At 70.3% G+C, this 43,990-nt stretch carries 45 protein-coding genes; 30 read left to right on the plus strand and 15 right to left on the minus strand.

The features are described 5' to 3' along the window. Positions 1-174: 174 nt before the first annotated feature. Complete coding sequence (locus G5C66_RS24335; protein ID WP_165114066.1) at positions 175-585, minus strand: VOC family protein; 411 nt, start codon at positions 583-585, stop codon at positions 175-177. Between the two features lie 85 nt (positions 586-670). Between G5C66_RS24335 and G5C66_RS24340 the strand changes: the two genes are divergently transcribed. Genes G5C66_RS24340 through G5C66_RS24350 form a run of 3 tightly spaced genes read left to right on the plus strand, consistent with a single transcriptional unit; the run spans position 671 to position 2,661 of the window. After that, positions 671-1,651 carry a WYL domain-containing protein gene (locus tag G5C66_RS24340; RefSeq protein ID WP_165114069.1) on the plus strand — a complete coding sequence of 327 codons (981 nt, stop codon included), beginning with the start codon at positions 671-673 and terminating at the stop codon, positions 1,649-1,651. A gap of 55 nt (positions 1,652-1,706) precedes the next feature. Beyond that, on the plus strand, positions 1,707-2,183 hold the full coding sequence (locus G5C66_RS24345; protein WP_165114071.1) for a pyridoxamine 5'-phosphate oxidase family protein: 477 nt from the start codon (positions 1,707-1,709) through the stop codon (positions 2,181-2,183). Positions 2,184-2,214: 31 nt separating this feature from the next. Next, complete coding sequence (locus G5C66_RS24350; RefSeq protein WP_165114074.1) at positions 2,215-2,661, plus strand: NUDIX domain-containing protein; 447 nt, start codon at positions 2,215-2,217, stop codon at positions 2,659-2,661. Here the strand turns inward: G5C66_RS24350 and G5C66_RS24355 are convergent. Then, positions 2,646-3,170: a cupin domain-containing protein gene (locus G5C66_RS24355; protein WP_241248824.1), complete on the minus strand. Its 525-nt coding sequence runs from the start codon at positions 3,168-3,170 to the stop codon at positions 2,646-2,648. The two genes, G5C66_RS24350 and G5C66_RS24355, sit on opposite strands and share 16 nt — an antisense overlap. A gap of 56 nt (positions 3,171-3,226) precedes the next feature. Here G5C66_RS24355 and G5C66_RS24360 point away from each other — a divergent pair, with 56 nt between their 5' ends. The 3 genes from G5C66_RS24360 to G5C66_RS24370 all read left to right on the plus strand — a co-directional run bounded on the left by G5C66_RS24360 (position 3,227) and on the right by G5C66_RS24370 (position 6,494). Further along, on the plus strand, positions 3,227-4,135 hold the full coding sequence (locus G5C66_RS24360; protein WP_165114077.1) for an aminoglycoside phosphotransferase family protein: 909 nt from the start codon (positions 3,227-3,229) through the stop codon (positions 4,133-4,135). 107 nt (positions 4,136-4,242) lie between these two features. Beyond that, entirely contained in the window at positions 4,243-5,790 is a 1,548-nt protein-coding gene (locus tag G5C66_RS24365) for a family 10 glycosylhydrolase (protein WP_165114079.1), read from the plus strand. Between the two features lie 59 nt (positions 5,791-5,849). Then, entirely contained in the window at positions 5,850-6,494 is a 645-nt protein-coding gene (locus G5C66_RS24370) for an MOSC domain-containing protein (RefSeq protein ID WP_165114082.1), read from the plus strand. A gap of 3 nt (positions 6,495-6,497) precedes the next feature. Here the strand turns inward: G5C66_RS24370 and G5C66_RS24375 are convergent, their stop codons facing one another. Together G5C66_RS24375 and G5C66_RS24380 are read right to left on the minus strand one after the other, a co-directional pair. Then, a complete protein-coding gene (locus G5C66_RS24375) occupies positions 6,498-7,313 on the minus strand; it encodes a hypothetical protein (RefSeq protein WP_165114084.1) in 816 nt (271 codons plus the stop codon). After that, complete coding sequence (locus tag G5C66_RS24380; protein ID WP_165114087.1) at positions 7,310-7,789, minus strand: sigma-70 family RNA polymerase sigma factor; 480 nt, start codon at positions 7,787-7,789, stop codon at positions 7,310-7,312. Before G5C66_RS24380 ends, G5C66_RS24375 begins: the two co-directional genes overlap by 4 nt. A gap of 87 nt (positions 7,790-7,876) precedes the next feature. Here G5C66_RS24380 and G5C66_RS24385 point away from each other — a divergent pair, with 87 nt between their 5' ends. From G5C66_RS24385 to G5C66_RS24405, 5 genes are all read left to right on the plus strand, one after another. Continuing rightward, on the plus strand, positions 7,877-9,121 hold the full coding sequence (locus G5C66_RS24385) for an MFS transporter (protein WP_165114090.1): 1,245 nt from the start codon (positions 7,877-7,879) through the stop codon (positions 9,119-9,121). Beyond that, a complete protein-coding gene (locus tag G5C66_RS24390; RefSeq protein ID WP_165114093.1) occupies positions 9,118-10,881 on the plus strand; it encodes a serine hydrolase domain-containing protein in 1,764 nt (587 codons plus the stop codon). The genes G5C66_RS24385 and G5C66_RS24390 overlap by 4 nt, the downstream gene beginning before the upstream one ends. Positions 10,882-11,040: 159 nt before the next feature. Then, complete coding sequence (locus G5C66_RS24395; RefSeq protein ID WP_338144305.1) at positions 11,041-11,730, plus strand: hypothetical protein; 690 nt, start codon at positions 11,041-11,043, stop codon at positions 11,728-11,730. Then, positions 11,727-13,253, plus strand: coding sequence for a DNA polymerase Y family protein (locus G5C66_RS24400; RefSeq protein ID WP_165114095.1), 1,527 nt, complete (start codon positions 11,727-11,729; stop codon positions 13,251-13,253). Before G5C66_RS24395 ends, G5C66_RS24400 begins: the two co-directional genes overlap by 4 nt. 14 nt (positions 13,254-13,267) lie before the next feature. Beyond that, positions 13,268-16,684, plus strand: a complete 3,417-nt coding sequence (locus G5C66_RS24405) for an error-prone DNA polymerase (protein ID WP_165114098.1) — start codon at positions 13,268-13,270, stop codon at positions 16,682-16,684. A 121-nt stretch (positions 16,685-16,805) separates the two neighbouring features. On the opposite strand, the gene G5C66_RS27000 is transcribed toward G5C66_RS24405, so the two are convergent. Beyond that, positions 16,806-17,513, minus strand: coding sequence for a GNAT family N-acetyltransferase (locus G5C66_RS27000; RefSeq protein ID WP_165114101.1), 708 nt, complete (start codon positions 17,511-17,513; stop codon positions 16,806-16,808). Between the two features lie 69 nt (positions 17,514-17,582). Between G5C66_RS27000 and hemW the strand changes: the two genes are divergently transcribed. After that, entirely contained in the window at positions 17,583-18,794 is a 1,212-nt protein-coding gene (gene hemW / locus G5C66_RS24415; RefSeq protein ID WP_165114104.1) for a radical SAM family heme chaperone HemW, read from the plus strand. Between the two features lie 100 nt (positions 18,795-18,894). Further along, positions 18,895-19,089: a PspC domain-containing protein gene (locus G5C66_RS24420; protein ID WP_165114107.1), complete on the plus strand. Its 195-nt coding sequence runs from the start codon at positions 18,895-18,897 to the stop codon at positions 19,087-19,089. Positions 19,090-19,098: 9 nt separating this feature from the next. On the opposite strand, the gene G5C66_RS24425 is transcribed toward G5C66_RS24420, so the two are convergent. Both G5C66_RS24425 and G5C66_RS24430 read right to left on the minus strand, forming a co-directional pair. Then, positions 19,099-19,947, minus strand: coding sequence for a DUF3097 domain-containing protein (locus G5C66_RS24425; RefSeq protein ID WP_165114110.1), 849 nt, complete (start codon positions 19,945-19,947; stop codon positions 19,099-19,101). Positions 19,948-19,966: 19 nt separating this feature from the next. Next, positions 19,967-20,239 (minus strand): hypothetical protein, encoded by a 273-nt coding sequence (locus G5C66_RS24430; protein ID WP_165114112.1) that lies wholly within the window; start codon positions 20,237-20,239, stop codon positions 19,967-19,969. 197 nt (positions 20,240-20,436) lie between these two features. On the opposite strand from G5C66_RS24430, the gene hrcA reads away from it, so the two are divergent. The 9 genes from hrcA (at position 20,437) to G5C66_RS24475 (ending at position 28,345) form a co-directional block, all read left to right on the plus strand. Further along, positions 20,437-21,471 (plus strand): heat-inducible transcriptional repressor HrcA, encoded by a 1,035-nt coding sequence (gene hrcA / locus G5C66_RS24435; RefSeq protein ID WP_165114115.1) that lies wholly within the window; start codon positions 20,437-20,439, stop codon positions 21,469-21,471. A gap of 37 nt (positions 21,472-21,508) precedes the next feature. After that, positions 21,509-22,702 (plus strand): molecular chaperone DnaJ, encoded by a 1,194-nt coding sequence (gene dnaJ, locus G5C66_RS24440; protein ID WP_165114118.1) that lies wholly within the window; start codon positions 21,509-21,511, stop codon positions 22,700-22,702. 17 nt (positions 22,703-22,719) lie between these two features. Further along, the gene (locus G5C66_RS24445; protein ID WP_165114121.1) at positions 22,720-23,463 is read left to right on the plus strand and encodes a 16S rRNA (uracil(1498)-N(3))-methyltransferase; all 744 of its coding nucleotides are present in this window, start codon (positions 22,720-22,722) and stop codon (positions 23,461-23,463) included. Between the two features lie 59 nt (positions 23,464-23,522). Continuing rightward, positions 23,523-23,984 (plus strand): Gmad2 immunoglobulin-like domain-containing protein, encoded by a 462-nt coding sequence (locus G5C66_RS24450; protein ID WP_165114124.1) that lies wholly within the window; start codon positions 23,523-23,525, stop codon positions 23,982-23,984. A 15-nt stretch (positions 23,985-23,999) separates the two neighbouring features. Next, on the plus strand, positions 24,000-25,052 hold the full coding sequence (locus G5C66_RS24455; protein WP_165114126.1) for a DNA glycosylase AlkZ-like family protein: 1,053 nt from the start codon (positions 24,000-24,002) through the stop codon (positions 25,050-25,052). Positions 25,053-25,154: 102 nt separating this feature from the next. Beyond that, a complete protein-coding gene (locus G5C66_RS24460) occupies positions 25,155-26,204 on the plus strand; it encodes a PhoH family protein (RefSeq protein WP_165114129.1) in 1,050 nt (349 codons plus the stop codon). Then, the gene (gene ybeY, locus G5C66_RS24465; protein ID WP_165114131.1) at positions 26,201-26,665 is read left to right on the plus strand and encodes an rRNA maturation RNase YbeY; all 465 of its coding nucleotides are present in this window, start codon (positions 26,201-26,203) and stop codon (positions 26,663-26,665) included. Before G5C66_RS24460 ends, ybeY begins: the two co-directional genes overlap by 4 nt. Positions 26,666-26,682: 17 nt before the next feature. Next, the gene (locus G5C66_RS24470) at positions 26,683-28,026 is read left to right on the plus strand and encodes a hemolysin family protein (protein ID WP_165114134.1); all 1,344 of its coding nucleotides are present in this window, start codon (positions 26,683-26,685) and stop codon (positions 28,024-28,026) included. Next, the gene (locus tag G5C66_RS24475) at positions 28,010-28,345 is read left to right on the plus strand and encodes a cytidine/deoxycytidylate deaminase family protein (protein WP_165114136.1); all 336 of its coding nucleotides are present in this window, start codon (positions 28,010-28,012) and stop codon (positions 28,343-28,345) included. Before G5C66_RS24470 ends, G5C66_RS24475 begins: the two co-directional genes overlap by 17 nt. Before the next feature lie 12 nt (positions 28,346-28,357). Here G5C66_RS24475 and G5C66_RS24480 read toward each other — a convergent pair whose 3' ends face one another. After that, positions 28,358-28,624, minus strand: a complete 267-nt coding sequence (locus G5C66_RS24480; protein ID WP_338144306.1) for a hypothetical protein — start codon at positions 28,622-28,624, stop codon at positions 28,358-28,360. A 151-nt stretch (positions 28,625-28,775) separates the two neighbouring features. Here G5C66_RS24480 and G5C66_RS24485 point away from each other — a divergent pair, with 151 nt between their 5' ends. Both G5C66_RS24485 and G5C66_RS24490 read left to right on the plus strand, forming a co-directional pair. Then, positions 28,776-30,152 (plus strand): FAD-binding protein, encoded by a 1,377-nt coding sequence (locus G5C66_RS24485; RefSeq protein ID WP_165114141.1) that lies wholly within the window; start codon positions 28,776-28,778, stop codon positions 30,150-30,152. Beyond that, the gene (locus G5C66_RS24490) at positions 30,149-31,453 is read left to right on the plus strand and encodes a class I SAM-dependent methyltransferase (RefSeq protein WP_165114143.1); all 1,305 of its coding nucleotides are present in this window, start codon (positions 30,149-30,151) and stop codon (positions 31,451-31,453) included. The genes G5C66_RS24485 and G5C66_RS24490 overlap by 4 nt, the downstream gene beginning before the upstream one ends. Positions 31,454-31,559: 106 nt before the next feature. Here G5C66_RS24490 and G5C66_RS24495 read toward each other — a convergent pair whose 3' ends face one another. Beyond that, the gene (locus G5C66_RS24495) at positions 31,560-32,096 is read right to left on the minus strand and encodes a pyridoxamine 5'-phosphate oxidase family protein (protein ID WP_165114145.1); all 537 of its coding nucleotides are present in this window, start codon (positions 32,094-32,096) and stop codon (positions 31,560-31,562) included. Positions 32,097-32,211: 115 nt separating this feature from the next. Between G5C66_RS24495 and G5C66_RS24500 the strand changes: the two genes are divergently transcribed. Both G5C66_RS24500 and era read left to right on the plus strand, forming a co-directional pair. Next, on the plus strand, positions 32,212-33,003 hold the full coding sequence (locus tag G5C66_RS24500; RefSeq protein ID WP_241248825.1) for a siderophore-interacting protein: 792 nt from the start codon (positions 32,212-32,214) through the stop codon (positions 33,001-33,003). Continuing rightward, complete coding sequence (gene era, locus G5C66_RS24505) at positions 33,000-33,938, plus strand: GTPase Era (RefSeq protein ID WP_165114148.1); 939 nt, start codon at positions 33,000-33,002, stop codon at positions 33,936-33,938. Before G5C66_RS24500 ends, era begins: the two co-directional genes overlap by 4 nt. Before the next feature lie 3 nt (positions 33,939-33,941). Here era and G5C66_RS24510 read toward each other — a convergent pair whose 3' ends face one another. The 4 genes from G5C66_RS24510 to G5C66_RS24525 are packed head-to-tail and all read right to left on the minus strand — an operon-like array spanning position 33,942 to position 36,530. Next, positions 33,942-34,760 carry a septum formation family protein gene (locus G5C66_RS24510; RefSeq protein ID WP_165114150.1) on the minus strand — a complete coding sequence of 273 codons (819 nt, stop codon included), beginning with the start codon at positions 34,758-34,760 and terminating at the stop codon, positions 33,942-33,944. Between the two features lie 2 nt (positions 34,761-34,762). After that, positions 34,763-35,596 carry a septum formation family protein gene (locus G5C66_RS24515; RefSeq protein ID WP_338144307.1) on the minus strand — a complete coding sequence of 278 codons (834 nt, stop codon included), beginning with the start codon at positions 35,594-35,596 and terminating at the stop codon, positions 34,763-34,765. A 47-nt stretch (positions 35,597-35,643) separates the two neighbouring features. After that, on the minus strand, positions 35,644-36,132 hold the full coding sequence (locus G5C66_RS24520; RefSeq protein WP_165114154.1) for a flavodoxin family protein: 489 nt from the start codon (positions 36,130-36,132) through the stop codon (positions 35,644-35,646). Beyond that, a complete protein-coding gene (locus tag G5C66_RS24525) occupies positions 36,132-36,530 on the minus strand; it encodes a pyridoxamine 5'-phosphate oxidase family protein (RefSeq protein ID WP_338144308.1) in 399 nt (132 codons plus the stop codon). The genes G5C66_RS24520 and G5C66_RS24525 overlap by 1 nt, the downstream gene beginning before the upstream one ends. 197 nt (positions 36,531-36,727) lie before the next feature. Here G5C66_RS24525 and leuA point away from each other — a divergent pair, with 197 nt between their 5' ends. Continuing rightward, positions 36,728-38,488 carry a 2-isopropylmalate synthase gene (gene leuA / locus G5C66_RS24530; RefSeq protein WP_165114158.1) on the plus strand — a complete coding sequence of 587 codons (1,761 nt, stop codon included), beginning with the start codon at positions 36,728-36,730 and terminating at the stop codon, positions 38,486-38,488. On the opposite strand, the gene G5C66_RS24535 is transcribed toward leuA, so the two are convergent. Continuing rightward, positions 38,469-39,449 (minus strand): DMT family transporter, encoded by a 981-nt coding sequence (locus G5C66_RS24535; RefSeq protein ID WP_165114161.1) that lies wholly within the window; start codon positions 39,447-39,449, stop codon positions 38,469-38,471. The two genes, leuA and G5C66_RS24535, sit on opposite strands and share 20 nt — an antisense overlap. A gap of 67 nt (positions 39,450-39,516) precedes the next feature. Between G5C66_RS24535 and pdxR the strand changes: the two genes are divergently transcribed. Continuing rightward, the gene (pdxR, locus tag G5C66_RS24540) at positions 39,517-40,893 is read left to right on the plus strand and encodes a MocR-like pyridoxine biosynthesis transcription factor PdxR (protein ID WP_338144309.1); all 1,377 of its coding nucleotides are present in this window, start codon (positions 39,517-39,519) and stop codon (positions 40,891-40,893) included. Between the two features lie 97 nt (positions 40,894-40,990). On the opposite strand, the gene G5C66_RS24545 is transcribed toward pdxR, so the two are convergent. Then, complete coding sequence (locus G5C66_RS24545) at positions 40,991-41,791, minus strand: ion transporter (protein ID WP_241248826.1); 801 nt, start codon at positions 41,789-41,791, stop codon at positions 40,991-40,993. Positions 41,792-41,903: 112 nt separating this feature from the next. Here G5C66_RS24545 and recO point away from each other — a divergent pair, with 112 nt between their 5' ends. After that, entirely contained in the window at positions 41,904-42,632 is a 729-nt protein-coding gene (gene recO / locus G5C66_RS24550) for a DNA repair protein RecO (protein ID WP_165114167.1), read from the plus strand. A 6-nt stretch (positions 42,633-42,638) separates the two neighbouring features. Next, positions 42,639-43,990 (plus strand): YibE/F family protein (locus G5C66_RS24555; protein WP_241248827.1); only part of this gene is annotated, 1,352 nt, incomplete at its 3' end.

Raw genomic sequence — 43,990 nt, forward strand, 5'->3', positions numbered from 1 at the left:
ACGGCTCCATCGTCACCATCACACCTACCCGCCACGTCTACACGAGCCCGCCACCGGAACCCTGGCGACCGGACCCACCACCCCTATCGCGGGCAGAGTTCGCGCTGCGCGACGTACTCCTCGACCATCGCCTCGCAGCCTGACGGGTCAGCCAGCCCAAGCGCACGCCCAGGCTCAGTGCGCCAGCATGTCCAGGTAGTGAGGGCTGTGCATCAGCCCGATCAGATTGCCGAACGGGTCGGCGACCGTGGCGATCTCCCAGCCGGGCTCGCCGAGCGGGCGGGGCGCTGAGAGACCGGTGGCGCCGTGGTTGAGCAGGTGGTCGTACGTCTCCTGGATGTCGTCGACGTGCCAGTGCATGATCGCGCCGGCCCGGCTGGCGGGGGAGTGGCCCTCGGGGGCGTAGCGGCGGTCGAGGAGGCCGAGCTCGTCCTGGCTGTCGCCGAGGCGGAACTCGACGTAAGCGGGCTCCTCGGCGGTGGGACGTACGAAGTAGGGCTCGATGCCGAGAAGGTCCTGATACCAGGTGGTGGCCGCCTTCACGTCGTCGACGAGGTAGTTGATGGTGGTGAATCCGCGGAACATGGTGCTCATCCTTTCGTGGTGGTGAGATCCATGATTCCGCTCAAAGTGTTCACGTTATGAGCACTTTATGTGGAATTGTTCTGACGTGAGAGCCGAGCGGATGATCGCGACGCTCCTGCTGCTGCAGGCGCGCGGCCGTGTGACCGCAGCCGAGCTGGCCACCGAGCTGGAGGTCTCGGTCGCGACGGCGCGGCGTGACCTCGAAGCGCTGTCGGCCGCCGGTGTGCCGGTCTATCCGCAGGCAGGTAGAAACGGTGGCTGGTCCCTGGTCGGAGGGGCGCGCACCGACCTGAGCGGACTGACCGGTCCTGAGTCACAGGCGCTGTTCACGCTGATCGGGCCGGGCGCCGGTGCATCGCCCGAGGCCCGGCAGGCGGTGCGCAAGCTCCTCCGTGCGCTGCCGAGCCCGTTCCGGGCAGACGCGGTCGCGGCCGCGGAGGCGGTACGTCTCGATGCCGGCGCGTGGGGCGAGCAGCGCCGCTCGCGACCCGAGGTAGTGGACGTCGTGCAGCAGGCGGTGATCGACCGGCGCCAGGTGCGTCTGGACTACTCCAGCCGCACCGGCCACGTCAGCAATGTCGTGCTCAGTCCGCTGGGCCTGGTGGCCAAGGACGACCTCTGGTACCTCCTGGCCACCCGTGACGGCGCTCCGGACGTACGCACCTACCGCATGGACCGGGTCGCCTCGGTCGAGGTGACGACGGAGGAGGCGGAGCGGCCCGAGGACTTCGACCTGGCTCGTGAGTGGCAGCGGGTCGTGGCGTACGTCGAAGGACGCCGCGCTCGGGTCCGGGCCACCGTGCTGGTGCGGCGTCGTCATCTGTGGGTGCTGCGGGACCATTTCGGCACCTATCTCGACGTGGTCGGCGACGCGTCCCCTGTCGCCGGGGAGGAGCGGATCGAGGTGACCGTCGCCGCTCACACCGCCCGGTCCCTCGCCGAGCAGCTGGCCGGATGGGGAGCGATGATCGAGGTCGTCGGCCCTGAGGACGTGCGCCAGGAGCTGGCCCGGATCGGGGCCGAGCTGGCGGCTGCGTACGGCCGACGGTCGAGCAATTTCGGCTAAGCGGGTCGTCGGTGGTGGATGGTCTACTTGGAGGGAGATCATCTGAGGAGGGTGAATGCGCACAGAACAGGTTCGGTTCCCGAAGGAGTACGGCACGCCGAGCGAGCTGCTGGCGTGGGAGGACGTACGTCAGCAGCTGATCGAGGCGAAGCAGTTCTGGTTCGCGTTCGAGAGGCCCGGGCGGAGCCCGCACGTGACGCCGCTGGACGGGATCTGGTTCGAGGAGAAGCTGGTCTACGGGGGCAGCCCGGAGACGCTGCACCGGCGGCTGGCCGCGGCGCACCCGAAGGTGACGGTGAACCTGCCGGACCCGTGGAAGCTGGTGGTCATCGAGGGGGAGGTGCGGGAGACCAGCTTCGCCCCGGAGGCCGCCGAGGAGATCGCCGGGCTGCTGAACGCGAAGTATCCCGAGTACGGCGAGAACGTCTTCAAGGCGGAGCACTACACCGACGCGGCACCGGCCGTGCATCCGCGCCGGATCCGGGCCTGGACGTCGTTCCCCAAGGACGCGACCGCGTTCGTCTTCGACTGAACCGCCGGCTGCCCGTTGTAGTCTCCCGGGGATGCATTTCACCGAGTACGACACCCGGGTGGCCGCGTACGCCGTCATCGTCGACACAGGGCGGATCCTGCTGAGCTGGTTCAACGGCAACCACCGCACCGAGCCGGGCTGGACGCTCCCGGGCGGCGGTGTCGACTACGGCGAGCAGATGCCCGACGCGGTCGCGCGCGAGGTGAAGGAGGAGACCGGCTACGACGTCGAGGTCGGGGCTCCGCTGACGACCAACGTGTACGTCGTGCCGTTCGAGCCGGGGCGCCGGCCCTACCAGTCCACCCGGGTGATCTTCGAGGCGAGGATCATCGGGGGTGAGCTGGGCACGCTGGAGGTCGACGGAACCACCGACTTCGCCGCATGGGTCCCGCTCGAGGAGGCGGCCGAGGTGCCTGATTCGGCCGCCGACATCGTCCGTCTCGGGATCGACGCCTGGAGGGCTCAGTCCACCCAGTAGTTGTCGTGGAGCTTGTAGAACTCGGCCAGGTCGTCCGGGCCGAGCTCGGTGCCCTCGGCGAGCTCGCGCAGCCCCTCGAAGTAGCCCTCCCGCGGCGCGCCCGGGGTGAAGTGGAGCAGCATCGAGGCGGGCTCGTCGGTCACGTTGCGGAACCCGTGCAGGCCGCCGACCGGCACGTGCACGAAGTCGCCGGCGCTCGCCGGGATCCACTCCTCGCCGTTGTAGATCCGCACCGTCCCGGTCAGCACGTAGAACGACTCGGCCACCGCCCGGTGGAAGTGTGGGCCAGGGCCGGTCTCGTTGGGACCGAAGTGCCAGCGGTAGAGCCCGTAGTCGCCCGCGGTGGTCGCGCCGGTGGCGAGATAGTCGACCTTGACGCCGTTGGGATAGCTCAGATCGGGCGCGGCCTTGTCGGGACGGTAGAGCGCCGAGACCTCACCGGCCTCGCCGTCGTAGCGCTCGGGCGGGTAGGGAACACCCTTGGTCCCCATCGACTCTGGAAGTGACATGGGCCCAAACCTGCCCGATCCGCCACGGGTTGGGAAGCGGATTTAGGGTTGCCGCCGTGACGCTCGTCCCGGACTCCTTCCTGGCCCTGGCGGCCAACGTGCCGTCGTGGGCGGCGTGGCTCGACGACCTCCCGGGCCTGCTGCGCGACCTGGTCGAGGAGTGGTCGCTGACCGTCGACGGCCCCTCCACCCACGGCAACTGTGCCGTCGTGGTCCCGGTGCGCACCGCCGAGGGCGAAGTCGCCGTGCTGAAGGTCGTCTGGCCGCACTGGGAGGCCGAGCACGAGGCGCTGGCGCTGCAGGTGTGGGGCGGTCGGGGTGCCGTACGTCTGCTGCGGGCCGACCCGAAGCGGTTCGCGCTCCTGCTCGAACGGCTGCGCCCTGCGGACCTCTCGGAGATGTGGGACGTGCAGGCGTGCGAGATCGTGGGCGGGTTCTACCGACGGCTGCACGTCCCGGCTCCGCCGCAGCTGCGTACGTTGTCGGCGCAGGCCGCACGGTGGGCCGCCGAGCTGGGGGAGAAGGAGCGGCGGCTCCCGGTCCCGCCGCGGATGGTCGAGCAGGCCCGGGCGATCGCCCGCGACTTCGCCCGTGACGAGTCCACCGACGGCAGGCTGATCCACACGGATCTTCATTTCGCCAACGTTCTCCAGGGTGACCGTGAGGAGTGGCTGGTCATCGACCCGAAACCCCTCTCCGGCGACCCGCACTACGAGCTCGCGCCGATGCTCTGGAACCGCTTCGACGAGTACGCAGGGCGGATCCGGGACGGTGTCCGCGACCGGTTCTTCGCCTTGGTCGACGCCGCCGAGCTCGACGAGGACCGCGCCCGGGCCTGGGCGATCCTGCGCCTGGTCGTCAACGTGAAGGGCGAGCTCGAGGAGAACCAGGCGCCCGACAAGGCTGGACCTGACAAAGAGTGGATCACCGCGATGATCTCGGTCGCCAAGGCCGTTCAGGACTGAGGACCGACTCAGCCACCGGGTTGCCGGAATCACCTCCGCCGATCGCTCCCAGCCCCTACGCTCGATCAGCCGGCAACGGCGCCGGCCGCGGGACGACGGAGGTCGTGATGAGACGTTTCCTGTTCGCAGTGGTGAGTGTCGTGGCGCTGTTCGCGACGATGACGGCCCCCGCGTCACCTGCGGCGGCCGCGGAGAGCGACCCGCCCGAGCAGTGGCGGAGCCTGTGGGTCGACGGTTTCAACCGAGGCATCTACACCCCCGCGCAGGTCGACGACCTGGTCCAGGTCGCCCAGGACATGCACGTCAACGCGCTGATCGTGCAGACCGCCCGGCGGTGGGACTGCTTCTGCAACAACGCGCTCTACCCGCGTACGGATGCGGCCATCGACCCCGCCCCCTACGACCCGCTCCAGGAGATCATCACCGAGGCGCACGCGGCCGGGATCGAGGTGCACGCCTGGGTCAACGTCAACACGATGTGGAACTCCGCGACCGCACCGCGCTCGCCCGAGCACGCGTTCAACCAGCACGGGCCGACCGCGACCGGGGAAGCCAGGTGGCTGAACAAGAAGTACGACGGCACCGAACGCGTCGGCGCGAACTCCTACGCCGACCCGGGCCACCCCGGCGTCGTCGACTACATCGTCGCGGGCGTGCAGTCGATCGTGCAGAACTACGACGTCGACGGGATCAACCTCGACTACGTCCGTTACCCCGACGGCTCCTCCACGACCACCCACAGCGACTGGGGCTACAACGACGTCTCGGTCGCTCGCTTCCAGGCGGCCACGGGGCGTACGGACGTTCCGGTCCCGTCGGACGCGCAGTGGAGCCAGTGGCGACGTGACCAGGTCACCGGCCTGGTCCGCAAGATCTACCTCGGGCTCTGGTCGGTGGGCCCGAGCGTACGGCTCTCGATGGACGCGATCACCTACGGCAACGGACCCCAGGCGGTCGGCGGCTGGACCAAGACCCGCACGTACGCCGAGGTCCTACAGGACTGGAAGGGCTGGCTGGCCGAGGGGATCATGGACACCGCGGTGACCATGAACTACAAGCGCGACTGGCAGCCGGCGCAGGCGACGATGTACGACGAGTGGTCGGAGTTCCTCGCCGACAACCAGGCCGAGCGGCAGGCGGTCAACGGACCGGCGCTCTACCTGAACTCCGTGGCCGACTCGGTGGCGCAGGCCTGGCAGGCGGTCGCGCCGAGCGCCGCGGGCAACCTGGCCGCTGGGTGGAGCGGGTACGCCTACGCCAACCCGACCCGTGAGGCCCTCGCCGACCCGTCGACCCGGCCCACCGAGCTGGCTGCGCTGACGGCGGCGCTCGCCGGGCCGGGTGGGCCGTTCGAGGCGCCGGCGGCGGTGCCCGACATGCCCTGGAAGTCGGCGCCGACCGACGGGCACGTGGCCGGCGTCGTCCGCCTCGCCGACGGCACGGCGCTCGATCAGGCGGCCGTGACGCTGCGACCGCTCGACCACGCGGGACCGTCAGTGTCCACCGCGACCGACGGCTCGGGCTGGTTCGGCGTCGTGCACGTGCCGCCCGGGCTCTACCAGGTCCGCGTCGACGTGCCCGAGGACTCCGACCAGCGTCCCGTCGATGTCGTACGTGTCCAGGCTGGAGGGATCGCGACAGCCTCGTTCTCCTGAGCCGGCAGCCGGCGGATAACCGTTCGACGGTCTCCGGGCCGGGCCGCGACACTAGGCGCATGCCAGTCGTGCGAAGCGTCAACGTCGGTCGGTCCAAGCCCGCTGAGTGGGCGGAGGTGGGCGCTACCTCGATGGAGAAGCTGTCGGTCGTGGAGCCGGTGACGGTCGGTGCCGAGGGGATCGTCACCGACACCCAGACCGACCGGCGCCACCACGGCGGCCAGGAGCAGGCGGTCTACGCCTTCGCCCGCGAGGACCTCGATCTGTGGGGCTCGCGGCTGGGCGTGACGCTTCGCGACGGACAGTTCGCCGAGAACCTCACCACCGAGGGGATCGACATCAACGCCGCTCTGGTGGGCGAGCAGTGGCGGATCGGGACGGTGCTGCTGCAGGTCTGCAGCGTGCGTACGCCGTGCAACGACTTCAAGAACTGGATGGGTGTCTCCGGCTACGACAACGCCCAGTGGGTCAAGAGGTTCACGGCTGAGGGGCGTCCGGGTCCCTACCTCCGGGTCCTCGAGGAGGGGCAGCTCCAGGCCGGCGACGAGATCGTCGTCGTCGACCGCCCCGACCACGACGTCACCGTCTCGACCCTCTTCAAGGCCCTCACCACCGACCGCAGCCTGCTCCCGAGCCTCCTCGGCATCGAGGGGCTCGGGGACAAGCCGCGGGCGGTGGCGGAGAAGTACGTCGCCGCCGGCTGAGTCTCAGTCCTTGCTCAGCGGCACCTGGACCGGATCACCGTCGGTGTCATAGGCGTGCCAGGCGTACGCCCTGCTGTCGCCCCGGTGCAGTTCCTCGTCGGTCACCTCGCCAGGCCCCAACCAGGTGACAGCCGCGTCATCGACGATCACCGCGGGGAAGGTCTTCTCACCCAGAGTGACCTCCACGGAGGCGACCTCGTCGGGCACCCGCAGGACCATGGTGGTGCCGGTGTCCAGGCCCCAGCTGACGGTCTCCGGCCACTTGTCGGCGGCATGCTCGGACATGGCGAAGGTCCGCCCGCTGGCCTCGGTTGCCTCGAACCGGTGCCCCACCGGCATGCCTCCGGGTGTCGAGCACGTCACCAGGTGACCGTTGCCGATGAAGAGCGCCTCGATGCCGGTCTCACGGCGTTCGGCGACGGTGGGGTGGGTGCCGGCTGGGATCTCGCCGGTCGCCGTGCTGGTGCGGCTGAGCGGCTCGGTCGCATAGGCGCTGGTCAGGCACGAGTCACTCAGTTGGTCGAGCTCGTCCGCACTCAGGTTGGTCGGCCCTCCCGACCAGTCGACGGTGGCCGTTGGGGCGATCCGCCCAGGAGCCGGGGGTGCGGTCGCGATCGGCGGTGAGGACTCTCCGACGACCTCCGGAACGACGACGTACGCAGCGGCTGCAAGGGCCGCGACACCGACTGCGCCCACGATGGCGGTGGAGGTGCGACGGCGGTGCCGCATGTGGTCGCCGCGGGCGAGAATCGCGTCGGCGGGGCGATCGAGCGTGGGGCCGTCCAGGGTGTGGAGGGCGTCTTCGAGGTCGGTGTTCACGAGGGATTCCCTTCGAACGTGAGCTCTGCTCGCAAGGTGGCGAGCGCGTGGTGCAGGAGCGCCTTGGCCGTGCCGGGCGCGATGCCGAGTGCCCGGGCGGTCGTGGCGGTGTCGAGGTCGAGCAGATAGCGGTGCACGACGACCTCGCGTTGGCGCGGAGGCAGGCGGCGTACGGCCTCGATCAGGACCGAGGAGGTATCCAGGTCGTGGGTAGCGGCGGGGCGCTCCGGTGGTTCGGTGACCACTTCGCGGCGGCGTCGTCGCCACCAGGAGATGTCGGCGTTGATCGCCGTGCGGACGACCCACGCGCGGGGCGAGTCGGCGCTGCGTACGCTCGGCCACCTGGACCACGCCCGGGCGAACGCCTCGGCCACGGCTTCCTCGGCGCGGTCGGGAGCTATGCCGTAGGCGATCGCGGCCCGTAGGCAGCGGTCCTTGTTGCCGGCGTAGAACTTGGTGAACTCGTCTCTGGTCACACCATCTGGACGCCCTGGACGGGCGGATGGTTTAGGCCGCACGAAAAACGATTACCAGGAACCGGGGATGTGCGGAAGAGTGCCCGCGTGAGCATCCGGGAGAGCCTCTTCGTCCTGAAAGACCGCGACTTCGGGTGGTTCTTCGCCTCGCGGTTCGTGAACATGACCGGCTCGTCGATGTCGCACGTGGCGCTCGCGTTCGCCGTGTTGGAGGTGACCGACTCGGCCTCCGCGCTGGGCTACGTCATCGCCGCGCACACCATCCCGATGATCGTGTTCCTGCTGGTCGGCGGCGTGATCGCCGACCGGTTCCCGCGGCGGCTGGTGCTGCAGGTGAGCAACGTCGCCTCGGCCGCGACCCAGGCGGCGGTGGCGGCGCTGATCATCACCGGGCAGGCCGAGATCTGGCACCTCGTCGTCCTGGAGGCGATCAACGGCACCACGATGGCGATGGCCTTCCCGGCCATGCAGGGGATGGTGCCGCAGCTGGTGGCGAAGAAGGACCTGCAGCCCGCCAACCTGCTGCTCTCGATGTCGCGCGGCACCCTGACGATCCTGGGCCCGTCGGTCGCCGCGGCGCTCGTGGTGGGCGTCGGAGCCGGCTGGGCGCTGGCGGTCGATGCGCTGACCTGGCTGCTCGCCGCGATCTTCCTGCTCCCGGTGCGGATCCCACCGCGTCCGGCGGACGCAGTTAAGACCTCCGCACTGGAGGACCTGCGGGCAGGGTGGAGCTACTTCCGCCGCACCACCTGGCTGTGGGTCGTGGTGGTCGCCTTCATGGTGCTCAACGCGATCCAGTCGGGCGGGCTGAACGTGCTGGGACCTGCGTACGCGAAGTCCACCTCGCTGGGCGTCGAGGGCTGGGGCCTGGGCAACTCGGCGCTCGCGGCCGGGATGCTGGTCATGACGATCGTGCTGATGCGGGCCACGATCCGGCGTCCGCTGCGGGCAGGGATGTTCGGGATCATGATGTTCTCGCTGCCCTTCTTCGCGCTCGGGCTCTGGCCCGAGACGGTGCCGCTCGTCATCGCGATGGCCGTCGCCGGCGCCGGGATCGAGGTCTTCAGCCTCGGCTGGAGCCTCGCGATGCAGGAGAACGTCCCGGAGGAGATGCTCTCGCGCGCCTACTCCTACGACGCGCTCGGCTCGTTCCTCGCGATGCCCGTCGGACAGCTGCTCTACGGACCCTTGGCGGCCTGGTTCGGGGAGCGACCGGTCTTCCTGGTCAGCGGCGTGCTCTACGCCGCGGTCTGCCTTGCCGCGCTGGCGGTGCCCTCTGTGGCTAGGCTGCAACGCGTCGAGCAACCTGCCACCGAAGGAACGCCCGCATGAGCCTCAACACCGCCGTCGTCGACGAACTCTTCCAGCAGCGCTTCGAGGAGAACCTGACCCCGGGCCTGGTCTATGGAGTCGTACGCGGCTCCGAGCTGCTCCACTCCGGTGCGTTCGGTGCGACGACGGAGGGTGGTCCGGCGCCGACCGCGGAGAGCGTCTTCCGGATCGCGTCGATGTCGAAGTCGTTCACGGCGGCTGCGGTGCTGCTGCTGCGCGACCGTGGGCTGGTGGACCTCGACGAGGCGATCGCGCAGTACGTGCCCGAGCTCGTCGACCAGGCTCCCTACTCCGCCGACTCGCCGGCGGTGACGCTGCGGCTGCTGCTCTCGATGTCGGCCGGGCTGCCGACCGACGACCCGTGGGGCGACCGGCAGGAGTCGCTGTCCTACGCCGCCTTCGGGACGTTCCTCGACGGGGGCTTCTCGACCGGGCAGGAGCCGGGGGTCGGGTTCGAGTACTCCAACCTCGGCTACGCGCTGCTCGGCCGCGCGATCGAGAACGTCGTGGGCGGTTCGTCTCCTGAGGGAGCCAATCGGGACTTCGTCGAGCACGAGCTGCTGGCGCCGCTGGGGATGACCTCCTCGGCCTACTCGCCGTCCGCGGTGCCGAATCTGGTCCCTGGCCATGTTCCGCCCCTGCACCCGGCCTGGGCCGGCGACCGGCTCGAGGGTCCGCCGGCGTGGGCTCCGGCCGTGCCGGTGCCGTCGGGGTCGTTCGCGGCGATGGGTGGTCTGCACTCCTCGGTCGCCGACCTGGCGCGCTGGGTCGGCGGGTTCCTGGGCGCCTTCTCGTCCGGGGCCGACGGTCATCCGTTGTCGAAGGCTTCCCGGCGCGAGATGCAGCAGCTGCACCGGTTCGGCTCGGTGTCGGCCTCGCTCGGGTTCGAGGGCGCCGAGGCCGGGGTCGGTGCGGTCGCCGCCGGCTACGGCTACGGCCTCATGGTCGACCACGACAGCCGGCTCGGGCAGATCGTCCACCACTCCGGCGGCTACCCCGGCTACGGCTCGCGAATGGTCTGGCACCCCGCGACCGGTCTCGGCGTGATCACGCTGTCCAACAGCACCTACGCCGGCGCCTACCCGACCGCGATGACCGCGTTGCGCTCGCTGGTCTCCGAGCAGCTCGCCGGGGGAGGACCGCACCGGTTCTCGACGGCGGTCAAGGGCCTGCGGCCGCGGCTCGACTCGGCGCTGGAGGCCGCGGTCGAGCGGCTGCGTACCTTCGATCCTTCGGGTGCTGAGGTGTTCGCGCTGCCCTCGCTGTTCGCCGACAACGTCGAGCTCGACGCCCCCGACGCCGGCCGGCGCGTACAGATCACCCAGGCGCGCGCCAAGGTCGGGCTGCCGCTGGGCGGTGCTCCCTACGGCTACTTCTCCCGCGCCATGGGCGTCGCGCTGGCCGTGGTGCCGGCCGAGCGGGGCCGCTACGACATCGAGGTCATGCTCTCGCCGGAGGCCGAGCCGCGTATCCAGACCCTGCGCATCAACGCCGTCCCGGACGCTCACCAGAGTGTCGTCGCCGCCGCCCGTGCCGCCCTCGAGGAGGACTGCCCGGTCATCGCCGCGATGCGCGCCTTCGGCGTACCCGAGCTGATCACCACCCCGCTCTCCGGTGACGGCTCGGGCAAGGCCGACTTCCTCGTCGTCGCCGGTGCCACCTACTGGAAGGTCGCGGTCGACAAGAAGACCACCGTCACCGCCCTCCCCACCTCCGATCACCCCCGCCTCACCTACCTCGCCTCCGCTCTCCGCGGCTGACTTCCCGCCGAAGCGTCACCCGCGTCGGCCGAAGCGTCACTTCCGTCGGCCCAGTGGGCAGCGGTATGCCCGTTCGGCCGACGCGAGTGCCGTCTCGGCCTGCGCAAGTGACGTCTCGGCGATCTTGCCCCGTTCGAACAAATGTTCGATACTCATTGAGTGGGAGTGGTAGCGGGGATCGAACGACACCAGAAGCTGGCTCAGATCGAGCAGCTTCGGTCCAAGGTGCGGCGGCTGGAGCAGAAGCCGGGCCTGGGGGCCGAGCTGGCCACCCACGAGGCGCTCGGTGGGGTGGTGCAGCTGCGGGCAGGTGGGACGTACGCGGCCGACTCGCTGTCGCTGGCGATGCTGCTGCTCGCGGGACCCTCGAGCGCGGGGGAGTGGACCGCGGTCGTCGGGGTCGAGGACTTCGGTGTCGAGGCGGCGGCCGAGGCCGGGGTCGACCTGGAGCGGACCATCCTGGTGCCGCGACCCAAGGACTCCTGGCTGGAGGCGACCGCGGCGCTGGTCGACGTGGTCACCCTGGTGCTGGTCCGGCCGACCGGCCGGGTGGCTCCGGGCGTCGCCGAGAAGATCGGTGCCCGGCTGCGCACCCGCGGCGCCGCGCTGGTCGCGCTGGGGGAGTGGCCGAGAGCAGACGTACGTCTCCGGGCGACCGAGCCGCGCTGGGTCGGGCTGGGCAACGGCGACGGCCATCTCCGGGCGAGGAGGATGGTGGTCGAGGCGGTGCGCGGGACGGCTCCGCCGCGGCGTACGGCGCTCTGGTTCCCCGCCGAGGACGGCACTCTCGGACGCGTCCTGGAGCCCGTCACGGACATTGCCGACCTGCGGAAACAGGAGTCGGCATGAGTCGCACGCTGGTGGTCTGGTGCGCCGACTGGCCGGTCGCCGCGGCGCTGGGGGAGCAGGGGCTGCCGCGGCACCTGCCGGCGGCGGTCTTCGCGCAGAACCGGGTCCAGGCCTGCAACCAGGCGGCGCGGGAGTTCGGGACCAAGCGCGGGATGCGGCGCCGGGACGCGCAGGCGCGCTGCCCTGAGGTGCAGGTGCTCGCCGCCGACGACGCCCGCGACGCGCGAGTGTTCGAGGAGGTGCTGGTGCGCCTGGAGGAGCTGCGTCCCGGCGTCATGCCGCTGCGCCCCGGGCTGGTCGCGCTGCGCTCGCCGGCCCGCTTCTACGGCGGCGAGGCCGAGGCCGGCGCGGCGATCGCCGAGTGTGTGGTCGGGCTCGGGATCTGGGACGTACGGATCGGCATCGCCGACGAGCTCTTCACCGCCGAGCAGGCCGCGCGCAGCGCCGGGCTGCAGGAGACGTACGCGGTCCCGGCGGACGGCGGATCCGCAGCGTTCCTGCGCGCCCTGCCGGTCCATGTCCTCGACGACGCCAACGCGGTCAGCCTGCTGCAGCGGCTCGGCCTGACCACGCTCGGCGGTCTTGCCGACCTGCCCGGCGTCGACGTCAAGGCGCGGTTCGGCGCGCAGGCCGCCTGGGTCCGCCGGGTGATCCACGGTGAGGGGGCGCGGCCGGTGACCGGGCGTACGCCACCGCCCGAGCTCGCCACCGAGGTCGCCTTCGAGCCGCCGCTCGACTCCGCCGAGGCGGTCTGCTTCTCGGCCCGCCAGGCGGCGGAGGGGTTCGTGAAGGGCCTGGCGACGCGGCAGGAGGTCTGCACCGAGGTGCGGATCGAGGTCGAGATGGACGACGTCGCGGACTCCTGCCGCACCTGGGCGCATCCGCGCTGGTTCTCCGCTGTCGATCTCATCGACCGGCTGCACTGGCAGCTGGCCGGCGCGGTCACGAGCGGGCGCGGAGGAGCGGTGACCCGGGTTCGCTTCGTCCCCGAGGTCGCCGTCCCCGAGGCGGTCCATGCCGACGGCCTCTGGGGTGGCACGGACGAGCGCGTCGACCGTGGCATCGCCCGGGTGCAGGGCCTGCTCGGCCACGAGGCCGTCGTCGCGCCGGTGCTCCAGGGCGGCCGGAGCCCACGCGACCGGCAGGCGTACGTCCCCTGGGGCGACCGCCCCAGTACCCTCCGAGACCGCGCGCTGCCCTGGCCGGGAAGCATTCCGCCGCCGGCGCCCGCCCGGGTGCTGGCCGACCCGTGGCCGGCGGAGGTCTGCGACCAGGCCGGGCGGCCGGTCGTGGTGCTTCCGCGAGGCGGTGTCTCCGGCGATCCCGTCCGCTACCGCCCCTCGGCGGGCCAGCCCTGGCAGCGGGTCGCCTCCTGGGCCGGCCCGTGGCCGGTCACCGAGGCGTGGTGGGAGCCCGGCGGCGGGCGGCGGGTCGCCCGCTTCCAGCTCGTCGGGGTCGACGGCCGCGCGTGGCTGGCCACCTTCGACACCGATCACTGGCTCACCGAAGCCAGCTATGACTGACGGGGCTGTGGCTGATGGGCTGGAACAACCCCGAGATCCCCTGGAAGGAGCTGGAGCGGCGGCTCTCGGGCCGCCCGCCGAGCGACCCCTACGGTGATGCGCCGATCTCCCGGCGCAAGAAGCGGCTGCCCGAGGAGGAGGTGCGTGGGCCGGAGGGCCCGGTGGTGCCGTACGCCGAGCTGCACGCCCACTCCGACTTCTCCTTCCTCGACGGAGCGAGCTCGCCGTCGGCGCTGGTCAGCGAGGCGATCCGGCAGGGGCTGCACGGGATCGCGATCACCGACCACGACGGGTTCTACGGGGCGCCGGCGTTCGCGGAGGCGGCGCAGAAACTGAGCGGGCCGGAGCGTCTGCTGACCATCTACGGCGCCGAGCTTTCCCTAGGCCTGACCAAGCCGCAGAACGGGGTCGCCGACCCCGAGGGCAGCCATCTCCTGGTGCTCGCCCGAGGCGTCGAGGGCTACCGGCAGCTGGCCGGAGCGATCACCGAGGCGCAGCTGCGCGGCGACGAGAAGGGCCGGCCGACCTACGACCTCGACGAGCTGGCCGACCGGGCTCGCGCCGGCCACTGGCTGATCCTGACCGGGTGCCGCAAGGGCGCCGTACGTCAGGCGCTCACCGGCACCGGCCCGATCGCCGCCGCCCGGGCGCTGCGCGAGCTCACCGACAGGTTCGGTCACGACAACGTCGTCGTCGAGCTGACCGACCGCGGCCACCCGACCGACTCCTACGACAACGACCTGCTCGCCGGCATCGCCCGCGAGGCCGGGCTGCCCACGGTCGCCACCAACAACGTCCACTACGCCACGCCCGACCGGCACCGGGTGGCCGACGCGCTCGCGGCGGTCCGCGCCCGCCGCACCCTGAACGACATCGCCGGCTGGCTCCCGGCGGGCCCGGTGGCGTACGTCCGGTCGGGGGAGGAGATGGAGCAGCTCTTTCGGCGCTACCCGGGCGCGGTGGCACGCAGCGTCGAGATCGCCGAGGAGTGCGCCTTCGACCTGCGCAAGGCCACCCCGAAGCTGCCCAAGCGCGGCATCCCCGAGGGCGAGACCGCCGCGACCTGGCTCCGCCGCCTGACCGAGATCGGCTTCGAGCAGCGCTACGAGATGGCGTACGCCCACGACCCGGAGCACATCGAGAAGGCCCGCGAGCGCGTGGAGCACGAGCTCGACGTCATCGAGCGCAAGGACTTCCCGGGCTACTTCGTGATCGTGCATGACATCGTCAAATATGCCCGTGACCAGGGGATTCTTTGTCAGGGCAGGGGGAGTGCGGCGGCGAGTGCGGTCTGCTACGCGCTCGGGATCACCGCGATCGACCCGGTCTTCTACAACCTTCCCTTCGAGCGGTTCATCTCCGAGCATCGTGAGGAGGAGCCCGACATCGACGTCGACTTCGACTCCGACAAGCGCGAGAAGGTGATCCAGTGGGTCTACAAGGAGTACGGTCGGCGTAATGCCGCACAGGTCGCGAACATCGTCGGCTACCGCCCGAAGATGGCGGTCCGGGACGCGGCCAAGGCGCTGGGCCACTCGCCGGGACAGCAGGACGCCTGGTCCAAGCACGTCGGCTACTCGCGTGTCGAGGCGCCCGACGACGTCGGCATCCCCGCGCCTGTCCTGGCACTGGCCGCCGAGATCCACGGCACTCCGCGCCATCTCGGCATCCACTCCGGCGGCATGGTCCTCACCGAGGAGCCGATCGGCGAGGTCGTGCCGATCGAACGGGCGCGGATGGACGACCGCACCGTGATCCAGTGGGACAAGGACGCCGCCGAATACATGGGCCTGGTGAAGTTCGACCTGCTCGGGCTCGGGATGCTGGCGGCGCTCGACCACATGATGCATCTGGTCGCGGATCATCTCGACGAGTGCTGGAGCCTGGCGACCATCCCCAAGGAGGAGCCGGCGGTCTACGACATGCTCTGCCGGGCCGACTCGATCGGCGTCTTCCAGGTCGAGTCGCGGGCACAGATCGGGACGCTGCCGCGGCTGCAGCCGCGCTGCTTCTACGACCTGGCCATCGAGATCGCGCTCATCCGACCGGGGCCTGTGCAGGGCGGGGCGGTCCATCCCTACGTACGCCGGGCCACCGGGCGTGAGGAGGTCGGCTATGCCCATCCGCTGCTGGAGCCGGTGCTGGAGCGCACCCTCGGGGTGCCGCTGTTCCAGGAGCAGCTCATGGAGATGGGCCGTGTCCTGGGCGACTTCGACCACGACGACGCCGACCTGCTGCGCCGGGCGATGGGCTCGAAACGTGGTCTCGAGCGCATCGACTCCCTCAAGGAGCAGCTCTATGCGGGCATGCGGGCCAAGGGCATGACCGAGAAGACGGCCGAGGCGGTCTACACCCAGATCCTCTCGTTCGCGAACTTCGGCTTCGCCGAGTCCCACGCGCTCAGCTTCGCCAAGCTCGTCTACGCCTCGTCGTGGTTCAAGCTCCACTACCCGGCCGCGTTCCTGGCCGGCCTGCTCCGGGCTCAGCCGATGGGCTTCTACTCACCGCAGTCGCTGACCCAGGACGCCCGCCGCCATGGGGTGGAGGTACGCCGCCCCGACCTCGTCCTCTCCGGTGCCGCCGCCGATCTGGAGCCGCTCGACACCGAGGTGTCGCCGACCGGGAAGGACGAGTGCCGGCTGGACGGGGAGAAGACCGAGTGGGTGCCCGGCACCCCCGACCCCACCCCGGAGCACCGCCGTGACGGCAACTTCGCGGTGCGGCTGGGCCTGGACTCCGTACGCGGCATCGGCAAGGACGTCGCCGAGCGGATCGTGAAGGCCCGGACCGAGGCGCCGTTCAAGGACTCCCTGGATCTCTCTCGCCGTGCCGGTCTGGAACGGGCCCAGCTCGAGGCACTGGCCACCGCGGGATGTTTGCAGGTGTTCACATCGAGTCGCCGCCAGGCGCTCTGGCAGGCGGGCTGGACCGAGACCGAGGACCAGATCGAAGGGGTCCGGTTCATCGCGGAGACGCCCGAGCTGCCCGACCTCGACCCCGTCGAGGAGACCCTCGCCGACCTCTGGGCGACCGGCGTGACCCCCGGCAGCCACCCCTTCGCCCATCTCCGACCCGGGCTGGCCGCGGCCGGACTCCCGAAGATCGGTGACCTCCCCACCTACCCCGCCGGGCGGCGCCTCACCGTCGCCGGCCTGGTCACCCACCGTCAGCGTCCCGGCACCGCGGGCGGCGTCACCTTCATCAACCTCGAGGACGAGACCGGCATGCTCAACGTCGTCTGCTCCGCCGGTCTGTGGAAGAAGCACCGCAAGATCGCGGTCTCCACCTCCGTCATGCTCATCCGCGGCATCCTTGAGCGCAACGACGGCGTGACCAACTTGGTCGCCGACCGCCTCGCCCCGCTCGAGGAGATCCACCCCGAGGCCGCCCGGGCCATCCAGTCCCGCCACCGCTCCCGCGACTTCCGCTGATGTCGCTCCGCCGAATCTGCAGAACTGGCGGCCCGAGACTGCAGAAATGGGCGACGAAAGTAGAGATTCGTCGCCCACAACTACACACTCGCCGCGCCAGAACTACAGATTCGGCAAGGAGTCAGGCGGGCGCGCGGAACAGCTCGAAGGTCGTACGCCGCCGCTCCTCGAACCCGAGGCCGAGGTAGACCGAGATGGCGCCGGTGTTGGCGGCCGAGGCGTGCATCAGCGCGCGGGAGCCGCGGGCGTGGATGTCGGCGGTGACCGCGCGGACGAGGCGGCCGGCGAGGCCGCGGCCGCGGGCCTCGGGCGCGGTGCAGACGGCGCTGATCTCGATCCATCCGCCCGGGTGCATCCGCTGGCCGGCCATCGCGACGAGCCGGCCCTCGTGGCGCAGCCCGAGATACGTACCCATCGTGTAGGTCGACTTCTCGAACGGACCGGGCTCGGTGCGGGCGACGAGGTCGAGCATCTCCGGCACGTCGGTGGCCCCGAGCACGACCGCCTCCGGGTCTGGCACTGCGGCGACCCGGGACGTCTCGACGAGCTGTACCCCTTCGCCGCCGCCGACCATCTCCCAGCCGTCCCCGCAGATCCCGTAAGCCCCGGTGATCAGCGCGGTGCCCCCGGGGCCGACCGCCGCGGCCAGGTCACGCCACGCCTGAGCCGAGCGTGGGTCGGAGACGCCGGCGAAGGGCGAGATGTCGGGGCGGTAGCGACGCGCGAGTCCCGACCCCTCGGCGAGCGAGGCGTGCGCGCCGGTCAGCGAGTACCAGACCGGGTTGTCGAGGACGTCGCCGAGGAGATGATCTGACGGGGAGACGGACACGCCGGAATTTTCCCACCCCCGGTGCAGGCGCGGTTAACCCTTTTCGACAGGTGGATCGATAATGGAGGGGTGCCTTCTGCTCTGCCTCCCGGCGACCCTGCCCCCGCCGACGGGTCGCTGCCGGCCGAATCGCTGAGCACGCTGGGGGAGAAGGGCCTGGGCTTCTACGTCCACGTCCCGTTCTGCACGGTCCGGTGCGGCTACTGCGACTTCAACACCTACACCGCGATCGAGCTCGGCGAGGGTGTCAGCCGACAGACGTACGCCGACCAGGCGATCGAGGAGGTCAGGCTGGCGCGCCGCATGCTCGGCGAGCGTGACAAGCAGGTCGACACGGTCTTCTTCGGCGGCGGGACGCCGACCCTCCTCCCGGCGCAGGACCTCACCGGCATCCTCGGTTCCATCAAGGACGAGTTCGGCCTCGCCGACGACGTCGAGGTGACGACCGAGGCCAACCCCGACTCCGTCGACCTCGACTACCTGCGCAGGCTGCGCGAGGGCGGCTTCACCCGGCTCAGCTTCGGCATGCAGTCCGCGGTGCCGCACGTGCTGCACACCCTCGACCGCACCCACGACCCCGAGCGGGTCCCGCTGGTGGTCGAATGGGCCCGCGAGGCAGGCTTCGAGCAGGTCTCCCTCGACCTCATCTACGGCACCCCGGGCGAGTCGATCGACGACTGGCGCACCAGCCTCGACACCGCGCTGGCGAGCAACCCCGACCACATCTCGGCCTACTCCCTCATCGTCGAGGACGGCACCGCCCTGGCGCGCCGCGTCCGACGCGGCGAGCTCGAGATGCCCGACGAGGACGACCTGGCCGACAAGTACGAGCTGGCCGACGCGACCCTGCAGAAGCACGGTCTGACCTGGTACGAGGTCTCCAACTGGGCCACCGACGAGAGCCAGCGCTGCCGCCACAACATGCTCTACTGGCAGGGCGGCGACTGGTGGGGTGTCGGCCCGGGCGCCCACAGCCACGTCGGCGGCACCCGCTGGTGGAACGTCAAGCACCCCGCGGCGTACGCAGACCGCATCGGCAGCGACCAGAGTCCTGCCCACGCCCGCGAGGTCCTCGCCGAGAAGGACCGGCGGGTCGAGCGTGTCCTGCTGGAGCTCCGCCTGGCCGACGGGCTCTCGGCCGGGGCGCTCGACGACGAGGGCCGGGCCGCGCTGCCGGAGCAGGTGCGCCGCGGTCTGGTGACCGTCGAGGGCGACACGATCGTCCTCACCGACACCGGCAGGCTCCTCGCTGACGCGGTGGTCCGAGACCTGCTCCCCTGAGCATTCCCCGAGAAGCCCTGAGTCCGGGACCTTGGTCCTGACCGAAGGATCAGGGGTGATCCTGATTGGTAAAGAGCACCCGACAAGGGAGAGTGGAGCCATGGCAACCACAACTCTTTCCCGTCCCAGCAACGACAAATGGATCGCCGGCGTCTGCGGCGGTCTCGGCCAGCGGTTCGGCATCAACTCGAACCTGATCCGGCTGGCCTTCGTGCTCTCCTGCCTGCTCCCCGGACCGCAGGTGATCGTCTACCTCGTGCTCTGGATCATCATGCCGAAGAAGTCGTCCTACTGACGAACGACCTCAGACCGGCTCGGTCACGAAGTCGATCAGCTCCTCGACCCGCCCGAGCAGCGCGGGCTCGAGGTCGCCGAAGGAGCTCACCCGCCCGAGGATGTGCTTCCACGCCCGGGCGATGTCGGCCTGGTCGCGGTGTGGCCAGCCCATGTGCTGGCAGATGCCCTTCTTCCACTCGACCGACCGCGGCACGGAAGGCCAGGCCTCCAGCCCGAGCCGGGCCGGCTTGACCGCCTGCCACACGTCGATGAACGGGTGACCGACGATCAGCACGTGCTCGCCGACCGTGGAGCGCCGGATCGACTCCGCGATCCGGGCCTCCTTCGAACCCTTGACGAGGTGGTCGACGAGCACCCCGACCCGCCGCTCGCGGCTGGGACGGAAGTCGACCAAGTGGTCGGCGAGGTCGTCGACACCGCCCAGGTATTCGACGACCACACCCTCGATCCGCAGGTCGTCGCCCCAGATCTTCTCGACGAGCTCGGCGTCGTGACGTCCCTCGACGAAGATCCGCGACTCGCGTGCGACCCGTGCCTTGACGCCGGCGACGGCGACCGACCCCGAGGCCGTCCGGGTCGGCGCAGCAGGCGCCGCGCGGGTCACCGGGGGAGTGAGGATGACCGGCTTGCCCTCGAGCCAGAAGCCCGGCCCGAGCGGGAACGTACGCCGCTTGCCGTGCCGGTCCTCGAGGGTCAGCGTGTGCAGGTCGCGGTCGATCCGGACGATCTCGCCGACGAAGTCGGTCTCGACCTCCTCCACCACCGCGCCCAGCTCTGCCGGGGTCTCGACGGCGCGCCCGTGCTTGGGCTTCTTCCAGTCGCCGGCCAGGACGTCGGAGCCGTAGCGATCGCTCATCCGGAGAACGCTACAAGGTTCAGCAGCGGGAACCGGTCAGAACGCGCCCGAGCTGCTCGAGAACCTCGTCCGCCGTGGCCGCGGTCTCCGGGAACCGGAAGGTGACGTGGTGGCCGCCGTCGAGGGTGATCCAGGAGACGTCGACGCTCTCCGGGGTGAGGTGGGAGAGACGTACGCCGACGATGTGGCGCGGCCGCAGCCCGAGTCGTGCGGAGAGAGAACGGCACAGGTCGGCCTGGTGCTCGTCGTTGGCATGGGCCGTGATGCGGACCAGCAGATCGTCGGCGATCATGGACTCTCCCGTGGGGCAGAAACGGTGAAGCGAACAGGCTCTAAGGTCAGCCTAACCTAAGGCTATCTCGATGGCGAGAGAAGTAACGCGTTCCACAGAACGAAGCGGCCACCGGAAACTGGCTCCTGTGATACGAACCGGTAAGATTGGCACTCGCACGGAATGAGTGCCAGGCAGCCAGGACGATAGGAGCGCAGATGCAGAACGAACGCAGGCTCTCCGTTCTCCGGGCGATCGTCGAGGACTACGTGAAGACCGAGGAGCCGGTCGGTTCCAAGGCGCTCGTGGAGCGTCACGGCCTGGGCGTCTCGCCCGCGACGGTACGCAACGACATGGCCGCGCTGGAGGAGGAGGGCTACATCACCGCCCCCCACACCAGCGCCGGACGCGTGCCCACCGACAAGGGCTACCGGCTCTTCGTCGACCGGCTGACCACGGTCAAGCCGATGACCGCTGCCGAGAAGCGGGCGATCGCAGGCTTCCTCGACGGTGCGGTCGACCTCGACGACGTCGTCACCCGCTCGACCCGGCTGCTCTCCCAGCTCACGCGCCAGGTCGCGGTGGTGCAATACCCGACGCTGAGCCGCTCGACCGTCCGCCACGTCGAGCTGGTCGCCCTGGCCCCGACCAGGCTCCTCCTCGTGCTGATCCTCAGCACCGGTCGCGTCGAGCAGCGGCTGCTCGAGGTGGCTGAGGAGGTCTCCGAGGAGAGCCTGGCCACGCTGCGCACCCGGATCAACTCCGCGGTCGCCGGTGCCGTCATCGCCGATGCCGGCGAGGCGCTGCGCACGATCGCCGAGCCGACCGACCAGCCCGCCGACGCGCCGCGGGACCCGCTCGCGACGGCGGTGGCGGAGGCCCTGATCGAGGCGATGAACGACCACCGCTCCGACGAGCGGGTCTCCATCGGCGGCACCAGCAACCTGGCCCGTTTCGGCGACAGCTTCGACACCGCCGTACGCCCGCTCCTGGAGGCCCTCGAGGAGCACGTCGTCCTGCTCAAGCTGATGGGCGAGGCGACCGCGGGCGGCCTGGTCACCGTGCGGATCGGCGCCGAGGGTCCCTACCAGGAGCTGTCGCAGACCAGCGTGGTCGCGACCGGCTACGGGCCTGGCGACGAGGCGCTGGCCACGCTCGGCGTGGTCGGGCCGACCCGGATGGACTACCCCGGATCCATGGCGGCGGTGCGCGCGGTGGCGCGCTACCTCTCCCGGATCCTCGACGAGGCTTGAGCAGCAGACTCGATTCAAGGAAGATCAGCGAACTTCGATGGCAGGAAGACCGACGTTGGACCCCTATGAGCTCCTCGGTGTCGACAAGGACGCCGACGACGCAACGATCAAGAAGGCGTACCGGAAGCTGGCGCGCCAGTATCACCCTGACGTCAACCCGGACGCCGAGTCGCAGGAGAAGTTCAAGGAGATCTCCCACGCCTACGAGGTGCTGAGCGACCCGCAGAAGCGGGCTGCGTACGACCGCGGTGGCGACCCGTTCGGCGGCGGCTTCGGCGCGCAGGGCGCGGGCTTCTCGTTCACCGACATCATGGACGCCTTCTTCGGTGGCGCCGGTGCGGGCACCGGCGGCGCCGGACGCGGCCCCCGCCCACGCGTACGCCGCGGCCAGGACGCCCTCATCCGGCTCGACATCGAGCTGGCCGAGGCCGCCTTCGGCGTCACCCGCGACCTCAAGGTCGACACCGCGGTCGTCTGTGACACCTGTGGCGGCGAGGGTGCCGCGGAGGGCTCCCACCCGATCCCGTGCGAGACCTGCCACGGTCAGGGCGAGGTCGCGGTCGTGCAGCGCTCCTTCCTGGGCGAGATCCGCACGCTGCGCCCGTGCTCGGCCTGCAACGGCTTCGGCACCGTCATCCCCGACCCGTGCCGCGACTGCGGTGGCGAGGGCCGGGTCCGCTCCCACCGCACCCTGACCGTCAAGATCCCGCCGGGCGTCGACGACGGCACCCGGGTGCAGCTCGCCGAGCAGGGCGAGATCGGACCCGGCGGTGGCCCCGCCGGCGACCTCTACGTCGAGATCCACGTCGCCAAGCACCCCACCTTCACCCGCAGGGGCAACGACCTGCACTGCACCGCGAAGGTGCCGATGACCGCGGCCGCGCTCGGCACCACCCTCAACCTGCCGACGCTGGAGGCCGACCTCGTCGGTGACGGCGCCGACCAGATCGACCCCGAGGACGCCTCGATCCAGATCGACCTCAAGCCCGGCACCCAGTCCGGCACCGACCACGTCCTGCGTGGCCGCGGTGTGCCCGGCCTGCGCGGCGGTCGCGGCGACCTGATCGTGACCGTCAACGTGGAGACCCCCACCAAGCTCGACCTCGAGCAGGAGGCGCTGCTGCGCCAGCTCGCCGAGATGCGTGGTGAGGAGTCCGTCCAGGGCCAGCTCAAGGCGGCCCACAAGGGCGGCGTCTTCTCCTGGTTCAAAGACACCCTCAACGGGCACTGAACCGGTCATACTGAGTCATGACCCTTCCCGTTCACCTCGTCGACTCGCTCGCCGGCACCCGCGTCGGCGACGCCGTCGAGGTGACCGGCGACGAGGGCCATCACGCAGTCGTCGTGCGCCGCCTCCGGGTCGGCGAGGAGGTCGTGCTCACCGACGGCGCCGGCGAGGGCGTCACCGGCACGATCATCCAGACGACGAAGAAGTCGATGACCGTACGCGTCGACGAGATCATCCTGGGCGACGCACCGCCCGAACCCTCGCTCACGGTGGTCCAGGCGCTGCCCAAGGGCGACCGCGGCGAGCTCGCGGTCGAGATGCTGACTGAGATCGGCTCCGCCCGGATCGTCCCGTGGGCGGCGGCCCGGTCGGTCGCGGTCTGGAAGGGTGAGCGCGCGGTCAAGTCCCTCGCGCGCTGGCGGGCCACCGCCCGCGAGGCAGCCAAGCAGTCCCGCCGGCTGTGGCACCCCGAGGTCGAGCCGCTGGCCACCACTGACGCGGTGGTGGCGATGATCGAGCAGGCCGACGTCGCCGTCGTGCTCCACGAGGAGGGCACGCTCCCGCTGGGTGCGGTCCCGGTCATCGACGAGGGCACCATCCTCGTCGTGGTCGGCCCCGAAGGCGGCCTGACGGTCGATGAGATCGCGCTCTTCGAGAAGGCCGGTGCCACCACCATCCGCCTCGGCGGCGAGGTCCTACGCACGTCCACCGCCGGAGTGGCGGCCTGCGCCGCCCTGCTGGCTCGCACCCGCCGCTGGGACTGACCGCCGACTCGTCGGCGTGGTGGGTTCCGCGTCAGGGGGCGGCGAGTGAGTATGGAGACATGAGGAGCACACGCACTCGTCCGGTGGGTCTCGTCATCACGCTCGCGCTCTGCGCCGTGCTGGCCGGAGGGTGCGGCGGCGACGACGCGGTCGCGGAGGACCCGGCGACCTCGGCCCAGCCGTCCCAGGAGCCGTCGACACTGCCACGCACCGCCGAGCTGATCACGCTCGAGGAGCCTGCCGAGGGTGCGACCGTGTCGGGCAGCTTCGAGGCCTCCGGCAAGGCCAACTCCGTCGAGGCGAACGTGCCCTGGGAGATCCGAGACGGTTCCGGCGAGACCGTGCTCGAGGGGCACGCGACGGCCGAGGGCTGGATGGACAGGCTCTACCCGTGGAAGACGACCGTCGACGTCTCCGGGCTCGAGCCCGGGACGTACATCTTCGTCGCCCGCACCGACGACACCTCCGACGGCGAGGGGAAGCCTTCGGAGGAGGTCGGCGCCCGGATCACCGTCGAATAGGACATCATCGCTACCGTGATCCTCACCGAACGGCAGCTCAACCGGACCCTCCTGCTCCGCCAGCACCTGCTCTCGCGGGTCTCGCGCACCCCGGCCGAGATGATCGAGCACCTGGTCGGCCTGCAGGCGCAGGAGCAGCTGCCGCCGTTCCTGGCGCTGGCCGCCCGGCTGGAGTCGTTCGACCCCTACGCGGTCAGCGCCCAGCTCGAGTCGAGCGCCCTGGTCAGGCTCTCCTCGCTGCGCTCGACGATCCACATGCACACCGCCGCCGACGCCGCGCTGATCAGGGCCTGGGCCCAGCCGGTCCACGACTTCTACACCCAGCGGATCGAGATCGTCCGCCCGGCGGCGCAGCTCGAGGGCTTCGCGGCGGCGGTCGAGGACGTACTCGCCCTCGGGGCCCTGCCCAACTCCGCCCTGGAGGCCGGGCTCGTCGAGCACTACCCCGGCATCCCGGCCAAGGCGCTGGGCCTACGGGCACGCAACGAGCTGCCGCTCGTCCAGCTGCCGCCGCGGGGCCTGTGGAAGGGCTCGCGCGGGCTCGTCTACGACCTGCTGCCGCGGTGGACCGGTGTGCCACCGGTGGTCGCGGACGACGTCGTCCCGGACCTGGCGCCCCAGATCGTACGCCGCTACCTGCTCGCCTTCGGGCCGGCGACCGCCGCCGACGTCACCACCTGGTCGTCGTTGACGCGGCTGGGTCCGGTGCTCAAGCGGATCGAGGGCCTGGTGACCTACCGCGACGAGGCCGGAAAGACCCTCTACGACGTCCCCGACGCCCCGCTCGCCACGGGGGAGGAGCACGCCCCGGTGCGGCTGCTCGGCAAGTTCGACAACGTCTGGCTCTCCCACGCCAACCGCGAGCGGATCACCGCCAAGGGCACCCGGAAGGAGTGGGCGTTCGGGGGCGGCGGGTCGGTCATCCTCGCCGGCGGCCACCTCGTCGGGCTGTGGAAGCCGGTCGACGGCAAGGTCGAGGTCACGAAGCTGCTGCGCGACCTCACCCCCGACGAGCGCGACGAGCTCGCCGAGGAGACCGTACGTGTCGAGGCGCTGCTCGCGAGCTGACGCCGGAACCATGCCGCAACTATCCAGTAGGAACCGGGCGGAGTGCCCGCGTAGCATGGAGGCATCAGCCTCATGACGAGAAAGGGCCCGCTCCGGGCATCCATGACCGATCGACACCCAAGTCCGCAACCGATCGACGCCTCCGACCAGGGGGCCACCGCGACCACCAAGCACACCGTGGTCGTTCCGAACAGCGTCGACATGGTGACCGTCCTCGGTCCGGCCGATGAGCACCTCGGGATCATCGAGGCCCACTTCGACGCCGACGTGCACGTACGCGGCAACCGGATCACCCTCCACGGCGCGCCCAGCGAGATCGCGATGATCGAGCGGGTCCTCGAGGAGCTGGTCCAGATCATCCGCACCGGCCAGGGCGTGAGCGGCGAGACTGTCGAGCGTGTGATCAGCATGCTCCAGGCCGACACCACGGAGAAGCCAGCCGACGTGCTGAGCCTCAACATCCTCTCCAACCGTGGCCGCAGCATCCGTCCCAAGACCCTCAACCAGAAGCGCTACGTCGACGCGATCGACAAGCACACGATCACCTTCGGCATCGGTCCGGCCGGCACCGGGAAGACCTATCTCGCGGTCGCCAAGGCGGTCCAGGCGCTGCAGTCGAAGCAGGTCAACCGGATCATCCTGAGCCGGCCCGCGGTCGAAGCCGGCGAGAAGCTCGGCTTCCTGCCCGGCACCCTGACCGAGAAGATCGACCCCTACCTGCGCCCGCTCTACGACGCGCTCCACGACATGATGGACCCGGAGATGATCCCCAAGCTGATGGCATCGGGGACCATCGAGGTCGCCCCGCTCGCGTTCCTCCGCGGCCGCAGCCTCAACGACTCCTTCATCATCCTCGACGAGGCGCAGAACACCACGCCCGAGCAGATGAAGATGTTCCTCACCCGGCTCGGCTTCGGCTCGAAGATCGTGGTCACCGGAGACGCCACCCAGACCGACCTCCCCTCCGGGCAGCGGTCCGGACTGCGGGTCGTCGAGGGCATCCTCGAGGACGTCAAGGACATCAGCTTCAACAACCTGACCAGCCACGACGTCGTACGCCACCGGCTCGTCGCCAAGATCGTCGCCGCCTACGAGGAGCACGACGTGCAGAGCCAGGCCAAGCGCGAGCGAGCCTCCGGAGACGAGCGATGAGCACGGAGATCATCAACGAGTCGGAGCAGGAGATCGACGTCGAGCACGTCGCCAAGCTGGCCCGGTTCCTGCTCGAGCAGCTGCGGGTGCACCCGCAGGCCGACCTGCGGATCAAGTTCGGCGACGAGGCCACGATCACCGAGCTCAACGAGCGCTACTTCGACACCGAGGGCCCGACCGACGTGCTCTCCTTCCCCGGTGACGAGCTCCTCCCGGGCCGCCTCGACGAGGAGCCGGTGGAGGGCGACCTGGGCGATATCATCATCGCCCCGACGATCGCGGCCAAGCAGGGCGAGGCGGCCGGACACGGCACCGTGGCGGAGATCGAGCTGCTGACCACCCACGGGGTCCTCCACCTGCTGGGCTACGACCACGTGGACCCTGACGAGCATGCCGAGATGTTCGGGCTGCAGGCCAAGCTGCTCAAGGCCTGGGGCTCCTCGGCCACACCACCGGAGTAGGAGCCCGACCACCACCCATGGACGATGCGAGGCTGCTGATCGCAGCCGCAGTTCTGGTCCTCATCGCCGGCATCTTCTCGGCCGCCGACGCGGCGCTCAGCGCCTTCTCCCGCGCCCGGGCCGCGGAGCTCGTCTCCGAGGGCCGTGCCGGCGCCAAGCGCCTGGTGGCGGTCGTCGGCGACCCGGCCCGCTACGTCAACACGGTGCTGCTGCTCCGGCTGCTGTGCGAGATCGGCGCCACCGTGCTGGCCGCGCTGTGGGCCTACGACCTCTACCAGGGCCGCTGGTGGCCGACGGTGCTGACCACGACCGCCGCGATGACCGTGGTCTCCTTCGTCGTCATCGGCGTCGGGCCGCGCACCCTCGGACGCCAGCACCACGAGGGCATCGCCCTGGCGGTCGCGGGTCCGATCGGCGTCATCACCGCGGTCCTCGGCCCGATCCCGAGCCTGCTGATCATGCTCGGTAACGCGCTCACCCCCGGCAAGGGCTTCCGCAAGGGACCGTTCTCGACGGAGACCGAGCTGCGCGAGCTGGTCGACATCGCCGAGGCCAGCGACCTGATCGAGGCCGACGAGCGCCGGATGATCCACTCCGTCTTCGAGCTCGGCGACACCCGCGCGCGTGAGGTCATGGTGCCGCGCGGAGACATCGTCTTCCTTGAGCGCCGCAAGACCCTGCGCCAGGCGCTGTCGCTGTTCCTGCGCTCGGGCTACTCCCGGATGCCGGTGATCGACGAGAGCCTCGACGACATCATCGGGATGGTCTACCTCAAGGACGTCGTCGCCCGTGACTTCGAGGCGCCCGAGGTCGAGACCACCCAGCGGGTCGAGTCGCTGATGCGGAAGCCGACCTGGGTGCCCGACTCCAAGCCGGTCGACGAGCTGCTCGCCGAGATGCAGCAGCACCGGCAGCACATCGCGGTCGTCGTCGACGAGTACGGCGGCACCGCCGGCCTGATCACCATCGAGGACATCCTCGAGGAGATCGTCGGCGAGATCACCGACGAGTACGACGTCGAGGACCGCGAGCCACTCCACCTCGGCGACGGCTCGTGGCGGGTGCCCTCCCGCTTCCTGGTCAGCGACCTCGAGGAGCTGATCGGCTTCCCCGTCGAGGAGGACGACGTCGACTCCGTACGCGGTCTGATGGCCAAGCACCTCGGCCTGGTGCCGATCCCCGGCACCGAGGTCGAGGCCCACGGTCTGCGCTTCGTCGCCGAGGAGGCCGCCGGCCGGCGGAACCGGATCGGTACCGTACGCATCAGCGCCGTCGTGCCGGCCGAGACCGAGGCCGACGACGAGGACGAGCAGAGCGAGAAGTCGGACCGAAGGAAAGAGGCCCATGCCCGAGCAGAGTGAGCTGTCCGCGGAAGACCGCAAGCTGGTGACCCTGGCCCGCGCGACGCGGGCCCGCACCGGCGCGGCCGAAGGAGCAGCCGTACGCGACCTCGACGGCCGCACCTACGCCGCCGCCACCGTCGACCTGCCCTCGCTCCAGGTCTCCGCGATCGGCGTCTGCGTGGCGATGGCCGTGGCCTCCGGCTCCAAGGGCCTCGAGGCGGTCGTCGTGCTCGGTGACGCCGAGGAGGCATCCGCGGACGACCTGGCGGTCGTCAAGGAGTTCGCGGGCGAGGATGTCCCGGTCCTGGTCGGCGACCCGCGCGGCAACCTCCGCTGAGTCCCCGCTCAGTCAGCGAGCGGCTCGGTGGCCGCCGGCGCTCCCGCCGGTCTCGGCGACGAGCGGGAGGGTGCCGAGCTCGATCGTGACGTGGATGCCGTCCTCGTCGCGGTAGGCGGTGAGGCCGTTCATCGTGGCCATGTCGACGCCCTTCTCCCGCATGTGCACGACGATCTGGTCGATGGCCAGCGCGAGCCGTGCCTGGGACACGGACTTGTTGCGCCACTTGACCTGGTTCTCGGTGAAGTAGGGGGTTGCCTTCTCGGCGAGCGTTGCCACAGCGTCACGGTGGGCAGCACTGGACATGGGGACCCTCCGGGGGTGCACGAGATGGGGGGAGTTCGACGGGAGCAGCCGGCGCTTGCGACTGTAAGCGAACTAACCAAAAAATCGAAACCGGAGATCCATCCCCGAGCGTAAAGTGGATCAAGTGACGGGTGAGACTGGTTGGGAACGACACAACGAGGCCGTCGAGCGGCTGACCGACTCTTACGCGAGGATCCCCGACGGTGCTCCCGTCAGGCTGGCCAAGCGCACCACCAACCTCTTCCGGGCCCGGGCCGCGACCAGCGCCCCGGGTCTCGACGTCTCCGGGCTGGACGGTGTGATCGAGGTCGATGCCGAGGCGGGCACGGCCGACGTACAGGGGATGTGCACCTACGAGGACCTCGTCGACGCCACCCTGGCGTACGGGATGATCCCGTACGTCGTCCCGCAGCTGCGCACGATCACGCTCGGTGGCGCGGTGACCGGGATGGGCATCGAGGCCACGAGCTTCCGCAACGGCCTGCCGCACGAGTCGGTGCTGGAGATGGACATCCTCACCGGCTCCGGCGAGATCGTCACCACGCGTCCCGGTGACGATCTCTTCGACACCTTCCCCAACTCCTACGGGTCCCTCGGCTACGCCACCCGGCTCAAGATCGAGCTGGAGAAGGTGCCGGGCTACGTCGCGCTCCGGCACGTACGCTTCGACGACCTCGACCTGCTCACGAAGACGATCGCGCAGATCACCGAGACCAGGACCTACGAGGGGGAGCGGGTCGACGGGCTCGACGGTGTCGCCTTCGAGCCGGGGGAGTACTACCTGACCCTCGCGACCTGGACCGAGCAGGCCACCCGTACTCCGAGTGACTACGGCGGCCAGCAGATCTACTACCGCTCGATCCAGCAACGTGAGACGGACCTGCTCACCACCTACGACTACCTGTGGCGCTGGGACACCGACTGGTTCTGGTGCTCGGGCGCCTTCGGCGCGCAGAACAAGTACCTCCGCCGCGTCTGGCCGCGCCGGCTGCGGCGCTCCGACGTCTACATGAAGCTCGTCGGTCTGGACCGGAAGTTCGGCATCGCCGACAAGCTCGACGCACGTGCCGGGCGGCTGCTTCGGGAGCGGGTGATCCAGGACATCGAGGTCCCGGTCGAGAACCTCCCCGCCTTCCTGGAGTGGTTCGACGCCGAGATCGGGATGCGGCCGGTGTGGCTGTGCCCGCTGGTCTCGCGGGGGACCAGCTCGGGAGGGAAGTGGCCGACCTACCCGCTCGAGGCGGGCCGGACGTACGTCAACGTCGGCTTCTGGGGCACCGTCCACGTCGGTCCCAGCGCCGTCAACGCCCCGAAGAACCGTGCGATCGAGACGCAGGTGCACGAGCTCGGCGGGCATAAATCGCTCTACTCCGAGGCGTTCTACGACAAGGATGTCTTCGACGCTCTCTACGACGGGGACAACCTCGCGGCCGTGAAGGCGAGGTATGACCCCGCCGATCGGTTGACCGATCTGTACAGCAAGGCGGTGAAGAGACTGTGAACCATATTGCAGAGACCATCAACGAACTCTTCGACGGTGGGCTGCCGATCAAGCTCACCGCGTACGACGGCAGTGTCGCCGGCGACCGGGACTCCGAGTTCGGCATGGAGATCCTCAACCCGCGCGGGCTCGCGTTCCTGCTGACCGCGCCGGGCGACCTCGGCCTGGCCCGTGCCTACGTCAGCGGCGACATGGCCCTCCACGGCATCCACCCGGGCGACCCCTACCCGCTCCTGGACCTGATCCTGGACAAGACCGACTTCAAGCGGCCCAGTCCCCGCGAGACGATCGACCTGGTCCGCGCGCTCGGCGTGACCAACTTCGTCCCGCCCAAGCCGCCGCCGCAGGAGCACCTGCCCGCGTGGCGGCAGCGGGCCGAGAACGTACGCCACCTCTCCGGCCGCGCGCTCGGCGCGCTGCCGTGGACGCGACACTCACCTGAGCGCGACGCCGACGCGATCCACCACCACTACGACGTCTCCAACACCTTCTACGAGTACGTCCTGGGTCCCTCGATGACCTACACCTGTGCCCTCTACCCGACCGACGACGCCACCCTCGAGGAGGCGCAGGCGGCCAAGTACGACCTGATCTGCCGCAAGCTCGGGCTCGAGCCCGGGATGCGGCTGCTCGACATCGGCTGTGGCTGGGGTGGGATGGTGCGCCACGCCGCCAAGAACTACGGGGTGAAGGCGCTCGGCGTGACGCTGTCGCGCGAGCAGGCCAACTGGGCCCAGGCGGCGATCAAGGCCGACCGTCTCGACGACGTCGCCGAGGTGCGCTTCTCCGACTACCGCGACGTGGTCGAGGGGGACTTCGACGCGGTCAGCTCCATCGGTCTCACCGAGCACATCGGGGTGGCCAACTACCCGTCCTACTTCGGCTTCATCAAGGGCAAGCTGCGCGACGGCGGCCGGCTGCTCAATCACTGCATCACCCGTCCCGACAACGTCTCGAAAGCGAATGCGGGCGCGTTCATCGACCGCTACGTCTTCCCCGACGGCGAGCTGATCGGCTCGGGCACCATCGTCTCCGCGATCGAGAACACCGGCCTCGAGGTGCAGCACCACGAGAACATCCGGGTCCACTACGCCAAGACGCTGACCGCGTGGAACCAGAACCTCCGCGACAACTGGGACGCCTGCGTCGACGAGGTCGGCCTCGGCACCGCCAAGGTCTGGGGCATCTACATGGCCGGCTCCCGGATCGGCTTCGAGCGCAACAACATCCAGCTCCACCACGTGCTCGCCACCAAGACCGTCGACGGGACCTCCGGCTACCCGCTGCGGCACACCTTCTGAGCAGGGGAGTGGGCGGGAGCGGCGTGCCGCTCCCGCCCACTCGTCATCTCATCATCAGGCGCCGGCGATGCTCGTCACCGGGAGGCCCGCGAAGAGGTCGACCACCTCAGAACCTCCACCGGGTCGCGCCGTACGGCTCCACGCACTGGACCGCGTGCGCCGAGGTGGCGTCGATCCGGTGCACGTGCCACGGCGCGGGGCCGGCGGTCTGCGCGTTGAATGGCGCGGTCAGCGCCTCGCCGGACTCGTCGACCTCGGCCGGCCACCCCTCGTGGTCGTGGTAGCGCTTCGCCACCCGGGCGAGCTCCTCGCCCAGCACCCGGGTGGCGTTGCCCTCGACCACCAGGTCGAACTCGCGCACCGAGAGGGAAAGGGCGCAGCGGGGGTCGCGCGCCAGGTTGCGGCCGCGCCGGGTCCCTGGTCCGGTGACGAGGTAGAAGGAGCCGTCGAACCAGATCGCGCCGACCGCGTTCACGTGCGGGCCGCCGTCGGCGTTGAGCGTGGTCACCCAGGTCGTGTAGCGCCCGGGCTCGCCGTCCTGAGACCCGGGGGCCTGGTTGAACCCGGCCTCCAGCCGCGTCGTCACCTCCTCCCAGGACATGGTCGGGGCTCCGTGCATCTCAGCGAGGTTGTAGGTCTTCATGAGCTGTCTCCTTCGACTGAACAGGACTATTCACCTGCTCCACGAACGAGTCACGCCCCATTCGACAGCTGCGCTGATGCGGGCAGCGGCGCTCGGCGCGGATAACCTTGAGCTGATGAGTGTCAAGGCCCAGCAGTACGCCGCGGAGGTGCTGCGGCGCGAGCAGATCACGCCCCACCTCGTACGTCTGGTGCTCGGCGGCCCCGGGCTGGCCGGGTTCGAGTCGACCGGGATCCCGGACGAGTGGGTCGGGCTGATCGTGCCCGGGCAGTTCCAGTCGCGCTACTACACCGTGCGGTCCTGGCAGGAGGGCGAGCTGACCCTCGACGTCGTCGTCCACGACGTCGGCCTGGTGACCGAGTGGGCCACCCGCCTCGACCCGGTAGGACAGACCGTGACGATCACCGAGCCCAAAGGCTCCTACGCCGCGCCCGACGGTGCCGAGTGGCTGCTGCTGGTCGGCGACCTGACCGCGATGCCGGCGATGGCGCGGATCGCCGAGACCACCACGCTGCCGACGCGGATCTGGGCCGAGGTGCCCGACGACCTGCCCGGCTACCTGCCCGGCTACCTGCCCGACTCCGCCGAGGTCACCTGGTCGGCGCCGCCCTCGGAGACCTCCTCCGACCTGGCCGCGGCCGTGGAGAAGATCGAGTGGCCCGCGGGCGAGGGCTACTTCTGGATGGCCGGCGAGTCGAGCCAGATGCGGGCGATCCGCAAGCATCTGATGCGGGAGCGGAAGCTCGACTCCCACGCCTACGACGTGATGGGCTACTGGCGGGGCGGTGGCCAGAAGCGGCAGCCGCGCGCGGTCGATCCCGGCCCGGTGTGGCGCGAGGGCAAGGCGCAGGGGCTCACCGACGAGCAGATCTGGCAGCGATACGACGAGCAGCAGGAGCAGCAGTGACCGATCCGGAGACCCAGCCAGCCTTCCGGAGCGGCTTCGTGTCGTTCGTCGGGCGTCCCAACGCGGGCAAGTCGACTCTGACCAACGCGCTGGTCGGCACCAAGGTGGCGATCACCTCCGACAAGCCGCAGACCACCCGCACCGTGGTGAAGGGCATCGTCCACCGCCCCGACGGCCAGCTGATCCTGGTCGACACCCCGGGCATCCACCGGCCGCGTACGCTGCTCGGCGAGCGGCTCAACGACCTGGTCGAGGCCACCTGGACCGAGGTCGACGTGGTCGCGATCTGCTTCCCGTGCAACGAGAAGATCGGCCCCGGTGACCGCCGGATCGCGGAGAACGCCAACAAGCTCAAGAAGGGCATCAAGCGGGTCGCGGTCGCGACGAAGACCGACCTCGCCACGCCCGAGCAGATCGGCGAGCACCTGATGTCGATCCAGGCGCTGGGCCAGGAGCTCGGCATCGAGTGGGCCGAGATCGTCCCGGTCTCCAGCGTCGGCGGCGACCAGGTCGACCTCCTCGCTGAGCTCCTCATCAAGCTCCTCCCCGAGGGCCCGCCGCTCTACCCCGACGGCGAGCTCACCGACTCTCCCGAGGAGATCATCGTCGCCGAGCTGATCCGCGAGGCAGCCCTCGAGGGCGTACGCGACGAGCTCCCGCACTCCATCGCCGTCGTCGTCGAGGAGATGCGGCTGCGTGAGGACCGCCCCGAGAACAAGCCGCTGATGGACGTCCACGCCTTCTTGTACGTCGAGCGCGACTCCCAGAAGGGCATCGTGATCGGCCACAAGGGCTCCCGGCTCAAGGACGTCGGCCAGCGCGCCCGGCTGCAGATCAAGGAACTGCTCGGCATGCCGGTCTACCTCGACCTGCACGTCAAGATCGCCAAGGACTGGCAGCGCGACCCACGTCAGCTGCGCAAGCTCGGGTTCTGAGGCTCAGGCCGGGGCCCAGCAGATCCCGTAGGTCTGCCCGCCCTGCCACTGCTCGGCGCTGGGGAACTCCCAGGACCACTCGTACTTGAGCGGGTCGTCGGCGACCTCGGCGGCGGCGGCCTTGCAGTCCTCGGCGCCGGCGCTGTTGACCCGCGACTCGCCGGGGTACTTCCCGGAGCCGAGGTCGATGACGGACAGCGCGCGCCAGGTGTGCTTCATGGAGCACGGGACGCGCTTGAAGGACTCGGACTTGGGCGAGGCGGTGCCGCACATCCGGAACGGCTCGGCGGTGTCGGAGTCGCCCAGGACGCCCTTCATGTTGCCCTTGAGCGTCATCAGGGCCTTGGGGCCGGCGATGCCGATGACGTCGCAGCGGAACCAGTTGGCGCCGGCCTCGGACTCCTTGATGGTGGGTGTGAACCAGACCGGGCGCAGCATGGAGAGGCGCAGGTCGTCGGCGTCGCCGCCGAGGTACTTGGTGACCTTGTTGGGGCACGCCTCCGCGACCTGGGCCGCGACCTGCTCGGAGTCGACCGCGACCAGGTGGCCGTCGACGACGTTCTTCAGCCGGCCCACGGCGTAGGTCTGGGTGGTGTGCTTGCCCTTGCAGGACACCGCGGTGCCGCCGGCGGTCGGGGCCAGCGCCTCCTCGTAGGTGAGGTTGTAGCAGGCGCCCTCCTTGGGGGACGGCGCCGGGGAGGCGGACGGGGACGGCGGGGCGGACGATGCCGACGGCGCGGCCTCGGGCTCGCCCCCGCCACATCCGGCGAGAGCCATGGCCCCGACGACGACGAGAGCCCCCCACAGCTTGTTACGACCCATGCTCACTCCTCGGTCACCGCCCAGCAGACCGCCCAGCGGTTGCCGGCGTTCCACTCCTTCTCTCCGAACCATGTGTACCCGTAGTCGAAGCTTTCCGGGTAACCCAACCAGGCCTGGACCGAGCCCTTGCAGTACTGCGCAGCCTTCTTCTTGGACTCCGCCACGCCCGGGAACGGGGTCTTGTCCTCGCCCAGCTTGATGGTCGTCACGGCGCGCATCTGGTGCGGCTCGGAGCAGGGCACCTTCGCGGAGGTGACCGTCTTGCCCTGCGCGCACACCATCCAACGGTCCTCGATGTCCTCGATGTTCTTGACCTTGAGGAGGTTGCGGGTGGTGGTCGGCAGGTCGACGTACTCGGCGCCCTGCTGGCCGCCGCCGACCACGTCGCAGCGGATCCAGCGCGCGCCCTCCTCCCAGGCCTTCTCCGAGGGACCGAAGTAGACGTGGGAGAGCATCGAGCGCATCAGCACGCTCTGGTTGGTGCCGACGTACTTCTCCAGCAGCTTGCGGCACTGGCTGAAGGCCCACTCGTTGACCTTCTCGTCGCCGTACTCGGCGTCCTTGAACTCGTCCGGGAGCGGTCCGGCGCCGAAGGTCTCGGCGTTGTGCGGCTCGTCGCAGGCGACGTACTTGTCGAAGTTGTAGGCCTCGGCGACGTCCTCGTGGCTGAGGTTGCGGCACTTGCCGACCTCGGGCACCGCGGTCGAGTCCACCTGCTTCGGGTCCTCGCCCTTGGCGGCCGCCCGATCGCCACCGCACCCGCTGAGCGCGAGGGCGGCGAGCACCACGATCACGAGGGACAAGGAGGTCGTACGTCCAGGGGTATGGCCGATCACGGGGATCGACTCTACTTGCGAAACCATGAGCGGGCCGAAAGGAGAGCTCAGCCCAGGAGCGCGGCCAGCGTGGCTCCCAGCTCGTACGCCGCCTCGACATGCGCGTCCTCGACGTCGCCCATCACGTCGAGGATGTCGAAGGCCTGGGTCCACCCCAGCGCACCGACGATGGACTGCACCGAGCGGATCGCGCCGGTGGTGTCGTAGCGGCCGTGGACGTAGAGACCGTAGGGCCGCTTGGCGGTCGCGCCGGCCGACTCACCGGCCCCTCCGGACGGGTCGAGCGCACCGCCCACGGCCAGGAAGGTCGAGTCGAAGAAGTGCTTGAGGGCGCCGGACATGTAGCCGAAGTTGGCGCTGGTGCCGAGCACGTACCCGTCGGCGCCCAGCACGTCGTCGGCTGTCGCCTCCAGGGCGGGGCGTACGACGACCTCGACGCCCTCGATCTCGGGGTCGTTGGCGCCGGAGACGACCGCGTCCGTCAGCCGCTGCAGCGAGCGGGTCGGGGAGTGGTGGACGACGAGCAGGCGAGGCATCAGGCGTCAGCGACCAGACGGCGGCCGGTGACCTCCTTGGGGTGCAGCCGCACCCACAGCGGGCGGGGTCCGGCGGGCCAGGAGTGGAGGCCCTTGACGACCTCGGGGATCTGGTCCTCCCGGTAGAGGATCTCGGCGCGCCCCTTGAACTGCACCGACCAGCCGACGTGGGTGTCGGGGTCGAGGTCGTCGACGAGCAGTGCGACGGCGGACTCGTCGATCTGCTCGGCCATCGAGGAGTGGGCCGAGGTGCGGATCCAGACCGTCTTGTCGTGCATGGCGTGGTTGACCGGCAGCACCACCGGGCCGCGCGGGCCGGTCCACCCGATCCGAGAGATCTGGCTGTCCGCCGCGAGCCGCCAGGACTCCTCGACCGTGAGCTCTTCCAGGTGGGACACGCCCGTTCCTCCCAATTGGTCGTCAGTTCGGTGCCAGTCTGCCAGTTCTGTTCTGTTATTGTTACCGAGTCATGATGCGCAGCCTCCTCCTTAGCTGCCGCAGCGGGGTCTGAACAGTTCTCTTTCTTGGCCGGGACTCCCTCGCTGCGGAGGTTCGACGTGCGCCGGCACTCGCTCCCACCTGATGAGGATTCCGCATGACCAACCTGAGCAACTCCAGCAACCAGCAGAAGCCGTCGGGGATGCCGTTCGAGCGCTACCGCGCGTGCGTGCCCGTCGACGTCCCCGACCGCACCTGGCCCAGCAAGAAGATCACCAAGGCCCCGCGGTGGCTCTCCACCGACCTGCGTGACGGCAACCAGGCCCTGATCGACCCGATGACGCCGGCCCGCAAGCTGCGGATGTTCGAGCTGCTGGTCGCGATGGGCTACAAGGAGATCGAGGTCGGCTTCCCGAGCGCGAGCCAGACCGACTTCGACTTCGTGCGCAAGCTGATCGAGGAGGACCGGATCCCCGATGACGTACAGATCTCGGTCCTGACCCAGGCGCGCGAGGACCTCATCTCGCGCACCGCCGAGTCGATTGCCGGTGCCCCGCGGGCCACGATCCATCTCTACAACGCCACCGCCGAACTGTTCCGCCGGGTCGTGTTCAACGTGACCCCGGCAGAGTGCATCGGGATCGCCGTGCGCGGCACCGAGATGGTGATGAAGTACGCCGAGGAGCACGTCCCCGAGCTGATCGGCACCGAGGACTTCGGCTACCAGTACAGCCCGGAGATCTTCACCCAGACCGATACCGACTACGCGCTGGAGGTCTGTGAGCGGGTGAGCGACGTGTGGCAGCCGGAGGCCGGCCGCGAGATCATCCTCAACCTGCCCGCGACGGTCGAGATGTCCACGCCGAACACCTACGCCGACCAGATCGAGTACTTCGGCCGCGGCCTGACCCGCCGCGAGCACTCGGCGATCTCGTTGCACCCGCACAACGACCGCGGCACCGCGGTCGCGGCCACCGAGCTCGGCCTGATGGCCGGCGCCGACCGCGTCGAGGGCTGCCTGTTCGGTCACGGCGAGCGCACCGGCAACGTCGACCTGGTCACCCTGGGCATGAACCTCTTCTCCCAGGGCATCGACCCGCAGATCGACTTCCGGGTCGGCGGCGGCATCGACGAGATCCGCCGCACCGTCGAGTACGTCACCAACATCAACGTCCACCCGCGCCACCCCTACGCCGGCGACCTGGTCTACACCGCCTTCTCCGGCTCCCACCAGGACGCCATCAAGAAGGGCCTGGAGGACCTCGACCGGATCGCCGCCGAGGCCGGCAAGCCGACCAGCGAGATCCCGTGGGAGGCGCCCTACCTGCCCATCGACCCCAAGGACGTCGGCCGCACCTACGAGGCCGTCATCCGGGTCAACAGCCAGTCCGGCAAGGGCGGCGTGGCCTACCTGCTCAAGACCGAGCACTCCCTGGACCTGCCGCGTCGCGCGCAGATCGAGTTCTCGCGCGTGGTCCAGCAGCACACCGACACCGAGGGCGGCGAGGTCAGCCCGGAGGAGATCTGGTCGATCTTCTCCGCCGAGTACCTCGAGCGCGAGGAGCCGTACGCCCTGGAGAGCTGGTCCTCGGTGACCGACGCCGAGGGCGGCGACGAGCAGCAGGTCACCCTCCGCGTACGCGGCGAGGAGCGCACCTACAAGGGTGTCGGCAACGGCCCGGTGGCTGCCTTCGTCGACGCGCTCAAGGAGGCCGGGGCCGAGATCCGGGTCCTCGACTACGCCGAGCACGCGCTCTCGGCCGGCGGCGACGCATCTGCTGCTGCGTACGTCGAGTGCGAGATCGCCGGCGAGATCGTCTGGGGCATCGGCATCCACGAGAACATCGTCACCGCCTCGCTGCGGGCCGTCGTCTGCGCGGCCAACCGGGCCCAGGCGGTCACGATCCCGCAGCGCTGACGCTGGGCGCCGCTGCGGGACGACCCGCAGCGGCGCCGCCGCGCAGGCCGATCACCAGGCCCAGCGCGACGACAGCCGTGCCGAGCCAGACCATCGGTCCGGGCACGATCCCGTTGAGAGATACGCCGAGGGCGGCCGCCGCGACGGGCACGACGCCGGTCAGCAGGCCGGCGCGCCCGGAGCCCAGGCGGCCGACCGCGGTGAACCAGAGCAGGAACGCGAGCGTGGTGACCACCACCGCCAGGTGGAGGGCCGCGAGCAGGTCGACGGTGTCGAGCGTGGCGACCGCCGCCGGACCCTCCGCCACCACACCGACGACGGCCATGCCCGCGGCTGCCATCCACACCGAGTGGAACGAGACCCCGAAGGCACCCAGCCGGGCGAGGACGGGCACCGCCAGGAGCGTGAAGCCCGCCTCGCAGGCGAGCACCAGGAGCGCGTAGCCGACGCCGGCCGCGTCGGTCCTGCCGAAGCCCTGGACCAGGATCGCCCCCGTCGTCACGACCGTGGCCCCGATGATCACCGGGCGGGCCGGCAGGGTGCGGGTCGCGACCGCCGGGACCACGGCGAGCAGCATCGGGACGGCGGCCACAGCCACCCCGATCACCGCCGGTTCGGCATGGGCGACGCCGCGTACGACGCCGACGTTGAAGAGCACCAGGCCCACGGTCGCCACCCCGGCCAGCCAGAGCCACTCGCGACCGCGCGGGCGCGGGACCCGCCAGCCGGTGACGCGGGCGACCACGAGCAGGAGCACGGCGGCGAGGGCGTAGCGGACGGACTGGAGGGTGAAGAGCGGGGCGTCCGTGATGGCGGCGGAGACCGCGACGCTGCTGCCGACGCACACCATCCCGGCCGCGGCGAACGCGATGCCGATCAGGGTGCCGCGTGATGCTCGCGCGTGTTCGGCAGGCCCGGAGGAGCCGGCCATATCGGGACGGGGGAGGGTCTCGGTGCTCATGACCACGAGATTCGCGCCGATTTGGTCTGGCAGACAGATCCAAGGTCGAGGTGGCAGAGTGGACCAAGTGACCGGAGCGGACTTCCTCCAGCTCGACCCGGCCGGCGTGCCGCCGGGCGGGCTGGCGGCCTGGCTCACCGGTGCGCTGCGCGACGCCGTGGCCGACGGCCGCCTCGCCGTCGGCGCCCGGGTGCCGGCGTCGCGCACGCTCGCGACCCAGCTCGGCGTCTCGCGCGGGGTGGTCGTCGAGGCGTACCAGCGGCTGACCGACGAGGGGTTGCTCTCGGCTCGCAGCGGCGGCGGGACACGGGTGAGCGCGGTTCCCGGAGCCGTACGCCGCCTCGGCGCCGCCACGCGTCTGCCGACGCCCGAGCTGGACCTCTCCCCGGGGGTGCCGGATCTGTCCGCCTTCCCGCGGGCGGCGTGGGCGAAGGCCTCGCGGGAGGTGCTCGCCGAGGTCGGGAGCGCCGACCTCGGCTACGGCGACCCGCGCGGTGTGCCCGTGCTCCGGGAGGCGCTCGCGGTCTGGCTGGGACGTACGCGCGGGCTCACGGTCTCGCCCGACGAGATCCTGGTCGTCAACGGGGTTGCCCAGGGGCTGGTGCTGCTCGCGCGCTGGCTCGAGGAGCGTGGCAGGACCACAGTCGGCTTCGAGGAGCCGGGGTCCTACGGCGGGCGGGTGCACCTGCAACGGTGGGGGATGACGACCGTCCCGGTGCCGGTCGATGGCGACGGCCTGGATGTCGCGGCGCTCGGTGCCAGCGGGGTCGACGCCGTCGTGGTCACGCCCGCGCATCAGTTCCCGACCGGCGTGGTGCTCTCTCCGCAGCGCCGGCGGGAGCTGGTCGAGTGGGTCCGGGCGGCGCCGGACCGGCTGTTGATCGAGGACGACTACGACGCGGAGCACCGTTACGACCGGCCGCCCGTCGCTGCGGTGAAGGTGCTCGCACCCGACCGGGTGGTCCACCTCGGCAGCGTGTCGAAGACGCTGGCGCCGGCGATGCGGATCGGGTGGCTGATCGCTCCGTCGGGGATGCACGAGGAGCTGGTCGAGGCTCGTTACTGGCTCGACCTCGCCAGCCCGGCGCTGCCCCAGATCACACTGGCCCGCATGCTGACCTCGGGTGCCTTCGAGCGACACCTCAGGCTGGTCCGGCCCCGGCACAAGGCCCGGCGCGACGCGTTGCTCGAGGCGCTCGCCGAGCATCTGCCGGCCGCTCGGGTCCGAGGTGTCGCGGCCGGGCTCCACGTACTGGCGACCCTGCCCGACGGGATCGACGACACCGCGGTCGCGGAGGCCGCGCTCGAGGCGGGCATCGCGGTCCATCCGCTGTCCCGGCACCGCCAGGGCACCGGGCCGCCCGGCCTCGTGATCGGGTACGCCGCGACGACCCCGGACCGTCTCCGGGAGGCGGTCAGACGGCTGGCGCCGCTGATCTCCTAGACGTCCCTAGGAGCCGGCGTCGTACTTCGCGCAGAGGCCCAAGCGGCTGCTCGCGATCCAGGCGGTCTTGAACGGTGCTCTGAACAACGTCGCCGACCTACTTCCCGAACCGCTCCTGATCGCGCTTGACCGCGGCGTAGTCGTCCGAGCCGATGTTCTCCCGCAGCTCCTTGGCAGACTCGCGGATGGCGTCGGAGATGATCTCGTGGACCCGCGGGTCGGCCAGGCCCTCGTCGACCAGGCGCAGCACCGTGTCGGCCACGAGGCGGACGACGTCGTCGTGGAAGGGGAGGTACTTCAGCTTTCCGGTCGCCTGGTCCTGGCGGATCAGGTCGATGATGAGCGTGTCGATCTCGGCGCGGTTCTCCTCGATCGCGCTGGAGATGTGCCGGGTGTAGTTGCCGGTCTGGATCACCGCGATCACCTCGTCGAGCACCGCGACCGTGATCGGCTTGCGGATCGCGTTGACGATCGCCCCGGAGAACCTTCCCACCACGTACGCCGAGACGCGGTCGCCGAAGGCACGGTCGGCCGCGCGCATCAGCCGGAGGAAGATGACCACCACCCGCAGCAGCCGGAAGGCACGGAAGGCCGGGTCCGAGAGCGGGATCATGCCGAGGATCTCGTACCAGTAGAGCGCCAGGAACTTCCAGCCCAGCCCGGACCTGGCCCAGCGGATGCAGAACTCGACGAAGAAGATCCCGCAGATGACGTAGTCAGCGATGATCACCCGGTCGGCCCAGACCCGGGGTACGTCCCAGAAGGTGATCCAGACGAGCAGCGCGACCGAGACGATCGCGAGCACCAGCATCAGCCAGTCGACGACGGTGACCGGTGGCGTCGGTGCGGCGCCCGGCCTGCGGTCGTCATGGCGGCGGTCGATGCCTGTGGAGCTCATGGTGGGCACGATAGGAGACATGTCCACCGCTGGCGGTCAGCCACACGCGTCGTTGACGTGATGTAGGTCTGTCGCTGCCGCGGTTGTCGGTGCGACGCGGCAGAATGGTGCCGTGCCGCTCTACCGCGACGAGGCCATCGTGCTTCGCACCCACAAGCTCGGTGAGGCCGACCGGATCATCACCATGCTCACCCGCCACCACGGGCGGGTGCGTGCCGTCGCGAAGGGCGTGCGGCGCACCACCTCGAGGTGGGGCTCGCGTCTGGAGCCGTTCACCCATGTCGACCTGCAGTTCGCCGAGGGGCGCAACCTCGACACGATCACCCAGGCCGAGACGCTGACCCTGTTCCATGCGGGCATCGGCCTCGACTACGACCGCTACACCGCCGGCACCGCGATGCTCGAGACCGCCGACCGGCTGGTCCACGAGGAGGGCGAGCCGGCGCCCCAGCAGTATCTGCTGCTCGTCGGCGGGCTGCGGGTGCTCGCCCAGGGCGACCGGCTGCCGCGACACGTGCTCGACTCCTATCTGCTCCGCTCGCTGGCCGTCGCCGGCTACGCGCCGTCCTTCGAGGCGTGCGCGCGCTGCGGGCTGGAGGGTCCGCACCGGTGGTTCAACGTCTCCATGGGTGGCGCGCTGTGCACGACCTGCCGGGTGCCGGGCTCGGCGACGCCCGCGCCTGAGACACTCACCCACCTCGGTGCGCTGCTCTCAGGTGACTGGGATACCGTCGGCTGCGCCGAGGACCGGACCAGCAGGCAGGCGAGCGGGTTGGTCGCTGCGTACCTCTCCTGGCATCTGGACCGCAACCTGCGCTCGCTCGAATACGTCGAGAGCTGAGGAACGATGGCCCACTCCCACGGCCACTCCCACGGCGGGCACGACGCCGAGGTGGAGGTCGAGGCGCTGCCGCGGATGGTGCTGACCGTCTCGCTGGTGCTCATCGCCGTCATCACCGTCGTCGGCGTGGCCGTCTGGTGGCCCGACCGCGCCGCGGTCGAGAAGCTCCAGGGGTCCCAGGAGTTCGTCGCCGACGGCGTCGTCTTCGAGACGGCCGAGGTGACCTCGGTCGCCGAGCCGTGCACCGCCGAGGGCACGCCTGAGGGCTGCAACAAGGCCTCGGTGAAGCTGACCAGCGGACCCGACACCGGCACCGAGGTCGCCGTCGAGATCTCGACCCCGATGGCGCGCTCCGGGCTCGAGACCGGCGACGAGGTGGAGCTCTCCCGCACCGAGAAGGAGGGGGATGCGACCTACGCCTTCTTCGACGTCAAGCGCGGACCGCCGCTGCTCCTGCTGGTCGGTCTCTTCGTGGTGTGCGTCGTCGCCGTCGCGCGGCTGCGCGGGCTGATGGCCGTGCTCGGCCTGGGCTTCGCGGGCGCGGTGGTGTGGCTGTTCCTGCTGCCGGCGCTGCTCTCCGGCGAGCCCGCGGCGTGGGTCGCGCTGGTCTCCTCGGTGCTGATCCTCTACGTCGTGCTCTACACGACCCACGGGCTCTCGGTGCGTACGTCGGTGGCGCTCGCCGGCACGCTGGCCGGCGTCGCGGTGACCGCCCTGATCGGCACCCTCGCGATCGGCGGGAGCCGGCTCAGCGGCCTGGGCTCGGAGAGCGGTCAGACGCTCTCCTCGCTCGACGCCGAGCTCGACCTGCAGAGCCTCCTGGTCGCCGCCGTGATCATTGCCGGCCTCGGCGCGCTCAACGACGTCACCATCACCCAGGCGTCCGCGGTGTGGGAGCTGCGCGCCGCCGGGCCGACCACCTCGCGGTGGGACGTCTTCCGCGGCGCGATGCGGATCGGCCGCGACCACGTCGCCTCGACGATCTACACGATCGTGTTCGCCTACGTCGGCACCGCGCTGACCCTGCTGCTGGTGATCCAGCTCTACGACCGCACGTTCTTCTCGCTGCTGACCACCGAGCAGATGGCCGGCGAGATCGTCTCCACGATGGCCGCCGGCATCGGGGTGGTGCTGGCGATGCCGATCACCACGATCATCGGGGCGCTGACCGTCCCCGGTCCGGCCGGGCGGCCGGAGGAGATGGAGTACGACGCGCCCCGGCGTCCGATGGTCCCGCCCAGGCCGCATCAGCCCGGGCCGCCCCAGCCCGGGCCGCAGCCGCCTCCTGGCTATCGCCCGACTAGGGTTGCACCTCGTGAGCAAGCCGGTCCGTACCCCAACACCCCACCCGTCCGGGG

The sequence above is a fragment of the Nocardioides turkmenicus genome, assembly GCF_011045035.1.
In the GTDB taxonomy this organism is placed as follows: Bacteria; Actinomycetota; Actinomycetes; order Propionibacteriales; family Nocardioidaceae; genus Nocardioides; species Nocardioides turkmenicus.

Coding starts and splice junctions, on each gene's coding strand:
- G5C66_RS24335 (WP_165114066.1), bottom strand. CDS start 585: ATGTTCCGCGGATTCACCACCATCAACTACCTCGTCGACGACGTGAAG.
- G5C66_RS24345 (WP_165114071.1), top strand. CDS start 1,707: ATGCGCACAGAACAGGTTCGGTTCCCGAAGGAGTACGGCACGCCGAGC.
- G5C66_RS24350 (WP_165114074.1), top strand. CDS start 2,215: ATGCATTTCACCGAGTACGACACCCGGGTGGCCGCGTACGCCGTCATC.
- G5C66_RS24355 (WP_241248824.1), bottom strand. CDS start 3,170: ATGTCACTTCCAGAGTCGATGGGGACCAAGGGTGTTCCCTACCCGCCC.
- G5C66_RS24365 (WP_165114079.1), top strand. CDS start 4,243: ATGAGACGTTTCCTGTTCGCAGTGGTGAGTGTCGTGGCGCTGTTCGCG.
- G5C66_RS24370 (WP_165114082.1), top strand. CDS start 5,850: ATGCCAGTCGTGCGAAGCGTCAACGTCGGTCGGTCCAAGCCCGCTGAG.
- G5C66_RS24390 (WP_165114093.1), top strand. CDS start 9,118: ATGAGCCTCAACACCGCCGTCGTCGACGAACTCTTCCAGCAGCGCTTC.
- G5C66_RS24400 (WP_165114095.1), top strand. CDS start 11,727: ATGAGTCGCACGCTGGTGGTCTGGTGCGCCGACTGGCCGGTCGCCGCG.
- G5C66_RS24405 (WP_165114098.1), top strand. CDS start 13,268: ATGGGCTGGAACAACCCCGAGATCCCCTGGAAGGAGCTGGAGCGGCGG.
- G5C66_RS24420 (WP_165114107.1), top strand. CDS start 18,895: ATGGCAACCACAACTCTTTCCCGTCCCAGCAACGACAAATGGATCGCC.
- G5C66_RS24425 (WP_165114110.1), bottom strand. CDS start 19,947: ATGAGCGATCGCTACGGCTCCGACGTCCTGGCCGGCGACTGGAAGAAG.
- G5C66_RS24430 (WP_165114112.1), bottom strand. CDS start 20,239: ATGATCGCCGACGATCTGCTGGTCCGCATCACGGCCCATGCCAACGAC.
- hrcA (WP_165114115.1), top strand. CDS start 20,437: ATGCAGAACGAACGCAGGCTCTCCGTTCTCCGGGCGATCGTCGAGGAC.
- dnaJ (WP_165114118.1), top strand. CDS start 21,509: ATGGCAGGAAGACCGACGTTGGACCCCTATGAGCTCCTCGGTGTCGAC.
- G5C66_RS24445 (WP_165114121.1), top strand. CDS start 22,720: ATGACCCTTCCCGTTCACCTCGTCGACTCGCTCGCCGGCACCCGCGTC.
- G5C66_RS24450 (WP_165114124.1), top strand. CDS start 23,523: ATGAGGAGCACACGCACTCGTCCGGTGGGTCTCGTCATCACGCTCGCG.
- G5C66_RS24460 (WP_165114129.1), top strand. CDS start 25,155: ATGACCGATCGACACCCAAGTCCGCAACCGATCGACGCCTCCGACCAG.
- ybeY (WP_165114131.1), top strand. CDS start 26,201: ATGAGCACGGAGATCATCAACGAGTCGGAGCAGGAGATCGACGTCGAG.
- G5C66_RS24470 (WP_165114134.1), top strand. CDS start 26,683: ATGGACGATGCGAGGCTGCTGATCGCAGCCGCAGTTCTGGTCCTCATC.
- G5C66_RS24475 (WP_165114136.1), top strand. CDS start 28,010: ATGCCCGAGCAGAGTGAGCTGTCCGCGGAAGACCGCAAGCTGGTGACC.
- G5C66_RS24495 (WP_165114145.1), bottom strand. CDS start 32,096: ATGAAGACCTACAACCTCGCTGAGATGCACGGAGCCCCGACCATGTCC.
- G5C66_RS24500 (WP_241248825.1), top strand. CDS start 32,212: ATGAGTGTCAAGGCCCAGCAGTACGCCGCGGAGGTGCTGCGGCGCGAG.
- G5C66_RS24510 (WP_165114150.1), bottom strand. CDS start 34,760: ATGGGTCGTAACAAGCTGTGGGGGGCTCTCGTCGTCGTCGGGGCCATG.
- G5C66_RS24520 (WP_165114154.1), bottom strand. CDS start 36,132: ATGCCTCGCCTGCTCGTCGTCCACCACTCCCCGACCCGCTCGCTGCAG.
- leuA (WP_165114158.1), top strand. CDS start 36,728: ATGACCAACCTGAGCAACTCCAGCAACCAGCAGAAGCCGTCGGGGATG.
- G5C66_RS24535 (WP_165114161.1), bottom strand. CDS start 39,449: ATGAGCACCGAGACCCTCCCCCGTCCCGATATGGCCGGCTCCTCCGGG.
- G5C66_RS24545 (WP_241248826.1), bottom strand. CDS start 41,791: ATGAGCTCCACAGGCATCGACCGCCGCCATGACGACCGCAGGCCGGGC.